Origin of the sequence: Bacillus sp. EKM202B (assembly GCF_011066025.1) — a bacterium.
Classification (GTDB): Bacteria; Bacillota; Bacilli; order Bacillales; family Bacillaceae_G; genus Bacillus_A; species Bacillus_A toyonensis.
In genome coordinates this window covers 1-57,671 of record NZ_JAAMNK010000020.1, presented here as the reverse complement: position 1 = coordinate 57,671, position 57,671 = coordinate 1, and the positions used below count along the sequence as shown (strand labels likewise).

The 57,671-nt window shown below is 34.3% G+C and carries 46 protein-coding genes, 9 tRNA genes and 2 pseudogenes (1 of these 57 running past the window's edge); 8 read left to right on the top strand and 49 right to left on the bottom strand.

Annotation, left to right across the window (positions count from 1 at the left end; genetic code table 11):
• On the top strand, window positions 1–276 hold the 3' portion of the coding sequence (locus tag G9F74_RS21030; RefSeq protein WP_000405887.1) for a GNAT family N-acetyltransferase. The gene continues 231 nt to the left of window position 1, outside the view; 276 of the gene's 507 nt are visible here — the last part of the coding sequence; its start codon lies off the left edge, out of view; its stop codon occupies window positions 274–276.
• A gap of 455 nt (window positions 277–731) precedes the next feature.
• Here the strand turns inward: G9F74_RS21030 and G9F74_RS30170 are convergent, their stop codons facing one another.
• Window positions 732–854 carry a hypothetical protein gene (locus G9F74_RS30170; protein ID WP_001068390.1) on the bottom strand — a complete coding sequence of 41 codons (123 nt, stop codon included), beginning with the start codon at window positions 852–854 and terminating at the stop codon, window positions 732–734.
• Window positions 855–1,183: 329 nt separating this feature from the next.
• Between G9F74_RS30170 and G9F74_RS21025 the strand changes: the two genes are divergently transcribed.
• From G9F74_RS21025 to G9F74_RS21015, 3 genes are all read left to right on the top strand, one after another.
• On the top strand, window positions 1,184–1,855 hold the full coding sequence (locus G9F74_RS21025) for a response regulator transcription factor (RefSeq protein WP_000238941.1): 672 nt from the start codon (window positions 1,184–1,186) through the stop codon (window positions 1,853–1,855).
• A 64-nt stretch (window positions 1,856–1,919) separates the two neighbouring features.
• Window positions 1,920–3,365, top strand: coding sequence for a HAMP domain-containing sensor histidine kinase (locus tag G9F74_RS21020; protein ID WP_000041010.1), 1,446 nt, complete (start codon window positions 1,920–1,922; stop codon window positions 3,363–3,365).
• 293 nt (window positions 3,366–3,658) lie between these two features.
• Window positions 3,659–4,171, top strand: a complete 513-nt coding sequence (locus tag G9F74_RS21015; RefSeq protein WP_000351211.1) for a GNAT family N-acetyltransferase — start codon at window positions 3,659–3,661, stop codon at window positions 4,169–4,171.
• Window positions 4,172–4,205: 34 nt separating this feature from the next.
• Here the strand turns inward: G9F74_RS21015 and pdxR are convergent, their stop codons facing one another.
• On the bottom strand, window positions 4,206–5,606 hold the full coding sequence (gene pdxR / locus G9F74_RS21010) for a MocR-like pyridoxine biosynthesis transcription factor PdxR (protein WP_016107502.1): 1,401 nt from the start codon (window positions 5,604–5,606) through the stop codon (window positions 4,206–4,208).
• A 120-nt stretch (window positions 5,607–5,726) separates the two neighbouring features.
• On the opposite strand from pdxR, the gene G9F74_RS21005 reads away from it, so the two are divergent.
• Both G9F74_RS21005 and G9F74_RS21000 read left to right on the top strand, forming a co-directional pair.
• Complete coding sequence (locus tag G9F74_RS21005) at window positions 5,727–6,653, top strand: DMT family transporter (protein WP_016107501.1); 927 nt, start codon at window positions 5,727–5,729, stop codon at window positions 6,651–6,653.
• Window positions 6,654–6,769: 116 nt separating this feature from the next.
• Window positions 6,770–7,294 (top strand): DUF4871 domain-containing protein, encoded by a 525-nt coding sequence (locus G9F74_RS21000; protein ID WP_097854350.1) that lies wholly within the window; start codon window positions 6,770–6,772, stop codon window positions 7,292–7,294.
• A 141-nt stretch (window positions 7,295–7,435) separates the two neighbouring features.
• On the opposite strand, the gene G9F74_RS20995 is transcribed toward G9F74_RS21000, so the two are convergent.
• From G9F74_RS20995 to G9F74_RS20905, 20 genes and pseudogenes are all read right to left on the bottom strand, one after another.
• Window positions 7,436–8,638 (bottom strand): NAD(P)-dependent malic enzyme, encoded by a 1,203-nt coding sequence (locus G9F74_RS20995; RefSeq protein ID WP_000892431.1) that lies wholly within the window; start codon window positions 8,636–8,638, stop codon window positions 7,436–7,438.
• A 59-nt stretch (window positions 8,639–8,697) separates the two neighbouring features.
• Window positions 8,698–10,044: a 2-hydroxycarboxylate transporter family protein gene (locus G9F74_RS20990; RefSeq protein WP_000512713.1), complete on the bottom strand. Its 1,347-nt coding sequence runs from the start codon at window positions 10,042–10,044 to the stop codon at window positions 8,698–8,700.
• A 122-nt stretch (window positions 10,045–10,166) separates the two neighbouring features.
• Window positions 10,167–10,874: a response regulator gene (locus tag G9F74_RS20985; protein ID WP_016107499.1), complete on the bottom strand. Its 708-nt coding sequence runs from the start codon at window positions 10,872–10,874 to the stop codon at window positions 10,167–10,169.
• On the bottom strand, window positions 10,871–12,475 hold the full coding sequence (locus tag G9F74_RS20980; RefSeq protein ID WP_016107498.1) for a sensor histidine kinase: 1,605 nt from the start codon (window positions 12,473–12,475) through the stop codon (window positions 10,871–10,873). Before G9F74_RS20980 ends, G9F74_RS20985 begins: the two co-directional genes overlap by 4 nt.
• Window positions 12,476–12,553: 78 nt before the next feature.
• On the bottom strand, window positions 12,554–13,372 hold the full coding sequence (locus G9F74_RS30695) for a methyl-accepting chemotaxis protein (protein ID WP_435051734.1): 819 nt from the start codon (window positions 13,370–13,372) through the stop codon (window positions 12,554–12,556).
• 120 nt (window positions 13,373–13,492) lie between these two features.
• A pseudogene (locus G9F74_RS30690) lies at window positions 13,493–14,395 on the bottom strand (HAMP domain-containing protein); the annotation flags it as partial.
• 437 nt (window positions 14,396–14,832) lie between these two features.
• Entirely contained in the window at window positions 14,833–15,579 is a 747-nt protein-coding gene (locus G9F74_RS20970) for a C39 family peptidase (protein WP_000619783.1), read from the bottom strand.
• Between the two features lie 13 nt (window positions 15,580–15,592).
• On the bottom strand, window positions 15,593–16,414 hold the full coding sequence (locus G9F74_RS20965; RefSeq protein ID WP_016107496.1) for a hypothetical protein: 822 nt from the start codon (window positions 16,412–16,414) through the stop codon (window positions 15,593–15,595).
• A 368-nt stretch (window positions 16,415–16,782) separates the two neighbouring features.
• Window positions 16,783–18,018 (bottom strand): sensor histidine kinase, encoded by a 1,236-nt coding sequence (locus G9F74_RS20960; RefSeq protein WP_033668301.1) that lies wholly within the window; start codon window positions 18,016–18,018, stop codon window positions 16,783–16,785.
• Between the two features lie 11 nt (window positions 18,019–18,029).
• Window positions 18,030–18,701, bottom strand: a complete 672-nt coding sequence (locus G9F74_RS20955) for a response regulator transcription factor (RefSeq protein WP_001238627.1) — start codon at window positions 18,699–18,701, stop codon at window positions 18,030–18,032.
• Between the two features lie 212 nt (window positions 18,702–18,913).
• The gene (locus tag G9F74_RS20950) at window positions 18,914–19,618 is read right to left on the bottom strand and encodes a metallophosphoesterase family protein (protein ID WP_001079919.1); all 705 of its coding nucleotides are present in this window, start codon (window positions 19,616–19,618) and stop codon (window positions 18,914–18,916) included.
• 418 nt (window positions 19,619–20,036) lie between these two features.
• On the bottom strand, window positions 20,037–21,413 hold the full coding sequence (locus tag G9F74_RS20945; RefSeq protein WP_016107494.1) for an ABC transporter substrate-binding protein: 1,377 nt from the start codon (window positions 21,411–21,413) through the stop codon (window positions 20,037–20,039).
• Window positions 21,414–21,440: 27 nt separating this feature from the next.
• Window positions 21,441–22,262 carry a carbohydrate ABC transporter permease gene (locus tag G9F74_RS20940; RefSeq protein WP_016107493.1) on the bottom strand — a complete coding sequence of 274 codons (822 nt, stop codon included), beginning with the start codon at window positions 22,260–22,262 and terminating at the stop codon, window positions 21,441–21,443.
• Window positions 22,259–23,191, bottom strand: coding sequence for a carbohydrate ABC transporter permease (locus G9F74_RS20935; protein ID WP_000573572.1), 933 nt, complete (start codon window positions 23,189–23,191; stop codon window positions 22,259–22,261). The genes G9F74_RS20940 and G9F74_RS20935 overlap by 4 nt, the downstream gene beginning before the upstream one ends.
• Window positions 23,191–24,288 carry an ABC transporter ATP-binding protein gene (locus G9F74_RS20930; protein ID WP_016107492.1) on the bottom strand — a complete coding sequence of 366 codons (1,098 nt, stop codon included), beginning with the start codon at window positions 24,286–24,288 and terminating at the stop codon, window positions 23,191–23,193. Before G9F74_RS20930 ends, G9F74_RS20935 begins: the two co-directional genes overlap by 1 nt.
• The gene (locus G9F74_RS20925) at window positions 24,285–24,851 is read right to left on the bottom strand and encodes a glycerol-3-phosphate responsive antiterminator (protein WP_000471996.1); all 567 of its coding nucleotides are present in this window, start codon (window positions 24,849–24,851) and stop codon (window positions 24,285–24,287) included. The genes G9F74_RS20930 and G9F74_RS20925 overlap by 4 nt, the downstream gene beginning before the upstream one ends.
• A 308-nt stretch (window positions 24,852–25,159) precedes the next feature.
• Complete coding sequence (locus tag G9F74_RS20920) at window positions 25,160–25,840, bottom strand: GNAT family protein (RefSeq protein WP_016107491.1); 681 nt, start codon at window positions 25,838–25,840, stop codon at window positions 25,160–25,162.
• Window positions 25,841–26,020: 180 nt separating this feature from the next.
• On the bottom strand, window positions 26,021–26,893 hold the full coding sequence (locus G9F74_RS20915) for an ankyrin repeat domain-containing protein (RefSeq protein ID WP_016107490.1): 873 nt from the start codon (window positions 26,891–26,893) through the stop codon (window positions 26,021–26,023).
• Window positions 26,894–27,333: 440 nt separating this feature from the next.
• Entirely contained in the window at window positions 27,334–27,837 is a 504-nt protein-coding gene (locus G9F74_RS20910; RefSeq protein ID WP_001220934.1) for a nitrous oxide reductase accessory protein NosL, read from the bottom strand.
• Window positions 27,838–27,971: 134 nt separating this feature from the next.
• Window positions 27,972–28,226, bottom strand: coding sequence for a hypothetical protein (locus G9F74_RS20905; RefSeq protein WP_000450026.1), 255 nt, complete (start codon window positions 28,224–28,226; stop codon window positions 27,972–27,974).
• Between the two features lie 255 nt (window positions 28,227–28,481).
• Between G9F74_RS20905 and G9F74_RS20900 the strand changes: the two genes are divergently transcribed.
• The gene (locus G9F74_RS20900) at window positions 28,482–29,786 is read left to right on the top strand and encodes a CitMHS family transporter (protein ID WP_016107489.1); all 1,305 of its coding nucleotides are present in this window, start codon (window positions 28,482–28,484) and stop codon (window positions 29,784–29,786) included.
• A gap of 43 nt (window positions 29,787–29,829) precedes the next feature.
• On the opposite strand, the gene G9F74_RS20895 is transcribed toward G9F74_RS20900, so the two are convergent.
• From G9F74_RS20895 to G9F74_RS20810, 19 genes and pseudogenes are all read right to left on the bottom strand, one after another.
• Window positions 29,830–30,522: a response regulator gene (locus G9F74_RS20895; protein ID WP_000503458.1), complete on the bottom strand. Its 693-nt coding sequence runs from the start codon at window positions 30,520–30,522 to the stop codon at window positions 29,830–29,832.
• Entirely contained in the window at window positions 30,522–32,126 is a 1,605-nt protein-coding gene (locus G9F74_RS20890) for an ATP-binding protein (protein WP_000669467.1), read from the bottom strand. Before G9F74_RS20890 ends, G9F74_RS20895 begins: the two co-directional genes overlap by 1 nt.
• Window positions 32,127–32,286: 160 nt before the next feature.
• A complete protein-coding gene (locus tag G9F74_RS30585) occupies window positions 32,287–33,147 on the bottom strand; it encodes a methyl-accepting chemotaxis protein (RefSeq protein ID WP_370512681.1) in 861 nt (286 codons plus the stop codon).
• Between the two features lie 81 nt (window positions 33,148–33,228).
• Window positions 33,229–34,263: pseudogene (locus tag G9F74_RS30580) on the bottom strand (HAMP domain-containing protein); the annotation flags it as partial.
• A gap of 255 nt (window positions 34,264–34,518) precedes the next feature.
• Window positions 34,519–36,093 (bottom strand): flotillin lipid rafts scaffold protein FloT, encoded by a 1,575-nt coding sequence (locus tag G9F74_RS20880; protein ID WP_000155001.1) that lies wholly within the window; start codon window positions 36,091–36,093, stop codon window positions 34,519–34,521.
• A 12-nt stretch (window positions 36,094–36,105) separates the two neighbouring features.
• Window positions 36,106–36,654 (bottom strand): NfeD family protein, encoded by a 549-nt coding sequence (locus G9F74_RS20875; RefSeq protein WP_016107488.1) that lies wholly within the window; start codon window positions 36,652–36,654, stop codon window positions 36,106–36,108.
• Between the two features lie 246 nt (window positions 36,655–36,900).
• Window positions 36,901–39,798: a collagenase ColA gene (colA, locus tag G9F74_RS20870; protein ID WP_016107487.1), complete on the bottom strand. Its 2,898-nt coding sequence runs from the start codon at window positions 39,796–39,798 to the stop codon at window positions 36,901–36,903.
• Between the two features lie 298 nt (window positions 39,799–40,096).
• On the bottom strand, window positions 40,097–43,066 hold the full coding sequence (locus tag G9F74_RS20865) for a leucine-rich repeat domain-containing protein (protein ID WP_016107486.1): 2,970 nt from the start codon (window positions 43,064–43,066) through the stop codon (window positions 40,097–40,099).
• Window positions 43,067–43,195: 129 nt separating this feature from the next.
• On the bottom strand, window positions 43,196–44,371 hold the full coding sequence (gene yhbH / locus G9F74_RS20860; protein ID WP_001288242.1) for a sporulation protein YhbH: 1,176 nt from the start codon (window positions 44,369–44,371) through the stop codon (window positions 43,196–43,198).
• Window positions 44,372–44,821: 450 nt separating this feature from the next.
• A complete protein-coding gene (locus G9F74_RS20855; RefSeq protein WP_016107485.1) occupies window positions 44,822–46,717 on the bottom strand; it encodes a PrkA family serine protein kinase in 1,896 nt (631 codons plus the stop codon).
• A gap of 395 nt (window positions 46,718–47,112) precedes the next feature.
• Window positions 47,113–49,182, bottom strand: a complete 2,070-nt coding sequence (locus tag G9F74_RS20850) for a sensor domain-containing protein (RefSeq protein ID WP_016107484.1) — start codon at window positions 49,180–49,182, stop codon at window positions 47,113–47,115.
• A gap of 126 nt (window positions 49,183–49,308) precedes the next feature.
• Window positions 49,309–49,797 carry a tRNA (uridine(34)/cytosine(34)/5-carboxymethylaminomethyluridine(34)-2'-O)-methyltransferase TrmL gene (trmL, locus tag G9F74_RS20845; RefSeq protein ID WP_000538149.1) on the bottom strand — a complete coding sequence of 163 codons (489 nt, stop codon included), beginning with the start codon at window positions 49,795–49,797 and terminating at the stop codon, window positions 49,309–49,311.
• A 58-nt stretch (window positions 49,798–49,855) separates the two neighbouring features.
• Complete coding sequence (locus G9F74_RS20840) at window positions 49,856–50,743, bottom strand: amidase domain-containing protein (protein ID WP_000260519.1); 888 nt, start codon at window positions 50,741–50,743, stop codon at window positions 49,856–49,858.
• Window positions 50,744–50,787: 44 nt separating this feature from the next.
• Entirely contained in the window at window positions 50,788–51,930 is a 1,143-nt protein-coding gene (gene queG / locus G9F74_RS20835; RefSeq protein WP_000345228.1) for a tRNA epoxyqueuosine(34) reductase QueG, read from the bottom strand.
• Window positions 51,931–52,130: 200 nt separating this feature from the next.
• Window positions 52,131–52,204: transfer RNA gene (locus tag G9F74_RS20830), tRNA-Gly, on the bottom strand.
• A 115-nt stretch (window positions 52,205–52,319) separates the two neighbouring features.
• On the bottom strand, window positions 52,320–52,970 hold the full coding sequence (locus tag G9F74_RS20825; protein ID WP_000841321.1) for a DsbA family protein: 651 nt from the start codon (window positions 52,968–52,970) through the stop codon (window positions 52,320–52,322).
• 187 nt (window positions 52,971–53,157) lie between these two features.
• Entirely contained in the window at window positions 53,158–53,934 is a 777-nt protein-coding gene (locus tag G9F74_RS20820) for a transglycosylase domain-containing protein (RefSeq protein WP_000664700.1), read from the bottom strand.
• A 440-nt stretch (window positions 53,935–54,374) separates the two neighbouring features.
• Complete coding sequence (locus tag G9F74_RS20815; protein ID WP_016107483.1) at window positions 54,375–54,836, bottom strand: NUDIX hydrolase; 462 nt, start codon at window positions 54,834–54,836, stop codon at window positions 54,375–54,377.
• 144 nt (window positions 54,837–54,980) lie between these two features.
• On the bottom strand, window positions 54,981–55,700 hold the full coding sequence (locus G9F74_RS20810) for a YebC/PmpR family DNA-binding transcriptional regulator (protein WP_000532958.1): 720 nt from the start codon (window positions 55,698–55,700) through the stop codon (window positions 54,981–54,983).
• A gap of 683 nt (window positions 55,701–56,383) precedes the next feature.
• On the opposite strand from G9F74_RS20810, the gene G9F74_RS20805 reads away from it, so the two are divergent.
• Window positions 56,384–56,662 (top strand): DUF3884 family protein, encoded by a 279-nt coding sequence (locus G9F74_RS20805; RefSeq protein WP_098912276.1) that lies wholly within the window; start codon window positions 56,384–56,386, stop codon window positions 56,660–56,662.
• A 176-nt stretch (window positions 56,663–56,838) separates the two neighbouring features.
• On the opposite strand, the gene G9F74_RS20800 is transcribed toward G9F74_RS20805, so the two are convergent.
• From G9F74_RS20800 to G9F74_RS20765, 8 genes are all read right to left on the bottom strand, one after another.
• Window positions 56,839–56,920: transfer RNA gene (locus G9F74_RS20800), tRNA-Leu, on the bottom strand.
• Between the two features lie 10 nt (window positions 56,921–56,930).
• Window positions 56,931–57,001 (bottom strand) — tRNA-Cys (locus G9F74_RS20795).
• Between the two features lie 14 nt (window positions 57,002–57,015).
• Window positions 57,016–57,090, bottom strand: a tRNA-Gly gene (locus G9F74_RS20790).
• Between the two features lie 5 nt (window positions 57,091–57,095).
• Window positions 57,096–57,170 (bottom strand) — tRNA-Gln (locus tag G9F74_RS20785).
• A 63-nt stretch (window positions 57,171–57,233) separates the two neighbouring features.
• Window positions 57,234–57,309, bottom strand: a tRNA-His gene (locus G9F74_RS20780).
• A 19-nt stretch (window positions 57,310–57,328) separates the two neighbouring features.
• Window positions 57,329–57,402: transfer RNA gene (locus G9F74_RS20775), tRNA-Trp, on the bottom strand.
• Between the two features lie 7 nt (window positions 57,403–57,409).
• A tRNA-Tyr gene (locus G9F74_RS20770) sits at window positions 57,410–57,493 on the bottom strand.
• 10 nt (window positions 57,494–57,503) lie between these two features.
• A tRNA-Thr gene (locus G9F74_RS20765) sits at window positions 57,504–57,579 on the bottom strand.
• Between the last annotated feature and the right edge of the window lie 92 nt (window positions 57,580–57,671).

Genomic DNA, 57,671 nt, shown 5'->3' with positions numbered 1-57,671 from the left:
ATTAAACAAGAACATAAAGCAAAAATCGGCTCCGTTTTTGTTTCCCCAAAAGCACGTGGCCTTGGGGCAGGACGAGCTCTAATTAAAGCAATTATTGAAAATGCCGATAAATTACATGTAGAACAACTTATGCTCGATGTTGTAGTTGGTAACGATGCCGCAAAAAAACTATATGAGTCATTAGGTTTCCAAACTTACGGCGTGCAAGAACGTTCATTAAAGCACAACGGTCAATATTGGGACGAAGAACATATGGTTTTATTCTTAAATGATTAATACTTCAATATAAAGTGAAACTTTAATTGGTGGGGGTGTCTATCCCCACTGATTATTAATCCACAAATAGCGGGATAGTTTTCCCAAAGCATCTTCTTATTAAGAAAGATGCTTTTTTCATTACAACAATGTAATCTTCATGTCACCTTTATCGATCGTACCAATCCTTTCCATTCATTATACTAAAAATATAAAATGAACGAACAGCATTCAATTGATATGTAGAGGAGAATGTGACATGAAACAAAAAAAACGAGCTATCTTTTTAATATGTGCTACAGCAATGGTAACTTCTGGATTAGCAATTTTACCTTGGTTTATTATATAAAAATATGCCTCTTGATAAAGTAGAACTTTAATCCAGGAAGTCATTCCCCCACTAGTTATTACTCCACACCAATCGGATAAAATAAAAAAAGCTGATTGCTTGTTAACAAGTAATCAGCTTTTATATATTATAAAATCCCCAAAATTTTATTTACGCAACTTATAATAATAATCATAGATACGGCAACACACATTACAACCGTATTACGATCTTGCTTTTCTTTTTTTGAAATTTCTTCTTTTGGATTCATGTGTATTATCTCCTTTTAAAAAAAGTGTGAGATAGGAAATTTTTCTTATCCGATGCGAGGTGAATACGAAAACCCTCTCTATCTCACATACACAATAGAATGGAATTGTCATTTTATAAATAAAATGACATGACGTTATGTCGCAACATAGGGTATTTGTGTCGCTACGTTTTCTATTATAAATAATAGTTGTGCAAAACTAGTGCATTTTTTATGTCAATTGCCCTGAGCGAAAAAATCAGCCATCCATTCAATCACATAAAAAGAGTTTTTTATTATTTTCATGTAAACTATACAAGTAGAATGAATAGTTTGGGGTGCACAAGATTATGGTAAAAATTTTATTAGTAGACGATGAAGAACGTATGTTACGATTGCTAGATCTTTTCTTAAGCCCTCGCGGCTATTTTTGTATGAAAGCTAAATCTGGCCTTGAAGCGCTGGAATTAATCGAGCAAAAAAAATTCGATATTATTTTATTAGATGTTATGATGCCAAATATGGACGGATGGGATACTTGCTATCAAATCCGTCAAATTTCCAACGTTCCAATCATTATGCTAACAGCTCGTAATCAAAATTACGATATGGTTAAAGGCCTTACTATGGGAGCAGACGACTATATCACAAAACCATTTGATGAGCATGTATTAGTCGCACGAATTGAAGCTATATTACGCCGGACAAAGAAAGATGGCTTTGTTAGCTTCAATGGTATTGAGTGGGATAAAACGAAACATACTGTCACAGTGTATGACGAAAAAATCTCACTAACTCCTATCGAATTTTCATTACTTGGACTGTTTTTACAAAATACAAACCGTGCTTACAGCCGAGATGATTTAATCGAAAAAATTTGGGGCTATGAAACAGACATCGAATATAGAACGATTGATTCGCATATTCGCAATATCCGTGATAAATTACGTAAAAAAGGATTTCCAGTCGAGGATTATTTAGAAACCGTTTATAAAGTCGGATATAAATGGAAAAGTGAATAATTATTTAGGTCAGTGGAAATATCATACCACTGACCCTTTATTATGAATAAGGTATGGTGGGAAAATGAGTAAACTTTCACTTAAAATTGGGACATACTTTTTAATATTAGCTTTATGTATTGAAACAATTGCTTTCGTATCCTTTTACAAAAGTATTTCAAAAATGCGGATTACAGAAGAAACAGGTGCTCTATTAGAAAAAGGCAATCGGTATCGTGACAAAATTGTAAACCGCGCAAAATGGAATGAATATTCTAAACAAAAACCAAACACCGAACGACCTAAACGCCCTTGGTATCAAGAGTTCACTATCGAGCATGCAGCTGAAGAATTAATTGGCTCAGAATTAATTGCTAACACCGATACCACTATCATTATAACTGACAAGAACGGCAAAATTATTTCCACCTCAGAACCCGTAACAAAGGAAATGCAAAAACAACTTATTTGCAAAACGAAAAATATCCCCCAAAACGGGGTGATCGTAGAAAAAAACTGGAAAAAATCGAAATTCATCTCTACAGTAAGCCCACTTGAAATAACTGGATTTCAAGGTAACTTACATATGTTATTAAAGACATCTTTTTTAGAAAATATGTTAATTAAACTCATGGACCAATTTCTTATCATCAGTATTTTAACAATTATTTTAACAACGATTTCTGTTTTTGTTTTTTCTCGAGTTATTACAGAGCCGCTTATAAAAATGAAAAGAGCGACCGAAAAAATTTCAAAATTAAATAAGCCAATTCAATTAGGAATTAAACGAAATGATGAACTTGGAAGTTTAGCAAAAACGATTGAAGATTTATCGAGTGAACTTACGTATATGAAAAAAGAACGAAATGAATTCCTCGCTAGTGTTGCTCACGAATTATTAACTCCATTAACCTATATGAAAGGTTATGCAAAGGTAGCAAAGAGAGACTCTTTAACGAAAGAAGAACGCGAAGAATATTTACAAATCATTGAGGACGAAACGGATAGTGTAACCGATCTCGTACAAGATTTATTTATGCTTGTACAATTAGAACAACACCAATTTGTTATTAAAAAACAAACGATGCTTCTTCAACCATTTTTAGAAAGAATGGTTGAAAAAACAAAAACAACATTAACGAACAAACAAATGCAACTTCATGTATATTGTAAAAACGATTTAGAAGTTTGCATAGACGAAAGACGCATGGAACAAGTTATGTTAAATTTATTGCATAATGCTTATCAGCATTCACCAGAAAACACTACTATAACAATACGTGTACTAACGGAAGCAGATTATTTTACAATCAGTGTACAAGATGAAGGTGAAGGTATTCCAGAAGAAGATATCCCGCATATTTTCGATCGCTTTTACCGTGTTGATAAATCCAGAACGAGGGCTACTGGAGGAAAAGGTATCGGACTGGCTGTTGCAAAGGAAATTGTAGAATTGCATAACGGTTCCATTCTAGTAACAAGCCAATTAGGAGTGGGAACAAACTTTATAATCGAGATTCCTTTTGAATAAGATGCGTGTGAAAACACCAGTAGTAGTAAACACTACTGGTGTTATTTTGTTCATAAAATCTGCCCTTAGAAGCTAAGCTTTTGAAATTATTCTTATTTCAATATAAAATAAAGTGAAACTTTAATCCATGGAAAGGTTCACTCCATGGATTATTAGTTGAACCAATCGGGCATTTACGGGCAGTTACCTCCCACCTAACTTCCGCGCATTCGCCGAATTTTAAAATTGGAGCCTTACTGCCCGCGAATAGCATGGTAAAGGTACATTTGTCAAAGATCTGGAGGGTGATATAATTGGATATCCATGTATTAACAAAAGACGAAGCAGAAATTTACTTAGAACTTCGCGTAGAAGGATTAAAGCAAAACCCTGAAGCTTTCAGCTCTTCTTATGAAGATATTATTAATAAAGAGTGTGCTATTGAATATAAAGCACAAAAACTAGCACAAGACGAAAACTATACACTAGGTGCATTTAAAGACGGAAAATTAATCGGAGTTGCTACACTGGAAACGAAACCATATGTAAAACAAGAACATAAAGCAAAAATTGGTTCCGTATATGTGTCTCCAAAAGCACGCGGACTTGGAGCAGGAAAAGCACTTATTAAAGAATGTCTTGAGCTTGCTAAATCTTTAGACGTAGAACAAGTTATGCTTGATGTTGTTGTCGGAAACGATGGTGCGAAGAAACTTTATGAGTCATTAGGCTTTAAAACGTTTGGTGTACAAGAACGTTCACTGAAATATAACGGACAATATTGGGATGAAGAGCATATGGTCTTATTCCTAGATGAAAATAAATAATAAAAAACATCCTCTCATATATGAGGATGTTTTTTTACTTTTTTATAAACCATGCCTTATTTAATAATTGAATCGCTTTCGCAATTTCTTCTTCTGATAAAATCGCAAATCCAAGTAGTACTATATTTTCAGGTGCAGTACCGTCTTTATAGTACGTAGACACAGGGTATATTTTGATACTATGTTTCGCAGCTTCTTTAATTAATTCTTTTTCCCGCATTCCATTATGCACCTTTAATAAAATGTGCAATCCTGAATCTTCTCCTATCACTTCAACACGATTTGAGAAGTAATTTTCTAGTTCAAAAACAAGTCGATCTCTCTTCTTTCGATAGACGACACGCATTTTATGAATATGTTTTTCCCAATATCCTTCATTTAAAAACCTTCTAATCACTTCTTGGTCCATTCTTGAAACACTTTGTGTATAAAATAAATATTGTTGTTGATACTTTTTAATCAATTTCTTTGGTAACACCATATAGCTCATCCGTAATGATGGCAACAATGCTTTCGATAGCGTCCCCATATAAATAACTTTCCCGTCTGTATCTAACCCTTGCAGTGCCGGTATAGGTTTTCCCGAATAGCGAAATTCACTATCGTAATCATCTTCAATAATATACCTACCTTCTTCTTTCTTCGCCCATTGTAAAAGCTGCATCCTTCTCGTGATAGGCATAATCATTCCGCATGGGAATTGATGGGATGGAGTTACAAATACAATATTTGCATCGCTATTTTCTAAATCTGCCATACAAATTCCGTCCCTGTCTAAAGACAACATTTGAACCTTCTCTTCTCCCTGTTCAAAAACAACCATTTTCCTATGATAACCTGGGTTTTCAACTGCATAATTACTTCCTTTTAATAATTGAAACAGTAATTTCACTAATATTTGTGTTCCCGCTCCTAATACGATTTGACTAGCTGCACAACGCACACCTCTAGATTCATACAAATAGTTCGCAATTTCTTCTCTTAAGCTCCATTCTCCTTGTGGGTGACCAAGAAAGAGCAACTCATTATTATGAGGCTGCCATACGTCATTTATAATTTTTCGATACATATTGAACGGAAAAGCATTTGTATCGACTCCTGTTTGTGTGAAATCAAATTTATAACCCCTCTCCTGAAAGGGTACTTCTTCTATTTTCTCTTCGTTTTCTTCTACATGAACCATTTGCTCAATCTTACATACAAAATAACCTTTTCTCGAAATTGATTCAATATAACCTTCTGCAAGTAATTGCTCGTAAGCTGCCTCTACTGTATTTTTACTTACTTGTAAATGTGTTGCTAACTTTCGCTTAGCTGGTAATTTCGTAAAAGATAGAATTGTTCCATCTTTAATTTCTTTTTTTATATACTCATACAACTGCACATACAATGCCTTCTTACTATTCATATTTAAATTAGGCGTTAATTCTAACATAATATCTGACCCCTTAATAAAACTAAAATCTGATACTTTTTACAGTACCAGATTTTATATATAATTCCTTTTATCATGTCACACATAAAAAATCAAATACTAAAGAGGAGATGCATGATCATGAACAAAAATAGACGTATTGGACTCATTATGATTATTACAGGAGCCACATTATGGGGATTATCTGGACCGATGATTCAATGGCTATTTCAACATACGAACGTATCATCAATTGATTTTTTAACAATTCGCTTGTTGCTTGCAGGAGTATTTATTTTATCTATCTTACTAATAAAGAAACAAAACATATTTCAAATTTGGAAACATCCTAGACATTCTATACAGCTTATTATTTTCTCTATTCTTGGCATGCTCGGCGCGCAATATGCCTTTATCGAAACAGTTCATATTAGTAATGCTGTCACAGCAACACTCTTTCAATTTCTAGGCCCTGTTCTTATTACAATGTATGTTGCATTTCAGCAAAGAAAATTCCCTGCTTCTATGCAACTACTTGCAATTATAACTGCGCTAACAGGAACATACTTTATTATTACAAATGGCTCAATCGAAAATATTGTTTTATCTAAATCAGCCATTATTTTCGGACTATTAACGGCAATTGGATTTGCATTTTATACCCTTCATCCAGCTTCTCTCATTAAAGAATGCGGAACAACTGTAGTAATTGGTTGGGGGATGTTAATCGGAGGAATTGCACTACTTATTTATAATCGTTCATTTGGATGGAATCAATTTTCACAAACTCTTACACTAAAAACTTTTTCTATGCTTATTCTTATCATTATTAGTGGGACCCTTTCTTTCCTTCTTTATATTGGTAGTCTTAAATATTTAGCAGCAACAGAAACAAGTATTTTATCTAGTATTGAACCACTTGTAGCAGCCATCGTTTCAATCACTTGGCTAAATGAATCGTTTGGATCATATCAATTATTAGGCGGCGTATGTATCGTTCTGTCTGTTATTTTTTTGACGATGCCTCAAAAAGAGACCGAGCCAACCTACACAACTGAACAAATATAAAAAAATGTCAAAAGAGGTCGTACAAAACTTACGACCTCTTTTTATACTTTAAAGGAATTGTCCCGCTATCTAGCAAATACAATTACACTAACAATAATAATTAGGAGCGTGGCACCATGAAAAAAATCGGAACTATGCTACTTTTCTCCTTTCTCATCACTGGATGCACACAGGCTCAACCTGATTCAAAAGCACTAAAAAAAGAAGCCATAGTAATATCATCATCTCAGGTTAACGCCCCTTCCTTTTTTCATCTTAGTGTTTTAAAAGATGTAAATTGGGAAGAAGCGCCCTCCTTCGTAGACGGAAAGATACCTTTAAAGGGGATTGAAAGAAGAATTGCAATTGCTGATACACCTATTGTCGCAAATGAACAAAATGAAATTATGTGGTACTTTCTAGACCCTGAAATACCAACTGGAAATTTATCTATTATCGCGCTAAAACAAGGATCTGTAACTCCAACACCAATACTCTATCAACAAGAAACTTCCAAACAAACTTGGACTACTTCAAATACAATCGATTCTACTACAAACGAACTCCCTCTCACTATATCGCTACCTTCATCCGGATTATGGGTATTAAATATATATGCGAATGAAAAATATTATGATCAATTTGTAATCACTGTTGAGTAAGTTGTCAAAACTAATCTACTTCCTTGCATCCACTGAATTTTGGGCGGGATAAATAATGCGGGAGCACGAATAACTCTACACTTCTTCATTATTTTGATTTCTTACCTCAAAAAAGCAGTGCCTTGAAGGCACTGCTTTTTACTATTTATAACTTGGCATTTTCGTAATTTGTGCCACACCTGAATCTATGGCTGCTTTCGCTACTGCTTCTGCAACATTCGGAACAACTCTTTTATCTAATGGATTTGGAATTACATAGTTCGCACTACGCTCTTCGTCCGTAATTATGTTAGCGATCCCATATGCTGCCGCTAATTTCATCTCTTCTGTAATATCAGTCGCGCGTACATCTAAAGCACCACGGAATATACCAGGGAACGCTAATACATTATTTACTTGATTTGAATAATCAGAACGACCAGTTCCAACTACAGCAGCTCCAGCTTCTAATGCATCTTCTGGGAATATTTCTGGAATTGGATTTGCCATTGCAAACACAATCGCTTTCTCATTCATCGTCTTTACAAGTTCTTTCGTTAATACGTTAGGCGCAGATACGCCAATAAAGATATCAGCCTGATGAATCGCTTCTTTTAATGTTCCACGCACATATTCTCGATTTGTCTTCTTTGAAACTTCAATTTGCGCTTCGTTCATCCATGTTTCACCTTCACAAACAATACCTTCTAAGCTAACTAACGTAATGTGTTTTGCACCAGCTTTTAATAATAATTTTCCAATTGCAATTCCTGCCGAACCCGCACCGTTAATAACAATTTTCACATTATCCATTTGTTTACTTACAACTTTTAATGCATTAATAACAGCTGCTAAGACGACAATAGCTGTTCCATGTTGATCATCATGGAATACAGGGATATTCGTTTCTTCTTTTAATCGTTTTTCAATTTCAAAGCAACGTGGTGCTGCAATATCTTCTAAATTAATACCTGCAAATGTAGGTTCTAAATTTTTCACAAGGGTAACGATTTCATCCACATTCGTCGTCCCTAAACATAACGGGAAAGCATCTACATTCGCAAACTTTTTAAATAAAATACTTTTCCCTTCCATAACAGGCATAGCCGCTTTCGGTCCAATATTCCCTAAACCAAGTACTGCTGTTCCATCTGAAACAACTGCAACCATATTCCCTCTTGCTGTATAGTCATACGCTGTTTCTTCATCTGCTGCAATTGCTTTACAAGACTCCGCTACACCTGGTGTATAAGTCAGGCTTAAATCATCCGCTGTATTAACTTCTACCTTACTTGTAATCTCAATTTTCCCTACCAACTCTTTATGCAATAACAATGATCTTTCATTAATTTGATTTTCTAACATACTTATAATCTCCCCTTAATTTGACAAGCTAGCTATATGAATATAGCTAGCTTGTTTGATCATGAAAACATTGTTAATAAGATTGTCGCTGTTACAACCATTGCTGCCCCGCCTAAACGCGTCGAAATTTGTGCGAAAGGCATTAATTCCATACGATTTGAAGCTGATAAAATAGCAACATCTCCAGTTCCGCCTAAACCGCTATGACATCCAGTTACAATTGCTGATTCAACTGGATACATTTTCATCACTTTTCCTATAAGAAAACCTGATGCTACCATTGTAAGAACAACCGATGCACAAACAACAACATATCCCACTGAAAGAACTGCCGCTACGTCTTTTAACGGAATATATAGCAATCCTAATCCGACCATTAACGGCCAAGTTAAATTCTTTGAAATAAATTTATATAAATGGAATGCTCCTTGCTCCATTTTTGCTGGCATTAGTTTAAAGTATTTCACAAGTGCTGCTGAGAAAATCATAATGATTGCCCCAGGAATACCGATGAACTTAGAAGCAAACCCTCCGAAGATAAAGAACGTACATGCAATTAATAAACCTGCTCCCATTAATGAGAAATCAATTGGCTTCTCTGTATTTTGTTCTTTTAATAATTCTGCTTGATTGTCTGTTTTCACTAATACACCATTACCACTAAGCTCAGGTCTCTTCTCGCCTAAACGCTTCATATACCCTGCACTCACGATTGCAAACATATTCCCAATAATAGCTGCCGGAATAAGCTGTGATACGAATGTTGCTGATGATTCGTTTAAAATGTCACTGTATGCTAATGACAATGGTAAAATCCCTTCTCCAATACCACCGCTCACAATTGGTACGATAATAAAGAAGAATGTATGCTTCATTTCAAACCCGAATAGTGAACCGACCAATAATCCTACTGCTACAGAAGCTAACGTTCCTACTACTAAAGGAATAAACATACGAACGAAACCTTGCACTAACACTTTACGATTCATTCCTAAAATACTTCCGACTACTAAACAAGAAATATATAAATATAAAAAGTTCGATTTTTTCATTAACATAGTCGCAGCTTCCATTGAAGCTGGGTTCATCCAGTTAAAAAATACAAGTAATGATGGAATAAATAATGAGAGAATTGCTGGACCACCGATATTTTTTAAAATTGGAATTCTCATCCCAATGTCACCTAAGAAAATACCCATGATCATAATAACTGCAAAACCACCAATCATGTCTGCTGGCAATTTATTATATACAGATGCCCCATAAATAATAGCAGCCAATACTACATATAACGGTAAAGGTATAACACCGATTTTAACGTTCATAATTTTAGAAGCGAAAGATTCATTTTTCAATTCATTTCCTTCAGCAAATGATACCGCTTCCACATTCTTTTGAATTCCCATATGGCACCCCCTTGTTTTCTTAATAACAATATTAAAACGCTTTCAATAGTAAAAATAGTTTTTGTAAGTTTTGTAATTGGTTTTGTAATTAAAAAAAGTATAAGCGACTTATAATAAGTCGCTTATACGTAAAAACCTATTTTATTTTGATCAACACATCTTAATTTACTTACAGGTCTTCCCACATGCTGATACACCATTTCGTTTTCTAACACTCCAATTTCAGTCAAAAACATTACATACTTTCGAATAGAAACTCTTGAAATTCCTACTAATTGTGCCATTTCATCTGTTGTAAACGCTCGTCCATTCAGCGACTCGATCTTCTGCCAAATTAATTGCAACGTTTGCTTCGTTAATCCTTTCGGGAGCTCTTTAGTGACAGTAGGCTCTCTTTTTTCTTTTTGTAAAATTAACGAATCTAATTCCGATTGACTAATTTTTTGTTGTTCTTTCATGAAAGTAAGTTTTTCTCGATATATAGTTAATGCATCTTTAAATCGTTCAAATGTAAATGGTTTAATTAAATAATCTACTACGCCATATTGTAATGCTTTTTTAATACTCCCCATATCATGTACAGCTGAAATCATCATAATATCGATTTCTTTTTCTTGATTCCGAATATACATTAAAAGCTCAAACCCAGTCTCTTCAGGCATAAAAATATCAAGTAAGACTAAATCTATTCGTGATTTCTCTAATACTTCTACCGCCGATTTTACTGAGTTAACTGCTTGAACAAGTTCGAATCCTCCTACTTGCTCTAAATAATGTGTATTTAACATTGCTACCATCGGGTCATCTTCTACAATTAAAACTTTAATCATATTTGCTTCTCATCCCTACCTTTAGGTATTTCAATTGTTATCGTTGTTCCCTCTCCTAATAAGGAGGAAATGTGAATCTCCCCATTTATTCGCTGTATACTTTCTTTTACAAGATACAAACCATAACCGCGATTATCCCCTTTTGTGGAATAACCTTTTGTAAATAATGCATCCACTTCGTCTTCTTCTATACCTTTCCCCGTATCTTGCACTGTAATAGTTAATGTATTCTGATATTGTACCCCAATTTCAACTTGTTTCTTTTTGCAATGTATCACTGCCTCTAATGCATTATCTATTAAGTTCCCTACAATCGTAATAAGTTCATGAGTAATACTTTCATCATATATTTCCGGCAAGTAAGAATCTTCACTTATAATTAACTTAATATTTTTCTCCCTAGCATAGCTAAGTTTACCTAGTAAAAAACCAGCAAATACTGGACTTTTTATTCTTTTCATAACTCCACCAATTTCATATTGATGCTCTGATACCATGCCACTTATATACTTTTGTAATTCTTCATATTGTTTCATATGTGTAAGCCCTAATACGACATGCATTTTATTCATAAACTCATGAGATTGTGCCCGTAATGCTTCCGCATATAGTCTAATACCAGTTAGTTCCTCTGCTAGTTTTCTAATCTCTGTTTTATCACGAAATGTTGCAATCGCGCCAACTATTTCTCCTTTTACATATAAAGGAACACGATTCGTCACAATCGTAATTCCGTAAATATTTTGTTCTTCGTTTAATTGTACCTCTCCCGTTTGCAATACTTCTTTTATACGCGAATTCGGCATATATAGCTCAACGTCTTTACCTATAAAATCTTCTTCAAGTCCACTTTTTTTAAATAGACGTTTCGCTTCATTATTAATTAACGTTACTCTCGCCTCTTTATCTACAGCAATAATGCCTTCCTTTACAGATTGTAACATCGTATTTCTTTCTTCAAGAATTTTCGCTATCCTGTGCGGCTCAAGACCGAATAAACTTTTCTTTATATGTCTAGCTAGCAATATTGCTCCTATAATTCCGACTAGTACTCCAACTCCGACACCGATATAAATAATATGTCTACTTTCCTTAACTCTCTCTTTTACATTATCTGCCGAGATACCAACGGCTACCGCTCCAAGTTGTTCACCTGTTTCAGAAAATATAGGCACAAACACTCGCATTGAAATACCTAACGTTCCTTCTGCTAGCGATACATGTTCCTTTCCTTTCAATGCAGGCCCTTCATCTCCTCCAATAAAATGATGACCTATTTTTTGAGGGTTTGGATGTGATTTTCTTATTCCATTCATGTCCATAACTACAATAAATTGAACGCCTGTGTTTTTTAATATTCTATTTGTATACGTTTGAATTGCAGAAGTATCTGCTTTTCCAATCAAACCATCGATTACAATCGAATCATTCGCCACAATATGGGCAATCGTTTTTGCTTTCTCTGCCTGGCTATCCTCCGTTGTCCACTCTACATTATGACTAATTAATATATCTGTAACAAGTAAAGAAAAAATTACAACTGTACAAACTAGCAATGTAATCGTTTTCCATAAATTCCATAGTTTTTTTCTTTTTTTCATCCCACTAATGACTCCCCTAATTGCTGAATAGAAAAATAAGTAAGGTGATATTATTTTCACCTTACTTATTTGCTGTTATTATACTTTAAATTTACTAGTCATTGCTTGTAGTTCTTCGGCCATCTCAGCTAAGTTTTGCGAAGCCGAACTAATTTCTTCCATCGAATTTACTTGTTCTTCTGTTGAAGCTGCAACACTTTGCATACTAGCTGTATTTTCTTCTGCAGCCGCTGCAATTTCATCAATAGCATTTGTCACTTCATTTGCATCTCCAGCGATTCTCCTCGTTGTTTCTACCATTTGATTAACTTGAGAAACAATATGAGTAGTAGAACTTAAAATTTCTGTAAAACTTACTTTCGTTTTTGTTACAACATCTAAGCCTTGTTGAACTTCCCCACTCACATTATCCATTGCCTTAACAGTATGTTCAATATCAGCCTTAATTTCTGCAATTAAATTTGCAATCTCTCCAGATGATTCTCCTGATTGCTCTGCTAATTTTCTAACTTCATCGGCTACAATAGCAAATCCTCGTCCCTGTTCACCTGCTCTTGCTGCTTCAATAGCCGCATTTAAAGCTAATAAGTTTGTTTGAGTTGCAATGTTTTGAATTGCTTCAGAAATAGCTCCTACTTGCTTTGACTTCTCATCAAGAAGTTTAATAATAGCATCTGACTCGGATACCGATCTAGAAATAGACTGCATTTGTTTTGCGGTTTGTTCAACTAAATCTTCTCCCTCTTCAGCTCTTTCTCGCGCATGTAATGAGGAAATAGAAATTGACTCTGCGCTTCCAGTTACATCTTGAATTGCTGTATTTACTTGTTGTAATGTAGCCGCGCCTTCTTCAACACCTTGGCTTTGTGATTCAGCCCCACCTGATACTTGTTCCATTGCAATTGTAATTTGATCTGTCGCATCATTCGCTTGCTGTACGCTCGCTGTTAACTCTTCTGCCGATGCTGCAACATGCTCTGCTGAAAAGCTAATTTGGGTAATCACATCTTGTAAAGACGTAGACATTTCATTAAATGAATTCCCTAGTTTCCCTATATCATCCTTGGAGTGGATTGTAATTTTCTCGGTTAAATCTCCCTTACTAATTTTATGTGCCGATTCAGCTATTTTTCGTAATGGCCTTGTAATAGAATTTGTAATGAAATAAATTAATACACTACCAAATGCAATAGCGATAGCTATGACAATCAAAGTCTTATAAAACACTGGACTGGCAGCTTGCATAATTTCTTCGTCAAACATAACTCCAACTATTTTCCATCCTGTTTTCTCATTTGTTGCAAAGATTAAATTCTTTTTATCATCTTGTTCTGTATAAGATACATTTCCTTGTTTATCTTCATAAATTGGTTTAATCCAAGGATCAGTAACCTTTGAACCAGGCTTTCTAGACGGATGACTAACAATTTGCTTATTTTGATCTAAAATAACTGCATAGCCTTTTTCACCAATATTAATCATTTTTGAAACCTTTAGGATGTTATTCAAATTCAAGTTAATACCTATAACACCTTTACCATCTTTTACTTCTTTAGCAACTGTCACTACCATATTTTTTGTAGATGCTGATTGATACGGTGCAGTAACAATTACCTTTCCTTTATTTTCATGCGCTTCTTTATACCATGATCTATCTGTTGGATTATAGCCATCAGACATTTGAATAAATGGTTCTCTTATAAACTTCCCCGTCTGCGCTCCAATATAAATACCTTCTACTTCTGGATGAAGCTTTATATATTGTGCTAACTTCGTTCTTACTATTTCTTCTTGTCCATTTAGATATGTATCCTCTGTTAAGATGTCTGCAAAGTACATCGCATCAACAAATTTCTCTTCTATATTTTGAGAAATAACAGTATTTAAAACTGAAATATTCTCCTTTGCTTTATCTGTCATTTGATGTTCAAAATTTGTTTGGGCAGTTTGATATGAAACACCACCGATAATAAGTCCTGGTATAGTTAAAATAATAAAAAATGAAATGATTAATTTTTTCTTGATACTCATACATTTAACCCAGTTAAATATATTTTGCATAATAAGCCTCCTTTATGTAATGTGAATACTTGTGTAATTTTATACAATTAACATATATAAAACAATATATAATGATAACATGTAATTTTTTCGTCAATTATGCATTTTTACATATTCACTACTTCTAAGCATTTTAATCATAAAAATAAGAGAACTTTAGCATTATATATGCTAAAGTTCTCTTATTTCTTAACAGCTTCTATTCCAAACAAAACACCCTACAAAACTTTTCTTATAATTCCTTAAATCTCTATCCTTCACCTTATAGCTATATTGTTAAAACTCTCCGTCCTAATTTATTTAGAGCTCTTTACATAACTAATTGCCTGACTCCCCATTTGCACCCATGCCTGTTCAAAGTTTTCTCTTGGTACTTTCACATCTAAGCTATCATCAAGCGGGTCTCGAATATATACAGATTCCTTATCGTACCCAATAAGTACAACACAATGTTCATTATATGTAATAGAAACATCCCCACTATTTGTTTTCCATGTAGTAAATTCATCTTCATCTAAAGGGGCATATGTTGCATTTGTAATCATGACTACCGGTTGCCCTGCTTTTACACTCTTATACATTTCCTCTATACTCTTTCCTGTTAAATCCACAGCTTTATTAGATAAATATTTTTTCGCTAACTGAAAAAGTGGCCCATGATATACACCATAACCGGATTCAGAAAAGGTATAAATATTTCCTACAAACCCTTCATTCGGATTTCCGCGTACACCATCAACCATAAAATCAACTTTTTTTATTTCATTTGCTAATTTCATCTTATCTACTGAAACGCCTGCGTATTGTAACATCATTGCTAAACTTGTCACTTCACACCCTCTATCCAGCTCTGGTAACTGCTGAATTAAAGGCACATTTGATAAGAGGATCTTTTCATCATTATTACTAAACTCCGTTCTTTTTCCGCTTTGTATGAAGGATGTTAATTTCTCCATATACTTTGTGATTCCATTTGTATATACACTCCATACTGCTACGCCAAGTAAAGCTATGCATATATACCACTTCAATTTTCGTATCACTCTCACGCCCTTTTTAATTCGTTAAATAAGAATAAAACGCGTCAGCATCCGTTCGAACCATCGGTACAAAATTTAGTTCTTTTCCTTTTTCAGGCTGATCTCTTTTTATTTTTTCTGCTAATTCTTGAATGTTCATATTCATTTTGTCCATATTAAGCTCATCTGCCATTTGTAGCACTTTTTGCTCATTAATTTCTCTTAATACTTGATATATATCTTTACCATACAAATCAATATGATATTTTTTTGCTTCTGCCTGTACTTTTTGTTCGTACACTTCTTGCGCTAACTCTTCTATCTCTTTTCCTTTTTGAGAAATATCTAACTTTCCTGCTTCTTCTCTTACTTTTGTTCCATAAATCTCTTCCGCAACCTCTTCTATTTCTTTTCCTTCAGTCGAAACGCCTAATTTCTCTGCTTCGTTATTAATTTTGATTGCATTGATTTGGCTTATTAAATCCACAATCGATTTGTTCTCTACAGATATCCCTAAGTTTAACGCTTCTTGCTTCACTTTTGTTTCATAGATTTCTTCTGAAAGAATTCCAACATCTTTTCCTTCAATCGAAATCCCTAACTGTTCTGCTTCTCTGCCTACTTCTGTTTCATGAATTTCTTTTTCTAGCGTAATTTGTTCTTTTCCTTCCGTTTCAATACCTAATTTCTCTGCTTTTTCTTCTGTATTTATTGCATGTATCTTTCCGTTGTTTAATTGCTCTTTACTGCGCTGCGCATAGTCTGTCTTTCCTTTCGATGTTTCAGAAGGAGAGGCACCGCCTAATATACTTAAACTCATTACTCCAATAGTGAATACCGTCATCATTTTCTTCTTCAAAACTAATTCCTCCCTCTTATACTTTCTTTCCCATCATTCCCATAAAGTGAAACTATACTCAGTGGGAAGCTTCATCTTCCACTGAATATTAGCCTTCACCAATCGGGCATTTACGAACAACCCGACTCCAGCCGAGGTTTAAGGTGGGAGTTTTACCGCCCGGAAAATAGCGGGATCATTTTTTTAATACTATACATACATCTCATCACTGCCTGAGATAACATTATGATCTAAAAAATTTACTCACATACACCTCTCTAATCTCTTCTTCATGTAACGATCTTTCTTTATGCAATACATAATATAAATAGTTTCTTAACTTTCCCTTAAAAAAAGACGAACTTGTAAAAACAAGATCGTCTTCTTACTTATATTTTTTGATTTTTAGGGAGCACTACTTCAAAACAAGTACCCTCTCCCCATTTGCTCTCTACTAATATTTTTCCGTAATGCTTTTCTACAATCCACTTGGCGATTGAAAGACCTAATCCAGCTCCCTCTGATGTACTCCTTGCTTTATCCCCTTGATAAAAACGATCAAATAATTTTGGGATATCCTCTACTTTCACGCCTATCCCATCATCTTTCACCTGTATACAAATCGAGCTGCTCGTTTGCATGCAATCAATTCGAATATGACCGCCTTCATTCGTATATTTCATCGCATTATCTAACAATATGACCATCATTTGATGAATCCGTTCCCTATCACCCATAAAAGACATGTTACGTTCTACTTTTAATATCATCTCTTTTTCTTGATAAGAAGCAATTTCTTTATATGGATCTACTATTTCTTCTAACAATTTACCCATTTCAAATATTTTTTTATCCATCTCAATTTGATTAGAATCCGAACGTGCTAACAACAATAAGTTGCTAACTAGTTTCGATAACCGCCTGCATTCCTTAGATATTGTAGAAATGTCCATCGCTTTTTCTTCTATCGTAGCGGATGGTGACTGAAATAACACATCCGTTTTTGATTGAATAACTGCAAGTGGCGTTCTTAATTCATGCGATGCATCGGAAACGAACTGCTGCTGCTTCTCCCATGAATTTTGAATCGGTATGAGTGCTCTGCCAGCTAAGAAAAAGCCGATACCTATTGCACAGAGACTTCCTATACCACAACCTATAACGAGAATTAAAAATAAAGTATTTAACATTCCTTCTTCCGCTGTTATATCTCGCACGATTTGAACTATTTCTCCATCTTTTTGAAGCGCAAATGCTCTAAAATATCGTCCTTGCACTTCAATATCTTGCAAATCCTCTAACTTTTTTGGAGAAAACTTTTCCAAATTCTCTTCAAAAATAGAACGAAATTTACGATTATCGCCCTCTATTTTCACTATTTTCCCATTCCAAGTTATTCTAGTTACCCGCGGATCTCCAATTTGGATATTCTCCATGCGTTTTCTTGGTGGTATTTTAACATCTAGTTTTTCTCCATACTGAGCCATCATTTTTATAGATTGATCCACTTCATTATAAATACGCTTATATGTGTACGAATAAACAATACTACCTAATACTCCTATTAATAGGATGAATACTAATGAGTTCACTATAGTCAGACGAATGCGTGTTTTTTGAAACATACTTCCTTTTTTCATTTCTCTTTTAATATATATCCAATACCACGAACAGTTTGAATATCTTTCTGATAACCGAATGGCTCTAATTTTTTACGTAAATGATGCACATACACTTCTACAATTGCTACTGTCGTATCTGAATCAAATCCCCAAACACGATCGAAAATTTGTTCACGCATTAAAATCTTTCCGCTATTTTGAATGAGATACTCTAAAAGCTCATATTGTTTTAATGTCAGCTTAATATCTTGTCCCTCTACTTGAACATCTTTATCTTTTCCAAACAATTCAATTCCTTTATATCGAATTGTCTGCTTTGTTGTTAAACTACCACTTCTGCGTAATAAAGCACGAATTCTCGCCTTTAGTTCTGGTGCTTGAAACGGCTTTACGATATAGTCGTCTCCGCCAAAATCCAATCCTTTCACTCGATCTTCTAAAGAATCTCTCGCTGTTAAAAACAGGACTGGCGTTTCAATTCTTTCATCACGTATTTTTTGAATTACTTCAAACCCGTCCATTCCTGGCATCATCACATCAAGTAAAATTGCATCATAAATGTTTTGCATTGCCAAAAACAATCCATCTTCTCCATTTAACGCTGTATCTACTTCAAATTCATCACGCAAAATTTGTACGATAGACTCTAATAACGAAGCATTATCTTCTACTACAAGTAAGCGCATATTCTCACCTTCCATACTATAGTTCAATTCTATTTATTATTACATTTCTGCTCTTCATAACGAAAGAATGTAATCCTATTATGTAATTTCATTTTCAACTATTTCCTTCTAAGTTTTTGCTAGATATAAAATTTTGAGCCTTTATTATAAAAACTCTTTCTTAAATTTTGCTTAATAAAAAATTGAAAGAAATAAGATTCCCCTTATCTCTTTCAATTTTTTACTACGTACACCTTTTTACTCGGCAACTCCAAACAATTTAATTGACCGCCATACACAGCCCCGCCATCAATTCCAATAATACGATTACTACCAAAATATACTCCGCAATTCTCACTACCATGAAGCGTTTTTGTTTCCGTATGGCCAAATACAACAACCTTTTCGCCACTATATCCACTATGAAATTCATTACGGATCCACATTAACGTATATGGTTCAGATTCAGAAACTCGTTTCATTGGCTCAACACCAGCATGTACAAATATATACTCTTCTGTTTCAATGTAATGATCTAATTCTTGAATAAATTTTACATGTTCCTCTAATACGTGAGATTGTAAAATTGGCTTTTGGAAGTCCCCTTCATTAACTGCAATATCTTCTTCTACAAATCCATAGCTATATAACGTTTTATCTCCACCATTTCTTTTTACCCAATGGTTCCATGAGCGTTCCTCATCTGTCGTTAGCGCTTTAATCATCATATCTTCATGATTTCCCTTTAAAACGAATGCTCCTTCTTCTTTTAGCTCTTTCACCTTTTCAAGTACAGCACGTGCATTCGGACCACGATCCACATAATCCCCTAATAGAATTAATTGATCTTGTTTTGCGTTGTATTGTATTTCCTCAAGTAACTTTTTAAATTTATCAATCTCTCCATGAATATCACTAATGACAAGTATCCTATTCATTTTTCTCCTTCTTTCTAAATAAAGTTATTTCTAATTATAACTTTATTTAAAGGAATTTTCTGAACTCAACTACTAGAAAGTATTATTATTACAAATGCAGCTAATTTCCTTACAACACTGTAAGTCTCTTGTCATTCAATTCGATAGTTGTAATTACTATATTTCCTTATACTAAAAGTAAGAAATGAAACAAAAAACAAGGAGAGATGAGATATGAAAAAAGTGATGGAAGTTGTAGTAGCGGTGGTAGAGGTTTTCGTAAATGGTAAGCAAGTTGCAATGGAGTTAAATAAATAATGAAAAGGACAATATTCATTCTAGACCCTTTACTCATATAAAAGAGATAAGAGTTCATCATTTCTTTGATCCCTTATCTCCCTATAAAGAAAGCCGTATCCCTTTAGGATACGGCTTTCTTTTATTTTTGGCTCGTACGAGCTGAAATGCTAATCGCTCTATCTGTTGCTTTTGCAGCTTCATCCAACGCTTCTTTACTATTCTTTCCGTCATACATTGCTTCTAATGCTTTTACAACTGCATCTCGTGATTCTGGGAATACACTAATTAATGCACCTTGAGTTGCTGGAGATTGCTTCGTCGCTTGTAATTGTTCTACTGTTACTTTTAACTGTGGATATTTTTCATATTGCTCTTTTACTAACGATTCATTATATGCATCTGGATTAATTGAGAAATATCCTGTTGCAGTATGCCATTTTGCTTGTACGTCTGGCTTCGTTAAATATTTCATAAAGTCCCATGCACCTTGCTGCGTTTCTTCTGAAACCATATTCGTCATCCATAATGATGCACCGCCAATAACAACACCATTTCGCTTTGAATCTTCTGGATACGGAATATACGAAACACCTACATTAAACTTAGATGCATCAATTAAATCACGAACACCTGCTGAAGAATCTAAATACATAGCAACTTGTCCAGATTGGAACGCGGCACGAATATCATCCCAACTTGCTCCATACTTTCCTAGTGCACCAGCTTTATTCAATTCATTTAACATTCCAAATACTTTCTGTCCTTCTTTACCGTTAAATACCGCTTTCTTTGCAGCATCTTTACGGCCATTTTCATTATCTACATATAAAGCCCCTTGTGTCGCTAACAATTCTTCAAAGAACCAACCATAATTGAGCATAGAAAATCCATATTGTTTTACATTTCCGCCTTCTTTAAACGTTAACTTTTTCGCGGCTTCTTTTAATTCAGCATATGTTTGTGGAGCTTTCTCTGGATCTAACCCAGCCTTTGCAAAAGCATCTTTATTATAAATTAATACTGGCGTAGATGAATTAAATGGCATAGAATACATTTTTCCATCAACTGAATAATAATTTGTAATTGCTTTTTCTAATTTTGATGTATCGTACTTATCTTTTTTAATCCAACTATCGATAGGCGTAATCTTTTTGCTATCAATCATATATTTCGTTGTAATTTCACTCGATTGAACAAGAGCTGGAGCTTCTTTCGTAGCAGACATCGTTTTAAACTTCGTTAAAGACTCTTCGTATGTTCCTTGAAACTCTGCCTTTATCTCGTACTTATTCTGCGATTTATTATAGTCTGCAACAAGCCCATCTAGTACACCTTGTGTTTTTCCACCCATCGCATGCCAAAAACGAATTACAGTTTTATCACCATTTTTTTCAACTGGTGCTACTTTTGCCTGCGCTTCAGGTTTCCCCTCTGTTTTACTATTTGAACAAGCAGCCCCAGTTAATGCCATTGTGGCTGCCATTAAAAGAGCAGCACTTTTTTTCAATAAACTCATCTCAATCCCACCTTTTCCTATGTATGCTTATTTAATTGCACCTTTTGTTAATCCTTGTTGTAATTGCTTTTGCACTAAAAATAGTAAAATCAACGTTGGAATGACGATAACCGTAACACCGGCCATTACGCTTCCCCAATCAGTTGCAACTTCTTGAGATTGAAGTTGCTTCACACCAATTTGAACTGTTCTGACTTTTTCATCAGTGGTCACTAAGAGCGGCCACAAGTACATATTCCATGTTGTTAAAAAGCTATATACTCCAAGCGTAATAAAACTCGTTTTACAATACGGAATTACAACGCTGAATAAAAACCTTACATTTCCAATCCCTTCAATAAAAGCAGCTTCTTTCAATTCATTCGGAAGCGTCATAAAATGTTGGCGTAATAAGAAAATACCGAAAGCTGTTGCAAAAAATGGCACTGTCATCCCAGCAAAGCTATTGATCCAACCAAAGTTTTGAATCGTTAAAAAGTTCGGTACCATCGTTGCTTCCCACGGAATAAGCATCGTTGAAATAAACAAGAAGAAAATTACGTTTCTCCCTTTAAACTGAAGAAAAACAAAAGCATAAGCTGCTAAACTGGATACGATAAGTTGTCCAATCATAACAATCGTCGATACAATTAAACTGTTGTACAAGTATGTAAAAAGCGGTACTTTTCGAAAGATATTCATAAAATTATCGAAAGTAAATTGGGTCGGAAATAACCTTCTCATTTGAATATCATCTGGTGTCATAAAGCTTATTAAAAACGCATAGAGTACAGGAAAAAACACCATTACTGCACTAATAATGAGCAGCATGTATAATAGGAAATTTTGTTTCCACTGTTTAACGATCATTTATAATGCACCTTTCTCTCAGCAAACTTAAATTGAAGTAATGTAGCAATAAAAATGAAAACAAATAATACCATCGCTTGTGCACTTGCTGTTCCAAATTGATGATTCACAAATGCCTCTTTATAAATCGAATACACAATTAAATTCGTTGCATCATTCGGTCCACCGTGCGTTAAAATATCAATTTGTCCAAAACTTTGGAATGCACTAATTAACGTTACTGTCACGATAAAGAATAAAGTTGGTGATAGCATCGGTAATGTAACGCGGCGAAGCTTATATAAATAACTAGCACCATCTATAGATGCACTCTCATATAAAGACGTATCAATATTTTGCAAACCACCTAATATAACTAAAAATGCAAATCCTGTATTCACCCAAACCGTTGTAACCGATACAGAAAACAGTGCCCAGTCCGGACTCGTTAACCATGCGATTGCCGGAAGATTCATAGCGGCTAATATATTATTAAATAACCCTACACTTGGATGAAATAAAAATAGCCAAATCACTGCGCTAGCAGCTACTGATATTCCCATCGTTGAAGAAAAGAGAACACGGAACAATCCAATACCTCTTACTTTTTCATTTGCAATTAATGCAAGAAATAAGGCGAATACAATACTAGTAGGCACTGTATATAAAACAAATAATAAAGTTGACTTTATACTTTTGTAGAAAGCAGGATCAGAAAATAAATATTGATAATTTTCTAAGCCAACGAAAAGATTGGCTTCTCCGTGTATATCTGTTAAATAAAAGCTATAGTAAATCGTCCTAAACAATGGATAGAAAAGAAAAATTGAAAATAACAAAATAGATGGAGCCAAAAACAATAATCCTATTCTTAAATCTTTCGTTCTGCCCCATAAACTCTTCTTTTTTGACACTGCTGTTTGAACTGGTAACTTCCCTACTTCAATCATTATTTCGCCACCACTTTCAACTCTTCTTCAGCCACCACTTTTAATCGTTCATTCTTATTTTGGTGAAAGAAACATAGTTTTTCTTGCGAGAATAATAATTTTACTTTGTCACCTTTGTTCAGGATTAACTGTCCGATGACTTTCGCACTCCAAGTTGTTCCATTTACCGCAAAGTTTAATATAGACTCATTCCCTAATACTTCTACAGATTGCAGCGTAACTTCTTGTCCTGCCTCAGACAATGCAATATGCTCAGGACGCATACCTATTCGAATTGTCCCTGCTGGTAATTGCTTTAACTGTCCAATAGATAATGGAATTTGCAATTGCCCTATATGTAATACGCCTTTTTCTTTATCCACTTCTCCATCATTTATATTCATAGAAGGAGAACCTATAAAACTTGCAACAAATTCGTTTGCTGGTTCGTTGTATATATCAAGAGGTATTCCAACTTGTTGTATACTTCCTTTATTCAAGACCATGATACGATCTCCCATAGTCATCGCTTCTATTTGATCGTGAGTAACGTAAATCATCGTAATTCCGAGTCGTTGCTGAATTTCTCTAATTTCAATCCTCATTTGCGCACGTAATTTCGCATCTAAATTCGAAAGTGGTTCATCCATTAAACAAATCGGTGCTTGACTCACGATCGCCCTGGCAAGCGCAACACGCTGTCTTTGTCCGCCTGATAATTGGCCCGGTTTCATTTTCACATACTCTTTCAGCCCTACCATTTCAATAGCTTCTATTAATCGCTTTTGTCGCTCTTCTTTTTGTACCTTCCTTACCTTAAGTCCAAATAAAATATTTTCTTCTACAGTTAGGTGTGGATATAATGCATAATTTTGAAATACCATTGATAAATTACGGTCTTTCGGCTCTAAATTATTTGCAACACGTTCATTAATCATTAAATCTCCCGAAGAGATTTCTTCTAAGCCAGCGATCATTCGTAGTAATGTACTTTTTCCACATCCCGAAGGTCCAACTAAAACGAAAAATTCTCCCTTCTTAATATGAACCGATACATCTTTAACCGCTGTCTCTTCCGCATTTATATATATCTTTGAAACATCTTTCAATTCGATCACAAGGTTGCACTCCTTTTTTCTTCTTGTATCCATACTTCATAATGACTCGTTGAAATCGCACTTGCTCCCGCACGAATGGCAATTTCCGCATCTTCCCGCGTTTGAATCAATCCACCTGCAATAATAGGAAACTCTATTTTCTCTGCTAGCTGTTTTATAATAGAAGGCATAATTCCAGGCATAATCTCTACCGCATTTGGTTTAGTCGTTTTACAATTTTCAATTGATTTTGTAAGAGATAAAGTATCGACAATAAAAATTCGTTGAATCGTTTTTAATCCAATTTTATTGGCATTTCGAATTGTCGAACCTTTTGTTGAAATAATACCTTGTGCTCCGATAACATCTTGAATATACAAAAGGGCTTCCTCTGTGTTCGTATTTAAGCCTTGTATAAAATCACAATGAAGAAATACATCATGTCCATGTTTCTGTAATTCGTATACACGCTCTGGTAACTCCAGCATTGAACCAGTCATAAGAAAAACTGTTTTCGGTAATTTTTTGTATGCTTTATACCCTTTCCAATCCTTTATCATCGCGATATGAGGTTCTTTAAACATTTATTCCACCTAGCTTTTCTATTTTTATCCAAACTAAAAACACCTACTTACATAGAACACCCTTCTCCTTATTTGAACTCTAGGGAATAGAGCACACCTAAGAAAGTGGCACGTTATATGTAAGCGGGTGTTCTCAAATGTTCTCTACCCTAGTTATTTTGTTACCTTTACTATATTACGCATTTATTAAGTCAGTTTTGATAAATTGTTAATTAGGTGTTAATCGAATGTTAATATTCACCATATTGTTTTTTACAATAATCCAGATATACGAATAAACTCTAACAGAACACAACAATATTTACATTTCAATCAATATGTAAATTCATTCCATAGTTAATAAGTTTTAGTTTTCTCGCCACTGCTTGTGAAGCACAATTATCCCAAGAGGTACTATAAAGCGGAATACGTTTTTCTTCTTTTATTGACATTTCCCAAGCTTTAACGACATCAGCACCATATCCCTTTCCCTGGAAGCCCTCTACAGTTTCCACACTTGCCTCAGTAGCTATAGGCGTACTTCTTGCACTGCAGCATATAGAAACGACTTGTTCATTTTCAACAATTGCAAAATAAGGTTGCCTCCATTCCATCTGTTCTATTAGATTAGGAAAATTTTCTCGCATGAGCTCTTTATTCTTCTCTGTTATTTGTATCACCCTAGTCGGCTCATTTGAATTATTTGGAAACATGTAAGCAGGACCCATCCAAATATTCTCTACCGTTCTCTCTTCATTTAATACTTTCATGATCTTTGCTATCTCTATGTGATTTGAACGTTCTCGAATTAATTTCTCAATCTTACTTATTATTTCACCATCCAGACTACAATGATATCTCGTTATATTCCCTTCAAGAGTTTTGCTAAGAAAAAAACGTGGTGCTTTCGGATTTCCCTGTTCATTTACACTCTTTATTCTTCCCACTTGATTATGAACAAATAAAACCTCTGCCTGAATTACTATTAACTCAAGTTCTGAAAATCGCATTTATGCCCTCCTTCATTACCCTGTGTAGCCTCCATATACCATCCATTCATACTCTATTTTCTGATGTTCAAAACAAAAATCCCATTTAAATACACATTACTGAATCAATCATACTAAAATGACTTCTTCATTCTGTCTATCTAAATGGGATTATTTCGTACTCTTTATGTCTTTTTCTTATTATTCCACCGATTGTGGTTGCGGCTGCACTACTTCATTCGCACCAGCTATTCTCAACACATTCGCAATATCTTTAAAACCTCTTTTTTCAGCATATTGCAGCGGCGTAATATTTTCCTTATTGGCCATATTTACATCTGCCCCGTGGTCAATAAGCATTTGAATTACTTTCTTATGGCTTTCACTACCATTTCCCAATACAATTGCTTCTATTAAAGCTGTACCACCACGTTCATTTTTATAATTCACATCAATATCTGTATGCTCTAATAATTCTTTAACAACCTCTACATGACCACGCTCAGATGCAGAAATGAGTGCTGTGCCACCTGACTTAGTCGTTTCTTTCGTATTAACTCCTGCATTAATTAATACTTTTACAATATCCGTATACCCTTCTCTACTTGCATAAAGGAATGGATTGCTTTGTTTCTCATCTTTGACTTCAATATTTGCACCTGCACCAATTAATGCTTTAACTGTCTCTACATGATTTTGGTACGTTGCTGCAAGGATAGGGGTTTCTCGGTTGTCACCTTCTACGTTTATATTCGCTCCATCCTGAATCAACTTCATAGCTGTCTCTGTGTCTCCAAGAGTCGCTGAAAGTAACAACTGTTTGTCCAGTAAATTTATACTTTTTTCTTCTTTAACTTCTTCTTGTTCTTTATGCTTTTCTTTTTTCTTTTCGTTTTTCACATGAACCGGTTTCGATTCTGGTTCCTCTTGCTTATCGCAAGCCACTACCGTCATTAAAAGTCCTAATAACATACATAATAAAATTTTTTGTTTTCTCACAACTACAGCTCCTATGAAAGATAATGTTTTCTTAACCATTCCTCCATCACATACAATAACTCTTCTTGAGTACATTTATCCATAAGCCCTTTATATTCCTTCTTTAATCGGATTATCTTAAGCTTATCCTATGTTTCTCAACCTATTGGAATGATACGCCTGATGGCCTCATCATTAACATTATGAAGCAATTAGTTTAGCACGTTTTAACCGCATTTGTATACATTTCTAAAAAGTACATAAAGTGAAACTTTAATTAGTGGGGGTTTTGTTCATCTACCACTAATTATTAGTTGAACCAATCGGGCTTTTACGGGCAGTTGATCTCCACCTAACTTCTTTGCTTTCACTAAATTTTGAGGTGGGGATCTTACTGCCCGTTAATGCGGGATAAATGATTGCTTTAGGTCACTATACTTCATTGTAACCGTTCTTCTAAAAATTTTACACCTTTTCTATATTTGCACCTGAGTAATGCTAGAAAAAGACAACTATATAGTTGTCTTTTTCTAGTATTAATGATGCCCACCGTGATTCCCTGTTTTCGGTTTCCCCATCATTTCTTTATTCATTTCCCATTTATGCTCTGCTAGCTCTTTATACGAAAGAACCTTACCCTTATAGTTAGATACAAAGCTCTCTGCATCTTTTTTATTTTTAAATGAAATGACATTATAAGCCATTGGTGTCGTTATTGTTTTATCATATACGTAAGTAGCGTCTTCTAACGAAACCCAATCTTTCGAATCATAATCTCGAACAAATTTTTCTTTCGTCTTTTCGCCTGGATTAATCTCCATCCATTTATACATACAACCAATATCATCAAACTTTAACGCTTTTCCATTTTCTAAAATGATTTCTGTTGCAAATTGATTATCCGTTACCCCAATTTGGCAAATATCACACTTATCATGTTTCTCATCAATTGCCACAGCTGTTGTTCCCTTTTTCCCACACCCCACTATCGTAAATAAGAAACATAAACATATAGCAAGCACAACATACTTTATTCTCATCACTATTCCTCCCTAAAAACCGTATACTCCACAAGGAGAATATCAAAAACTTGTGTGGGATTTGTGAAAAAACAATGTGCTTTTTGTAATATAGAAAACAAAAAAGATGTGTAGCTATTTCTACACATCTTTCATCATTCACAGCCTGTAATTAATAAATCATCTTCTAACTTAACTAATAATGTATCTGTATTAATTTTCTGCCCAACTTCTACATTTACTAATCTTATATTTCCACTGATACCGACCGCGACTTTTTCAAGCTCACCATTATTTTTTCGGACCATCATTAATTTTTCCCACTCATATACATAAGAAGATTCATTAACAAAAATCTCTTCTATCTTCCCCTCATAAGAACTATAAACTTCTTCTATTCTCGTTTCCATTCAAAATCTACTCCCTACTTCGCACTTCACTATTTTCACCTTATTCTATCACTCTTGTTAGAAGTAAATTATATTTTTAAAAATTCAAAATTACCTTCGTGAACAATATGACCAAAATAAAAATTATGCTTCTAATGGTGTTATTTTTCAAATTATTTACCATTTGGATAGATGCTTTTATGATAAACAAAAAACATTGTTCTGAATTTTTACTTTGTTTTGAAAGCGCAATCATTTTTTTAAGGGGGAGATCGGATGTTAGCTCTACTTGGATTTGCAATGGTATTTGTCTTTATGTTTTTAATCATGACGAAACGTATGTCAGCATTAGTAGCATTAATATTAATTCCAATTACTTTCGCATTAATTGGCGGATTTTATGCAGACATGGGTCCTATGATGTTAGAGGGCATTCAAAAATTAGCACCTACCGGTATTATGCTTATGTTTGCCATTTTATATTTTGGAATTATGATCGATAGCGGTTTATTCGATCCTGTCATTAGTAAAATATTAAAATTTGTAAAAGGAGATCCTTTAAAAATTGTTGTTGGTACAGCCATTCTTACTATTATTGTTTCATTAGATGGGGATGGAACAACAACGTATATGATTACTGTTTCCGCAATGTACCCATTATATAAACGTCTCGGAATGAATCCACTTATATTAGCTGGGGTTGTTATGTTAGGGGCAGGTGTGACAAATCTTACACCTTGGGGTGGACCAACTGCTCGAGTTATGAGTGCACTTGGACTAGATGCATCAGAGCTCTTTACACCACTTATACCAGGAATGATCGCTGGTGCAATTTGGGTAGTTTTCGTTGCCTACTATCTTGGAAAAAAAGAAAGAAAACGTTTAGGCATTATGGATGTGCAATATTTAAAACAAATGCAAACAATGGATGAGCAAGCTGCCACAGTAGAAGCTGCCGTGCATAAACGCCCTAAACTTCTATGGATTAACTTTTTATTGACCGCTACATTACTTGTCTGTCTCATACTAGAAGTTATGCCGTTACCTGTTCTCTTTACAGTTGCTTTCGCTATTGCTGTTATGATTAACTATCCAAACTTAGAACAACAAAAAGAACGTATTGCCTCTCATGCAGGAAACGTATTAGCTGTTGTTTCACTCGTATTTGCTGCTGGAATTTTCACTGGTATTTTATCTGGAACAAAAATGGTAGATACAATGGCTCAAAGTGTAGTAACTCTTATACCAGATGCACTTGGACCACAGTTGCCAATTATTACAGCTCTTCTTAGTATGCCGTTCACATTTTTCATGTCCAATGATGCATTTTACTTCGGGGTATTACCTATTTTAACGAAGGCTGCTGCTACTTATGGAATTAGTGCAGCTGAAATGGGACGCGCTTCCTTACTCGGTCAACCCGTTCACTTATTAAGTCCTCTTGTCGCTTCCACTTATTTATTGGTCGGAATGGCTAAAGTTGATTTTGGTGAACATCAACGCTTCACTTTATTGTGGGCCGTTGGAACGACAATGGTGATGTTGATTACTGGAATTGTAATTGGGATTATTCCAATATAAGACGCAAAAAACAGTAGAAGAAATAAATCCTCTACTGTTTTTGTTATGAAGAAACGAGAAAATACCTTCTCTCTGGTCTCCCTACACTTCCATATATAAGCTCTGCATGTACTTTCTTCCCAGATATTAAATACTCTAAATAGCGTCTCGCTGTTGATCGACTTACTCCAACCATCGAGCTTAACACTTCTGCGGTAATTCCTTCTTCATTAACTGTTAACATATGCTTTTTTATTTTCGCTAAAGTTAAAGGATCTATTCCTTTTGGAGCATATTCAACTGTATTTCCCTTCACACCTCTTTGAGACCATAAGTGTTCAATTTGTTCTGTAGATAATTGATTGCTTTTCTTTAACTGCCTAATCTTTTTTTGATAACTTTCTAAACTCGCTTTAAAACGGTCAAACATAAGTGGTTTTACGATATAATCAGTTACTCCACCACGTAAAGCATGCCTTACTACATCTGTTTCCGATGCAGCTGTAATCATAATAATATCTGTATCATGCAAATTATGCCTAATATATGTGACAAGTTCTGTTCCTTGTATATCAGGTAAGTACACGTCTAATAAAACGAGTTGTGGCTTCACAAGCTCTAGCCATTCCTTCGCTTGTTCCCCAGTCGTTGCTGTTCCAATTACTTTAAATCCTTCAATTTTTTCAGTAAAACGCCGATGAATGTCCGCAATCCGAATATCATCTTCTACAATTAATACTTCAATCTCCTCACCCATTACAACTCGCCTCTCTCTTTCGGTAATGCAATAATGAACAACGCACCACCTAAATCCCCTTTTTCAATTGCAATGCTTCCATTTAAATCTTCTACTAACTCTTTCACTTTTGCTAATCCATATCCTCGCTTCTCTCCTTCTTTCGTTGAAAAGCCTTTATAAAATATGCTAGTAATTATTTCATCATGAATCCCTTGCCCCGAATCTTCCACTTCAATTAATATTTCTTCTCCGATATCTGTTACAAACATTCTAACTTTCTTATCATGCTCTTGATTTTTTTCAATTGCTTCAAATGCATTCGTAATTAAATTCCCTAAAATCGAAACGACATAATTACTCTCAATATGCGGACTTAATGTTTCTAAACTACTTTCTCGATCTAGTACAAAATCAATCTTCAACTCTCTTGCCCTATTATAAAATCCAATTAAAATTCCACCTAGCCATGGATTTTGAATTCGCTTCATAATAAATTGAACAAAATCTTGATATACCGCCGTCTCCTTATGAATGAGCTCTAGAGCATCTTCATATGACTCTAATTGGATAAGACCTGAAAGCGTATACAATAAATTGTTGTATTCATGGGTTTGTGCTCGTAACGCCTCTGTATATTGCTTCGTCTGAGATAATTCTGCTGTTAACTGGTCCATTTCAGATTTCAAACGTAAGCTCGATACGACGCCGGTTACTTTATTATTTACTTTAATAGGTAGACGATTAGCAATAACAGCCTGCCCTTTTATATTTAATTGACGATCAAACTGTTCTTCACCAGTTTGAAGTACATCTAGTATGGATGAATTAGGAATTATATTTAAAATAAATGATCCAATGATATTTTTTCGGTTGTCTAGTGAAAGAATATCGTAGGCTGCTTGATTGACTAAACTAATCATGCCCTTTTTATCAATTACGATAATCCCTTCTCGTACAGATTGAATCACTGTACTATGCTCTTCATATAAAGATGAAATTTCTTCTGGTTCCATCCCAAACATCATTCTTTTTATACTTGCAGCTAAATATATGGAACCGATTATTCCCATTAACAAACCGATTATTGTAATCCAAAATACACGCTTTCCATACACTTCTACCGCTCCATGAATATCATCCATTGAAAATCCAACAGATACTACACCAATAATTTTATTATCCTGATTACGGATTGGAACTTTTCCGCGTAAGGAAGGTCCTAATGATCCCGTTGCTTTCGAAACGTAAGATTTCCCTTCTAATAGCACTCCTTTATTATCTCCACCAACCATTACTTCTCCTATTTTGTCTTTCTTGGGGTGTGCATAACGAATCCCTTCTTTATTTCCAACCACAATAAAATCAGCATCTGTATCAATTCGAATTTTTTCTGCAATCGGTTGAATAATAGAAGCTGGATTTTCTTTTTGAAAAGCTTCCGCGATTTCCGGTATAGCTGCAACTGTTTTCGCAACATGCAAAGCTCTTTTACCAATTTGCTCTTCTACTGTTTCAGATAATATGTAGTAAAACAAATAACTTGTTAACAAAAGCACAACAAGAATAAGTGTACTAATAGTTAATGTAATTCTCGGTTGTAGTTTTAATTTTTTAAATTTCAAAACCATTCCCCTAACATGGATAAAGATAGAATTTAAAGAAAATACAGTTTTTTAAATTGTTAAACTTAATCATAACACGGTTACTACACATTTCTTTATTTTTATCTCCATAAAAAAAGAAACGAAGTAAAATTACTACCTCGTTTCTTAATATTTTTTATTACACTTTAAACTTGCCAATCATCTCTTGCAATTCTTCTGCCATTTGTGATAAGTGAACTGCTGCTCCATTAATTTCATCTACTGAAGCTAATTGCTCTTCAGAAGAGCCAGCAATATTTTGAACACTTGCTGCATTTTCTTCAATCGTAGCTGCAATTTCATTAATAGATGCACTTACTTGTTTGGCATCTACCGTCATTTGTTTCGCTACTTCTACCATACTATCAATTTGCACAACTGTATCATTTGTAGATTTCAATATTTCAGCAAAGCTTTGCTTCGTTTCATTTGCAACTACAAGACCTGATTGTACTTCTGTTCCAACTTGATTCATAGAGCTTACCGTTTCTTTTATATCAAATTGAATCTCTTTCACTAGTTTTCCAATTTCCGTAGAAGACTGTCCTGATTGTTCAGCTAATTTTCGCACTTCATCCGCTACAATTGCAAATCCTCTTCCTTGCTCCCCAGCTCTTGCAGCCTCAATTGCAGCATTTAATGCTAATAAATTTGTCTGCTCTGCAATATGTTGAATCACTTCCAGAATTGCTCCGATTTGTTTCGACTTATCATCTAATAAAGCAATGACTTTATCTGAATTTGAAACTGACTCATGAATTAATTGCATTTGATTCACAGTTTGCTCAACTAACTTCCCACCATCTTCAGCTTTTTTCTTCGTATACATAGAAGCTGTTGATACTAATGAAGAACTATCAGCAACACGCTGAACTCCTTCTGTAACTTCTTCTAATAACGTCGCTCCTTCTTCAACTTCTCTCGTTTGTATTTCAGCCCCACTCGACACTTGCTCTATAGCTTGTGTAATTTGTTCTGTCGCTTCACTTGTCTGCTTCATGCTAGCTGTTAATTCTTCTGAAGATGCTGCTACATGACTTGCTGAAATATTTATATTGGAAATGACATTATGTAATGATGATGCCATCTCATTAAAACTTTCTCCTAACTGCCCGATTTCATCTTTAGAATGAACTGTAATAGATTCTGTTAAATCACCTTCACTAATTTTCCTAGATGATAGAACAAGTTGTTTTAACGGTTTAATAATAGAAGCAATTATGAAGTAAATTAAAACCCCACCAATCATTAATGAAATCCCAATAACAGTTATCGTTTTATAGAAAATAGGTTCAGCCGCTTGAATAATTTCTTTTGAAGGCATTATCCCCGCTATTTTCCATCCAGTTTTCTTATTCGTTTTAAAAGTAATGTTACGATCTTCACCATCTAATGAATAATGAAAATCACCAGCTTCCTGTTTATAAAATTCCTTACTAAGTTTCTCTTCTAACTTCTCACCCGGCTTCAGTGTCGGGTGTGCGACTACATTTTTATCTTGATCAAATATCGCTACATAACCTTCCTTACCGATATTAACCATCTTGGAAGTAGTTACAATATTATTGATAATTAAGTCAATCCCAAGAACGCCACTTTTATCCTCATTTTGTTTTGCCAATGTGATAACCGTATTCCCTGTCGTTTTTGACTTATATGGAGCAGTTACAATCACTTCTCCGCTTTTTTCCACTGCCTCTTTATACCAATCTCTTTCTGTAGGATTATATCCTTCCGGCATTTGAATTGCCGGTGATTGAATAAATTGTCCATTGCTAGACCCAGTATAGATAGCTTCCATTTCCGGATGTAACTTATTATATTCTTCTAGTTTATTTTGGATATTTTGTATTTGATCCGCTTGGTAACTTGATTGTGTAAATAATTTCGTAAAATAAGTTGCATCTACTTTTTTACTATCCAATTCCTTATTAATTACATTATCCAAAATTTTTATATTATCTTTCGCCGAGTTTAAAATCGTTTCATTAAAATTTGTTTTCGCCTGCTGATAAGACGTCCAACCAATTACAATACTTGGAAGAATTAAAATGATAATAAATGACACAAGTAACTTTGTTTTTAAACTACTACTCCTTAACTTCCTTTGAAACATATTTCTACCCCTCCATACCGTTTTACATGCAATAAATTACAATTAATCCGTTTATAAAAATTTTAAGATATAAATAAATTGACGAGACTCTCTATTTCTCTTCTACCCATCTTTCTAAATTTAAAGGATTATTGCATACTTACTTCATTCTATAAAAATTAAATAATTAAAACAATGTATAAAAATGTATATTATTCGAAATATTATGATTCACAGAAGAACCTCTAGCACATGCTAGAGGCCCTGCCTACCTTACTATTCTTTATCTTTTTCTACTTCTTTTTTCTTATCTTCTACTACAGATACAACAGGTTTATCACTTGATAATTGTTGTACCGCTCCTTTTCCTGCAAATCCTTCTAATAGCTCTTTTAAGTCAATTCCAGAAGAAGCTTTTAACGTTTCTTGCATCGTTGCCATTAAATCAGTCGCATAGCCCGCAACTTTTCCGGCCCCGCTATTTTTACCACCGCCGCCTGTATCGACAACTGTGATTTTATCAATGTTACTAAGCGGACTTGCAAGTTCCTTCGCATAACTTGGAAGCATTTTAAGAACCATATCCATAATTGCCGCTTGACCATATAATTCAAATGCTTCTGCAATTTTTTGTTTTGCTTCTGCTTCTGCTAAACCTTTTAACCTAATAACATCTGCCTCTGCTGTACCTTGCGCTTTTTGTACTTCCGCTTTCGCTTGACCTTGTGCTTTTTCAATCTCCGCCTTCGCTAAACCTTCTACACGTACTTCTTCTGCACGTGCTCTCGCTTCTGCTTCAATCTTATATTGATCTGCATCTGCCTTTTTAATTTGTTTTACTTTTTCTGCTTCTGCTGATTGCTCAACAGCATAGCGATCTGCATCGGCTTTTTTCTTAACTTCTGCATCATATTGCTTTTCACGACGTGCAATCTCTTTTTCTTCTAACTCAATTTGCTTTTCACGCTCAATGATTTTAACGCGCATTTGCTCTTCTGTAACACCTTGTTGCGCTTTCGCCTGTTGTAATTCGTAAGAAAGATCCGCATCTGCACGAGCCTGCTCTTGTTCCCTCTTATAGGACTGTACTTTTAATTCTTTATGTTTTTCAGCTTCAGCGATTTGTGCATCACGTTGATATTCTGCTTCTTTTGCCTCTTTTTCAGCACGTGCTTTTTCAATACGTGCTTCTTTTTCACGCTCTGCGTTCGCAATTGTTGCATCACGCTTAACTGTCGCAATTTGCGGCTGACCAAGCGCATCTAAGTATCCATTTTTATCCATTATTTCTTTAATTGTGAAAGAAACAATGCGAAGTCCCATCTTCTTTAAATCTGTAGAAGCTACTTCATGCACCTTTTGAGCAAATTGCTCTCTATTACTATACGCATCTTCTACTGTCATAGAAGATAAGATAGCACGGAGATGCCCTTCTAAAACTTCTTTTGCTTCTATTTTTAACTCTTCCGTTTCTTTTCCTAAATATTGTTCAGCTGCTGTAGAAACTTCTTCAATTGTGGATCCTACTTTAATAATAGAAACACCATTTACTGTAATTGGTACACCTTGTTTTGTATACGTATCACGTGTACCAACTTCTAATTTGTAGTTTAATAGGCTTAAAGGCTCTGCTCTTTGCATAATTGGAACTACAAAAGTACCGCCACCGCGAATAATCTTAATCTTCTTTCCATCATCAGTGGTAACAACATTTTTCCCACCACCAAGCCAGTTCCCTGTAACAATTAACGCTTCATCTGGACCAACTGTTCGATACTTCGTAATGAATACTAAAATGAGTAGAATTAAAATTGCGAGTAAAACTCCACCGATAATTAATGGAATCGTCATGTAAATTCCCCCTTATAATTTTGGTTTCTTTAAAGAATAAGCGATGTTCTGTACAAGCAAAACACCATCTTGAACTCCCTCGATAATAACTTCAGTTCCTTGTGAAATATCTTTCTTTCCAATTGTTTTAGCTGGGATTGCATTACTTCCAAATTGGGAGGAGATTAATACTTCACCAAATCCTTCTGTAGGAATTGTCGTAATGACTTCTCCCTTGCAACCAATGAATTCATCCATACGTTGCACCGTATTTTGCTCTGCCTCTGCAATCGGTTTTAAAATTAATATTTTCATTATGAAAACACCGATAAAAGATATAGCAAATGAACCAGCGAAAATAATAGTACTATTAAAGGAAAATAAATATTCTCCTATATAACTAATTCCACATAACATAGCGAAGAAACTAAGTAGTAAGGTAACAACGGATACAGATCCGCCCCCAAAACTAAATATTGATTCAAATATATCTCCAAAGAAAATATAAATAACAGTGAGTATAGTAGCAATAATAAATCCATATAAATAAATTGTTTCAAGTGGATAACCAAACAAGAACATTTCTTATCCCCCTTTCTTAAACAATCTCTTTTTTGTTATGTGTATGCCTCACCTCTTTCAAAGATTATTAATCTCAATTTTCAGTTATTTACCCTTTAAAGAAAAACCTGTAAGACAGGTCTCTAAAAAAGAACAGGAGAAACCTATTGTGACAGGCTCCTCCTAGAAAATAACCGATATATTATATATCTATATAATATATTATTTTCCACAAAAAGTAAAGTTAAACATACATTGGAAAAGCACTTATTTTAGTGATAATGAGTACGTTCCATCGCCATTATCATATTTATATACATACAAGTAATACTTACCTGGTTTTGCATTTAATTTTGCTTCTATATGATTTCCATTAGCTTGACCGTAAGCAGCATAATTTTGCATATCTGATTCATGGTGAAGTACCCACGTCATCCCAATTCCATACTCATTTAAAACAGAAATATCGAGATCTTTCGCTGCTGCTACATTAAATGTATAAACATCGGTGTGATCCCCGCCGATAAGGCTACCTTTTATAGTAGTGTTTAGTCCGATACGATTTGCTTCCTCTTTACGATTATTTGGTTCAGATTCTGTTAAACTTCCATCTTTAATCGTAACAGTTGTTTCACTTCTACTCTCTTTTCCTTTATCATCTTTTACTCTTAACACTACTTTAAAAGTTCCTTCTTTTTCATATGCATGTACTGGATTAACTTCTGTACTTGTTCTTCCGTCTCCAAACTCCCATGAATAAGAAACGATTTTTCCATCTTCGTCGTTTGATCCATCACTTTTGAATTGAATTCCTTCTTTTACAAGCCCATTATAAGGACCGTTTATATGAACTGTCGGAGCTTTATTTTCTCCGTCATCTTTTGCGATACCATGGAAGACTACATCATATTCAAATTCATTGGAACTATTCACACGATAATTGACGAAATATGCTGTAACCGTTTTGTAGCCGCTCCATTCTTTTTGCGCCAATTGTTCTAAAGCTTCATTTACTCTTTTACCCATTGCATTCCAGTCTTCTGATTCGCCTTTTGTTACACTACCTGTAAACGTACCTTCTAATGTAAATGTATTAAAGAATTGAGACTCGTGTTTTGTCATTTTTGCATCTTTCATAGACAACATCTCACTAATTTCTTTCTTCACTTCTGTTAACGACTTTGGTGCATGTTCAGCTAAATAATCATCTGCTACTTCCGGTACAGTGTACTTATCTTGATTATTAATTAACTGCTGCATATACTCTTGATACTCTTTATTTAGCTTAGAATCTTTACTTAGGTTTTCACGATATGCATCATAATTTTTCACGTCATTCGCACGAATTAAATCTTGAATTTTATCAAATGTTTCAAACTGATGCGTATATAAGTAAGACTGCAATGCGAACGAGTAGTTATAGAAATCCCAAGAACCATATTTAGCAAATAGTGTGCGCTCTGCTGTATAACGGCTTGCAGGATCAGATGATAATCCGCTAATGATGCTCTTTCTCGGTACTACATTATTTGTACGAGTAGATCCTGCGAAAAATTCTGCATTCCCTTCTTGGAACCAAGTTAATCTTTCATTTTGATACATATCTCCTCTTCCAAATAAACCGGGAACTTCATATCTCCCTTGAAGATAGTGAGTAAACTCATGACGGAATAACTCTTCTAAACTATAAATACTTTGCTCTGGTGTACGCTCATATGTAAAGAATGTACCTGTCTCTTCAATATAAATTCCACCATTGTTTGTTTCATATCCATACAATTGTCTATTTAACTGATATTCATCTGGACTATTATAAATTACAATCGTTAATACATCATCCGCATTTCCTGGCTCTAACGCTTTGTCATTTCCAATTACACGATGATACTGTGCCTTTACTTCCTTCGCAGCCCAATATAGTCTCTTAATTTTTTCTTCTGATACTTTATCTCCTGTTTTGAACACAATTGATCCATCGTCGAATGTATACGTTTTTGGTAAGTATTGCTCTTTTCCTTCTTTACGTATTTTCTCTAAATCTACCGTATTCCCGCTATAATCTTTCCCATTATAATTTGTTGTAATTTGTTCTACCGCAACAAAATACGGTTCACTTAAACGCGGATACATATGCATCGCTTGTGTAACAACCTCTAGTCCTTTATTTGGATTGCTATGAAACTTCCCTAAACGGCTAGCAAAATAAATTCCATTATTAACGAGCCATTTATTTTCTGACGTTACTTCATTTAGAAGAGCAATACGATTTATTTCATTAATAAACCCATCTACTTTTCCATACCACATCGTTTCATTCGCTTCTTTACGGGCCTCATTTAAGTAAGACTGTATATCATAATCAATGCCTTGCATCATATCGTATACAGCTTGTCCTTTCATACGATCGTCTACATATGCATTAAAATTATCATTATATTGTTTTAAAATATTCGATGCGTATTGCACTGTTTCAACATCACTTGATGCATTACTAATTAATTTACCGTATGCAGATACTACTGTATCTTGCTCATTTGTTCCAAGCTTAAAGTTTGGATTTTTTGCGATTGCTTTTAAAGCCGGTAAGCATTTGTCCTGGAAGCTTCTTTCATTTAAAGCGCTTAATTCATTATTATAAAATGCAAGATAAAAAGCTGAACGTAACACTTCAGTAAACGTTTGAATTCCTTTTGAATCATCTTTCGTAAATGTACTACCTCTATGAGCTAATTCATCTATAATGACTTGCATTTTTCCGTTATCTTTATAAAAGGCTTTTGCATCTTCATTAAACTGGAATAAGTCTGTAATTTGATGCCACTTAATACTGCCTAACGTTTCAACTAACTCTTGATCATTCATTTTGTTTAAATCAGCCATTGAATAGCTGTCTTTAGCTTGCTTTACTGCCAAGTTCCTCGTAATAGATGCTGGTCGCTGTGAAAAATCTCCTACTTTTAAACGTTCTTGAAATGATAATGTTTCTTCGGCTTTAGAAACGTGTCCGATCTCATCTACTGGTTTTTCAATTCCAACTGGTTTCGAATGCAATACATTATATGGCACCTTTTCTTCTGCTGATACATTCGTTTGAATTGCTCCTAACGATAGCGCCATTGTACTAATACTAAGCATCATTTTATTAATCTTTGATTTCTTGTTCATATCATTGCCCCCTATTTATATATTCCATTCACGAAATTAACATATTATCCGGATGAAAAGATATAAAATGCAATATTTCATATTATTTCTTCATACAATTTGAACGTATCTTGAACGAAAAGTACTTACAATTCCCGCTACAGTTTCTCCATTATTTTAGTGATTAAAACATCCTCGTATCCATATCCTTCCCCTATTCAAAAAGACCTTATCATAAGCGTATTTCAACATGAAATTGCTATGATAAGGTCTTCTCAAATGTTTATGTATTTTTTGTAATAATAAGATAAAACGTTATTTATTTCTTAAATACTCTCTTTCTAAATACAAACATACTTAATGCTGAAAGAACAAATGCTAATCCCGAAAGTAAACTCGATGTGTTAGCTTGACTACCAGTTGCTGCTAAAGACTTCTGATTTTCCTCTTGCTTATTAGCTTGTTGCTTATTTGAAACTTTTTCTTGCGTACTCTCTTGTCCTACCACCTTCACCGGCCCAACTTGATTATCCCCTTTTGGCTCTTGATTCAATCCAGTTGTTGATTCTTTTACCTCTTCTTTTGTACCTTCAACTTCTTTTACTGGTTCTTTCACTTCTTCTTTTGTACCTTCAACTTCTTTTACTGGCTCTTTTACTTCTTCTTTTGTACCTTCAACTTCTTTTACCGGTTCTTTTACTTCTTCTTTCGTTTCTTCAACTTCTTTTACCGGCTCTTTTACTTCTTCTTTCGTTTCTTCAACTTCTTTTACCGGTTCTTTTACTTCTTCTTTTATCTCTTCAACTTCTTTTGCTGGCTCTTTTACTTCTTCTTTCGTTTCTTCAACTTCTTTTGCTGGCTCTTTTACTTCTTCTTTCGTTTCTTCAACTTCTTTTACTGGCTCTTTTACTTCTTCTTTCGTTTCTTCAACTTCTTTTACCGGTTCTTTTACTTCTTCTTTCGTTTCTTCAACTTCTTTTACCGGTTCTGTCACTTCTTCTTTTTCAACTATATTTTGGATTACCGTTCCGTTAAAACTTATACTAATTTCATCAGAATCTAAATCAAATTTATATACCTTTTCACCTGGGGTACTCCATTTTATTACTCCGTTATTAAGCGTTCCGCCCTCACCTGTCATTTTGATATTGTCAATAGCTTCTCCTTCTAAGTCATATACAGGGACTTGAATTTCTTCATTTACTTTTGCTTCATCTAAAATGATTGTTTGTCTCCCGACATCAATTGAAAACCACTGCCCTAATTGTATTAGCGGTCTTACATCACAAATCTCATTCCCTGCTAAATTCAAGCTAAGTAAGTCCAGCATTGAACCAATAACCGTTACATCTTTAATATGATTGTCTGCAAGATTTAACCACTGTAAGTTTTTTAATGAAGATAACGGTGTTATATCTTCAATTTGATTATGAGATACATTCACAATATTTAATTGTTTCAAATTTGAGATGAACTCAATATTTTTCAAGCCTACTCCTTCTAAAGTGAGGTTTTCTAAGTTCGTCATGTACTCTAAACCTGTTACATCTTTTATCTCTTTTCCTTTTTCTTTAAGTATCTCTAATGTTTTAATCTGTAATAAATCTTCTTTTGTTATAGGAGCGTTTAAATTCTCTCTACCTAAATTCTCTTTATTAATATGTTGTTGTAAATGTTTATCCAGGATTACATTTTGACTTTCTTTTTGTTTTTCAACTATTTTCTGGACAACCATCCCATTAAATCTTATTTTACTTTCACCAGAGCTTGTATCTAATCTAAATTCATATGTTTTTTCTCCAGGACTATTCCATTTTATAAATCCATTATTCAGAATGGCCCCCTCACTTTTTAAATTGATATTTTGAAGTGACTCCCCTTTAAGATTGTATATTGGAATTTGTATTTCTTCATCTACGCTTGCTTCATCTAAAAAGATTTTTTGTCGTTGAATATCAATTGAAATTCGCTTACCCAATTCCTCAACAGGCCTTACGTCAGCAATTTCATTCGCTCCTAGGTTCATCTCATGTAAATCTGTTAAATTACTCAGCGGTGATATATCAGAGATATAATTCTCTTCTAAATTCAGTACTTGTAATTTTCCTAATTTAGATAATGGTGATATATCTTTTATTTCACTATCAGCAATTTCTAGTTCAATAAGATTACTCATTTTACTAATAGATTCAACATTACTAATTTTATTGTTCCCTATCCATAATAGTTCCACATTACTTAATTGGTTAATTCCAGTAAGATCACTGATTTGATTATTGGCTAAGTATAACTGTTTCATAGTTGATAATGTAAATAATGGCTGGATGTCTTCAATGTTATTACCAACTAAATCTAATGTTTTAATTTTTTTCATTTTACTTAATGGTGTAAGATCAGAAATTTTATTATCTCTTAAAAAAAGCATATTAATATTCTCTAACTGCTCAATTGGATGAATATTTTTAATTGGATTAGAAGTTAAATCTACGTACTTCAAATCTCTCAGTTTCGAGATGGCTGATATATCTGTTACATTAGATTCTCTTAACGTCAACTTCTCTAAATTTGTCATATGTTCTAAACCAGCTATTTCATTTATTCCTTCACCTGAATAAATGGATAATGTTTTAATCTTTAATAAATCTTCCTTAGTTATTGGATCATTTATATTTTCTCTATTTAAATTATGTTTATTAATATGCCTTTGTAATTGCTTATCTAATATTACATTTCCGCTTTCATCTTGTTGTTCCACTTTATCCTCTTTATTTTCCTTTTCTGGAACATTGTTTTCTAAATTTAAAGCATTTACTTCAAACTGCACTTGATATTTATTATCATAGGCCATCGTTGGAATATAAATATGCATTTGCATATTATATCTTTTTCCCAATTCCCCAACTTCAAATTGAATAACCTTCGTTCCATTTTTCTTTTTGTCTTCTGATATAACCTTTACATCATGAAACACACCAGGAGTATGAATATCCTCTGTTTTCAAGTATTGGAAGAAATCGCTATCACTTAACGTTGCTGTTACAATTTTCTTTCCATTCTCAATTGTTAATTTCGGATCCTTTATATAAACAGCTGCCATAGACTCTTCATTCGTTTTATCTTTATATGCTTTAATAACAGCGTCATATGTACCATCTTCTAAACCTTGTCCCGTTTTATTCGCCTCAATTGCTACCGCCGCTAAAGCAGGTGTCGAATACACAGCAAATGGAAGTGATAACGCCGCCGCTATAATCATTGCATTTATATGTTTTTTTTTATTTTTTTTCAACTTTACATCTCCTCCAATATATATAATTCAAAATGTAATCATTTCTCGAATAAATGATAATGATTTTCATTATCATTGTCAACTAAAAAAATAAAAAGTTTACAAAAAAATAATCCCTTTTAAAAGGGATTATGCCATTTTCTCTCCTGATTCTTCTTTAAAAAAGCTCTTCATCGCATGGAATACGTCTGCTTTTTGCTTTAAAATATAATATCTAAAGTTCTCATCTTTAATATTTTTATAGGCTGACATAAGCGTACTATGGCGGTTGTACTGATTCACTTCCCCATACCCAAACATATTACATTTCTTCATCAGCTCCTCAACAAGCTTTACACATCTCGCATTATCTGATGTTAAATTATCACCGTCTGAAAAATGGAATGGATAAATATTATAGCGGTCTGGTGAATATTTATTATCGATAAGCTCTAATGCCTTTTTATACACGGAAGAACATATCGTTCCGCCACTTTCTCCTTTTGAGAAAAATTCTTCTTCTGTAACAACTTTCGCTTCTGTATGATGAGCAATAAATTCAATATCAACTGTTTCATACTTTGTACGTAAAAATCTTGTCATCCAGAAAAAGAAGCTACGTGCCATATACTTCTCCCATATTCCCATCGATCCACTCGTATCCATCATCGCTAATACAACAGCTTTTGAATCTGGCTTTAACACTTCATTCCAAGTACGGAACTTTAAATCCTCTTGGTGAATTGGATGGAAAGACGCTTTACCACGCATTGCATTTCGTTTATATGCAGATATCATCGTTCGTTTCTTATCAATATTTCCCCATAGTCCTGTTTTTCTAATGTCATTAAATTCAATATGTTCAATCCGGTTTTCATCCATTTCTTTTCTCTTTAAATTAGGAAGCTCTAGCTCTTTGAAAAACGCTTGCTCTAATTCTAAAATAGAAACTTCAGCTTCATAATAATCTTCTCCAGCTGCATCTCCTGCACCTTGACCTTTTCCTGGGCCTTTTTGCTTTTGACCACCTGATCCATCTCTCGCAACGACATCACCAACTTTGCTATCACCAGTTCCTTGCCCAACGTGTTTGTTTTTATCATAATTGTACCGAATCTTATATTCATCTAAAGAACGAATTGGTATTTTTACAACATCCTTGCCATTAGACATAACAATGCTTTCTTCTGTTACAAGATCGGGTAAATTATTCTTAATTGCCTCTTGTACTTTTTCTTGATGGCGCTGTTGGTCGTCATATCCTTTGCGATGGAGGGACCAGTTTTCCTGTGAAATCGTATAATTTGGTTGATTTTCTTCGCTCATTCCTTTCCCTCCTTACTGTAATTGTCTTTCTCTATGAACAGCAATCTATAAATTTTGTTCTATAATGTTCAAGCTAAAATATTTGAAAGGTAACTGCCCATCGAAAATCACCCCATAAACATATATAACGTTTTACATACAATACTCCGAGCATCCTAAACAAAATTTTGCCACTCACATAATAGAAAGAAATATTCAGCCTCTGATAAGAAAGAAACACAATGCATTGTTGCACACATTTTCACTTTGCAACATATTGTATTGTGTTGGCTTTTTTCGTATGAATGGTTGGTTACTCTATCATATGCATATTGTAAAAATAATTGACAATAAATTCATGAAATTGCATCTTAATTTATTATATTTGGACAAGGTATGACACTTTACACATATGAATGGATAATAAAACGCTGTCCCGCAAAAAACAAGAGACAGCGTTTTGTTATCAAACTATCGATTTAGCAAGCTACCTACATAGCGTAATAATTCATTTGCCGAAGAAGAATTATAGCCATGCTCATCAATTAAACGTGCAACAACATCGTTGATTTTCTTAAGCTGATTTTCATCTGGTGTTTTCGTTGATGTTGTGATTTTCACGACATCTTTTAAATCAGCAAATAGCTTCTTCTGAATCGCTTCGCGAAGACGTTCATGCGAGTTATAATCGAAACGTTTTCCTTTACGCGCATAAGCAGAGATGCGAATTAAAATTTCTTCACGGAATGCTTTCTTCGCGTTTTCTGAAATTCCAATTTGTTCCTCAATTGAGCGCATTAGTTTTTCATCTGGGCTCATTTCTTCACCTGTTAATGGATCACGTAATTTCGATTTATTGCAATATGCTTCAACGTTATCTAAGTAATTATCCATAAGTGTCTTAGCCGATTCTTCGTATGAATATACGAATGCTTTTTGTACTTCTTTCTTAGCAATTTCATCATATTCTTTTCTTGCTAATGAAATGAAGTTCATATAGCGCTCACGATCTTCATTACTAATGGATGGATGCTGATCTAATCCATCTTTTAAAGAACGAAGTACGTCTAGTGCATTAATAGATGGTACTTCTTTTCTAATAATTGTAGAAGAAATTCGGTTAATAACATAACGTGGGTCAATACCGCTCATACCTTCATCTTGGTATTCCCGTTGCAATTCTTCTACATCAATCGCATTATAACCCTCTACCATTTCACCGTCATATAAACGCATCTTTTTGTTTAAATCAATATCTGGACGCTTCGGATCTTTTAAGCGAGTTAAAATTGTAAACATCGCTGCAACACGAAGTGTGTGTGGTGCAATATGCACATTCGATACATCACTTTCATGAATCATCTTCTCATAAATATGTTCCTCTTCACTCACTCGTAAATTGTATGGAACTGGCATTACAATAATTCTTGAATGCAATGCTTCATTTTTCTTATTTGCTATAAATGAGCGATACTCTGTTTCGTTCGTATGCGCTACAATTAATTCATCTGCTGAAATAAGCGCAAACCTTCCCGCTTTGAAATTACCTTCTTGCGTAAGCGATAATAAATGCCATAAAAACTTCTCATCGCATTTTAACATCTCTTGGAATTCCATCATCCCTCGGTTCGCCTTATTTAATTCTCCATCAAATCGATACGCACGAGGATCTGATTCTGAACCATATTCTGCAATTGTTGAAAAGTCTAGACTACCTGTTAAATCGGCAATATCTTGTGATTTTGGATCAGACGGGCTAAATGTACCAATCCCTGTACGACGATCTTCCGAGAAGAAAATACGCTCTACAACTACATCCTCAATTCTTGACCCATATTCTTGCTCTAGACGCATTACATTTAATGGTGATAAATTCCCTTCAATTCTCACTCCATACTCATCAAAGAAATCATCCCGTAAATAATGTGGAATTAAATGCAGTGGATCTTCGTGCATCGGGCAGCCTTTAATTGCAAAAATCGCTCCACGATCTGTACGTGAGTATGTTTCTAATCCTCGTTTCAACATCGTAACTAATGTTGATTTCCCTCCACTAACAGGACCCATTAATAATAAAATACGTTTTCTAACATCTAATCTTTTTGCAGACGGATGAAAATATTCTTCAACAAGACGCTCTAGTGCATCCTCTAGTCCAAACAGCTGATTACTAAAGAAATTATATTTTCTTCTACCATCAACTTCTTCGATTCCGGCATCTTTTATCATATTGTAAATGCGAGAGTGTGCTGTTTGAGCCACCCATGGTCTTTCTTTCACAAGCTCCAAATACTCCGCAAACGTACCTTCCCATTGTAAACGTTCTTCTGCTGCTCGATGCTGTTCAATCTTTTTTAGAATATCCATTATAGCTCCTCCCCCATCTCCTTGTTCAATCGGATTATTATAAAAGGTATGCTAGGATGTCCTTAAACATTCTTTAAATCAAAACGAAATATATAGTAGTGCTATAAAATTCTCTCCAAAATTCAAAGAAAATTCTGTATAATATAGGTATTAAAGTTTTCACACTGCTATTCATTATAAATAAATTCTTTTCTTCTAAGAACCTTACATACATTTCAATTCATAAATAGAATTCGTAAATCGAAAAAGTAGGGGGAGTATTAATATGAAATTATTATTAATTTTAGGTGTATCACTCACATTTCTTACAGCTATTTTCACATCTGGTTACAACGATAAACCAGGTACACATAAAAAGTGATGTGCTTTTAGCACATCACTTTTTTCTTTATACATCATGTATAATACATATTTTCCACATCATATTTTGATAAAGGGCGACTATAATAATAACCTTGTACAATTTCTACATTTTTTTCCTTCAAAAACTGTATTTGTTCTGCTTTTTCTACTCCTTCTGCAATTACATTCAATTCTAATGTATGAGCTAAATGAATAATTGCAGCCGTAATATTCGTATCACGTTCATCTACATGTATACCTTCCATAAAAGAGCGATCAATTTTCAAAGTATCAATTGGATATGTTTTCAAATAACTTAAAGACGAATACCCTGTTCCAAAATCATCTAAATGAATCTTTAAATTTTGTTCTTTTAATTGTAGCAACACTCTCTTTGATATGTCTTTATGTATAAGGGCTCCTTCTGTCACCTCTATCGCTAATAGATGAGCTGGTACATTGTACTTATTTAAAGCACGTGTAATCATCTCTATTAATGTAATAGATCGAAAATGTCTAGCTGAAATATTAACTGCAATCGGAACCACTTCATACCCTTTATTTAACCATTCACGTATTTGCTGACACACTTGATCTACTACCCACTCATCAAGCTTAATAATAAAACCTGTTCTTTCTGCCAGTGGAATAAATTGATTGGGAGGGACAAATCCTAATTCTTTATTCTCCCATCTTATTAAAGCTTCCATACTAGCTATTTTTTTCGTTTCAATATTAACCTGCGGCTGGTAATATAAGAAAAATTCATTTTTCTCTATAGCACGATGTAACTGATTTTCCATTACAAACCTTTTCTCACGTTCACAATCTAATCCTTTACAATAAAAATGATAATGCCCTTTTCCTTTTTCCTTTGCTTTTTCCAAAGCAGCATCAACTCTTTGAAAAAGTATTTTTTCATCGGCTCCATCTGTTGGTGCCATTACAATTCCAATTGATGCACTTAAATACACGTCCTCTTCTTCAATTACAAAATGTTCACTAATCTTTTCTAATATGTTTTTTGCAACTTCCTCTACATATTCTTTCGTTATATTTTCTATTAACATAACAAATTGGTCATCATGTTCTCTAAATAAATGCATACCTTCTATTTCTAGATTGCTTAAACATTCTGTAACTTTTTGTAATACTTTATCTCCTTCTTTATGACCAAATGTATCATTAATAAGATGAAATTCATCCAAATCCATGAAAACTAGTGCAAGCTCTTTATTTTCATTTAAAAACTCATTTAGCTTGTTTGTGCATGAAATTCTATTCATTAAACCTGTTAATTGGTCATAATAAGCTAAGTATTCCGTCTTCATCTCATTTAATACTTGCCTTGTAACATCCCTCGTAACAATATACACCCCAACAATTTCACCGTTCACAATAATCGGGATTGTTCTCAAAGAAATATATAATTCATATCCTTCTTTATGAACATATTTCTTTGAAACAATTTGTTTTGCTCTCCCCTGTAAAGCTTCCTTAAATATAATTTGAAAGTCTTTTTCATATTCTTTAATAATAAAGTTAAAAATAAAGTTATTATTTAACTCTTCATATCGGTATCCAAATATTTCATACGTTGCCGGATTAGCATATGTAATTCTACCTATAGAATCTATAGATATAATGGAGTCATTATTATATTCTAGTAATGACTTAAATAACATTTGTTTTTCCTCTATCTCTGCTTTCTCCTCAATCTGAGCTGTAATATCCCTTGTAATACAAATAATAAATTGACATACCCCTTCTTCGTCGTATACAGGATTAACTGAAGACTCATAATGTAAATTACCAGTTGGGAAACTGATTACATCACAAAATGTGTGTGCTCTCGCCTCTCTCACCACTTTTGTATATTGCTCTTGTAATATTTTCACCTTTTCTCCTGATAACACTTCTGCAAATGTTTTTCCGTAACATTCTTCACTTAATCCAGCATAATCCATCCCTATTTTATTTATATAAATATATTTAAAGATCTCATCATCAATAACTTTCACAATAAATACTAAATCTTGAATAGCATGTAATAGTCCTTGTCTTATTAAATCCATATCTATCATGCTTAAAAAGGTATTTTGATTGTTATATTGTTCCTTCATATTTATCTCAACCCGTCTTATCTATTTTTAATCATATATCCCATTCTATATGAATATGTACCTTTTTTAAAATGTATGACTACATATTATTTTTATTTATAAAAAAAAGCCGCCTAATGGCGACTTTTAATAAACGATTTCTAAATCTAATCCTGGATAATTTTGTTGACGAAACGCTTCATAAATTAAAATTGCTGCTGTATTAGATAAATTTAATGAACGTACTTTATCCGTCATTGGAATACGTAAGCAATGATCGAAGTTTTCTTCGATTACATTAGCTGGTAAGCCATTTGTTTCTCTTCCAAACACGAAATAATAATCCTTCTCACGTTTGCTATAATCAAATGCTGTATGAGCTTTCTCACCATACTTTGTTAAATAGAAGAATTCACCATCTTTATTTTTCTCATAAAACTCTTCAATTGAATCGTAATACGTAACTTTTACGTGCTGCCAATAATCTAATCCTGCACGCTTTAACATTTTGTCATCCGTTGAAAACCCAAGCGGTCTAATCAAATGTAATTCTGTTCCAGTTGCTGCACAAGTACGTGCAATATTTCCTGTATTTGCTGGAATTTCTGGTTGATATAAAACAACATGTACGCCCACGCGATATTCACCTCTGTTTTTTGTCTACTACGTATTATACCACTTGAACGAAAAATCTCTACCCATTAATAATATGAAAGAATTTATATTTCATTTGTGGTGTGTATTTACTAGAGTCCTCATAACTCCAATAACGCCGCCGGCTATTTGCTGAATGTGCATTTACAAGTGGCATACCATCTGCGTCTTTTGCTACTACAATCGTCGTATGATTCCACCTACCGTCATCTTCGAAATCGTAAGCAATGACATCACCAAGAATAAGGTCTTCCGGCTTTTCTACAGTTTCTCCTCGCAGGCCAACTGTAGAACCTGACAAGTACCAGTAAAAAGAGTGTGCGACAGCCCAGCTCCAACTCCACTGGTTCTCCCTTTGCCACCAACCTTTACGAATATTAGGATATCCGTTCATTGGTACTTCTCCAGTATGAAGACATTGAGAAATAAAATTTGTACAATTATCAGGAAAATTGCGATACACTGGGTTTCGATCATCCCACCAACGCTCTGCATATTTTACTGCCTCTAAACGATTATACTGATAAGAACCGTATTTCTCTTTCGTAACTTCTCTTTCTAATGTCTCACCTATTCCAATCTCTTCTGGCACTTCAATAGCATAATCACCTATTATCCGGCTATTATTTAAACAAACTCTTCGTTTTAATTGTTCCTCTTCGATATAAAATAATTCTTTATGCTTAATTAAATATTTAAAATGTACTTGATAATCAATTTCTTGATAATCACTACTATTTAGCTGTCTAATGAAAGAAACATCTGCTGTTGCTTTCACTATATCTGCACTACGTTTTTGAAACAATTGTTTCTTTCTTTGTGCTAGTTGTAATAAATCTTTAGCAATACCATCCACATTTGTTCGTTTCTCTGTTACATATGCTAAAAACTGTTGTACTTGTGTTTCAATATTTTCTTTTACAACCATTTCTTCTCCCTCCCATATTACAATATGAAAAAGGGAGATATTATCTACTCTTTTTTCTGCGCTAACAATGCAAGCCCACGATTCATTTCATGAAGAACTTCTTCATCCTTTTCACGTTCCATCGCTTTCTCAATAGCTTCGCCTACTCCATCTCCACCAATTTTCCCAAGTGCCCACGCTGCTGTTCCGCGTAGTACTGGTCTTGGATCATCTTTCATAACACCGATTAAATCAGGAATTGCTGATGCTTCTTTAAAATGCGCCAATGCTAAAATCGCATTTCGTTGCAATGGCTTTTTACCTCTCCATGACCCTGACATAATCCCATATTTCTCTTTAAAATCACGATTACTAATTGTTAAAAGTGGTGTTAAGAGCGGTTTAACTAATTCAGGATCTGGCTCCATCTCAGGATGATTATGAAAATCCATTCCTTTATTTTTTGGACAAACAGTCTGACACGTATCACATCCATATATACGATTTCCTATTTTATCGCGATATTCTTCAGGTAGGAACCCTTTCGTCTGTGTTAAAAAAGCAATACATTTCTTCGAATCTAACTGTCCACCCTGTATTAAAGCACCTGTAGGACAAACATCAATACATTTTGTACAGCTTCCACATTGATCTTCTATCGGCTGATCTGGTGGAAATGGAACGTTTGTAATCATTTCTCCCAAGTATACATACGAACCAAATTCAGGTGTAATAATAGCGCAGTTCTTACCACTCCATCCGATACCTGCACGTTCTGATACAGCACGATCGCTTAACTCACCTGTATCAACCATTGACTTCACTTCTATATCTGGAAGCTTTTCAATTAAATATGCCTCTAACTTTTGCAAACGATCTCGTAAAACAAGATGATAATCTTGTCCCCAAGAGGCACGACAAAAAATCCCACGGCGTTCTCCACGTTTACTTAATGGTGCGTTTTTTAATTTTGAAGGATACGCTAAAGCAATCGCAATAATTGATTTTGCACCTGGTAATAAAAGCTGTGGATTCGTTCTTTTTTCTATATCAGACTCTTCAAATCCAGATTGATAATTTAATTGTTGCTGCTGGATTAACCGCTGCTTTAGCTCCTCAAATGGAGAAGCACTCGCAAAGCCTATTTTATCTATACCAATTGTTTTACTATATGCAATTACATCTTGCTTTAATTGTTCAAAATCCATTCTTAATCGCCTCCTCAGATGAACCCATCCCTTATGTAACGACTATATTGGTTAGCAATTCACTTTTGGAATACTATTCTTTACTTCTATTTTCGCATACTATTACGCTTTTCAAACATTAAAAAACGCAATGCCTCGTTTATCTCAGAAACGAAACACTGCGTTGATCACAATTTATTAGAAAAACATTAAATAAAATTTGGAGCGGGTGAAGAGAATCGAACTCTCGACCAGAGCTTGGAAGGCTCTTGTTTTACCACTAAACTACACCCGCAAATATGAAATACATATAAGATATTAGAATAACTTATGTAAAGTAGTATAGCATGTAAAAAAAACGGAAGCAAGAATTTTATCGAAAAAAGTCGAAAAAGTGATGAGAGACCTCATCACTTTTTCAATTCTTTATCAATCGCCTTCTTCATACTATCGAAATCAGGGTTTGCAAGATTTCCGTTTATATATACTGAAGGAGCACCTTGAACTTTTAATTTTTGAGCACGATCTGAATCTTTACGTACTTTTTCTTTTATTTCTTTACTGTGTAAATCTTTTTTAAACTGTTCTACATCAACTTTTGGAAGTTTCTCTTTCACAATGCTAAGAAGTAATTCTTCTGTAATCCATTCTTCCGTATCTTTCTTTTGACTTTGATAAATCTCATCATAGAAAGTCCAGAATGAATCTTTATCTTGTTTATAAATTGCTTCACCAGCTGCTGCGCCTAAATCAGAATCTTTTCCAATAAATGGGAAGTTAATAAAATATAACTGCACTTTACCTTTATCAATATATTCTTCTTTTAATCGTGGTAATACCGTTACATCCCAAGTACGACATGCTGGGCATTTGAAATCTCCAAATTCAACTACTTTAACCGGAGCATCATCTTTACCTAAAGATTGTTGCGTAGAATAAGCAAACATCTCATTCCCTTTATCTTTTTTGTCATTTATGATGCTATACGCAATTGTTCCGATTACAATCAATACTGCGATAGAAAAAACTACACCAAGAGCCATGAGTTTATTTGATTTCATATACATTCCTCTTTAAATTCATATTCTGTATACAGCATTGTACACAATACACATAATATCAACACTTATATACGTCACGCAATGAACACGCTCACATAAATTACAAAAACACAATAATTGTGACGATATTGTGTCACAATTTGTCACAATTTATTCAAAAAAAGAAGCTCCTATGCAAGAGCTTCTCTTAACTTACTGCTTTTTCACGCGCATTATTTAACATCGACTGCTCTGTTTTTATATCATGGCGAATTACTAATTTCTCACTAACTGCTTGCACATACTCATCATGATTGATATATCCTTCTTTTTCCATTAATCTCAAAACTACATTTCGTCTCTCGACCGCTTTATCATAATTTTGCGCAGGTGAGTAATAAGCAGGTGCTTTCACTACAGCAGCCATCATCGCACTTTCAGCCAACGTTAATTGGTTCACCGTTTTACCGAAGTAAAGGTTGGCTGCTTTTTCAATTCCCCATGCTCCTTCTCCGTAATAAATATTACTTACATACAATTTTAAAATTTCATCCTTCGTAAATGTACGTTCAATTTTTTTTGTATAAAAAATCTCTTTCCACTTACGAGAAAATGTACGTTCATTCGTTAAAAAAGCATTTTTCGATAATTGCTGTGTAATTGTGCTTCCTCCTTGCACAACACCACCAGCTTTTATATTCTCAACAGACGCCCTAATAATTGCTATATAATCTAAACCATTATGATGATAAAACCTTTTATCTTCTGTCGCGATAAATGCATGTGTTAATGATTCTGGCACCTCTAACTTAGGCGGTACATGTAATTTACTAATATCACTTTTCTCGATCATTATATTTCCAACGAATAATAACGTACAACTTAACAATAATAATAAAATAATGGCTTTATAAAAGAATTTAGTCATTGGATTTAATGCAACTTTTTGATGATAGTTCACTCTAGATAATACTCGTTCTTTCATCTTGAACACCTCTTTTCCACACAGCATATATATCTCTTAACTTAAGAATACCTTGTTGTAAAAAAATATCCCATCGATTTCTCTTACACCTACCTTACATCATTGTAAGGTATAAAAATGTATTGTATCACAGTCTTTTTTTATCTACTATTCATCTGAAATATTGAATATACATTATTTTAAAACATTCATAACAAACAGCAGCGTAGAAATTAAGAGCGTTATACTTCCTTGATTCCACTTTATTCTTTTATTATATCATCTATAAATTTCTATTTTTAAACATCTAGTAATCTAATTATATATGATATATCATAATTATACAGAACTAATGTTCTCGAAATCAATACTAGCTTTATTATCATTTTGACCTTTTTCTGAAGTAATATACATAAGAAAAGGGTAGCTATTTGAGATACACTCAAATAGCTACCCTTTTCTTACAACCTGCCTATAAGGTTATATGGCTGTACTTCCCACGTTTCGTATGGGATGAAATGCGTTGCTCTCATCGCATCAACTGTTCTTGATTTCATATGAGGACGCGTTATATACTCATCGATGTTCTCTTCATTTAAAGCAATAAATTTAGCCTCTTGTATTTCTTCAGGTTGAATTTTTATATCACCACTCACATATGCCACTTTAAACACAACAGCTAAAATATGCATAAAAGCATTATAATAGACCCCTGTAATTCCGATAGGCTTCACCGATAATCCTGTTTCCTCTTTTATTTCCCTACAAACAGCTTGATCGAGTGCTTCTCCTTCTTCTACCTGTCCCCCAGGCATTTCCCACGTATCCGCTCGCCAATGTACTTTTGTTAAAAGCACCTCATTCTTTTCATTTGTTAAATAGCCTGCTACAGCAACGATATGCTTTGGTGTTTTATGCTCCATAGAAATACCTCCTAGAAATACAATCATTTAAAATACTATCTATAATCCTATTCCATAACTACAACAAAACACCTTTAAAACCTTATCATCTTAATTATTTCAATAAAAAAGACCCAGTTCGTTAAACGAAAGGGTCCTTTTTTATTATTCGCCTAAGTCTACGTTATGGTAAACTTGTTGTACATCTTCTAAATCTTCTAATGCATCAACCATTTTTTCAAATTGTACTTGAGCATCTTCAGGAAGTTCTACATCATTTTGTGCAAGCATTGTTAATTCTGCAACTGTAAATTCTTCAATACCAGCATCTTTAAGTGCAGATTGTACTGAGTGGAATTGATCAGGTTCAGCATAAACGATAACAGAATCTTCTTCTTCTAGAATGTCACGTGCATCTACATCTGCTTCCATTAAAATTTCAAGAACTTCATCTGATGTTTTACCTTCAAGACCGATAACAGCTGTCGCATCGAACATGTAAGCTACAGAACCATTTACGCCCATGTTACCACTGTTTTTGCTAAATGCAGCTCGTACATCTGCTGCAGTACGGTTTACGTTATTTGTAAGTGTATCTACAATTACCATAGATCCATTTGGTCCAAATCCTTCGTAACGAAGCTCATCATAGTTTTCTTCTGAACCGCCTTTTGCTTTTTCAATTGCACGATCAATAATTGTTCTTGGTACATTGTATGTTTTCGCACGCTCTAATACAACTCTTAACGTTTGGTTTGATTCAGGATCTGGCTCGCCTTGTTTTGCTGCCACATAAATTTCACGTCCAAATTTCGCGTATATACGGCTTGTATTTGCATCTTTTGATGCTTTTTTGTCTTTAATGTTGTTCCATTTACGGCCCATACTTTCCACTCTCTTTCTCGTTTTAAATCTACATAAAAATATTAATATGAAATATAATGTGTATTCAACACATTTTTAAAAGAAATATAAAAAGTTCACTTTTGATTCATATTACAGACATAATATAAATCATTATCATTTTGTTCTTTCGACAAGTTATATTATACATGAATTTTTACGTTTATTACGAATTTTAGCATCACATAATATAATTTAACAAAAAAGACTCTAACATTTCTGTTAGAGTCTTTTTACATCGTCGATACCGATTGTCCGGGCCGCACCGACACTCCCGAAGGAACACGATTTTGAGTCTTTCTAGGTGACATTTATATAGTTATATAGAGTGTTCCCCCTAAAATCCTTTATTTTAAAGTATTTTAAAAATTTTGAGCTTCTTTAAACATGATGAATTAAAATGAAACGAAGCCAAAATGGAATCACAATAAATAACTGATACTTTTTACTTTCATTTCTCTCTTGATTAAAATTATCATATTTCATTTATTACTTTATTTCCCGCTAAACAATAAAGAAAAGGGAAAAATTACCACAACCTCCCCCTAATTACTTTTTATTGCTGTATAATTAAAACAGGAAAATAATTTTGGAATTCAAAGATTTGAAGGATGGGAGAGAATTATGACACATTTAAATGAAAAAAAGCACATGGTCTTAAAGGGATAGGAGAAAAGCTAAACCCAACTATCTATCAAGTGAGATTCATGAAATTAGATGAACCAATTCAATTTGAGTCATTCCCTAAATTAAAGGAATTAGGGGAATGGTTGAGTACTTCAACGCAAATGTGGTCGTGCCACTCAACTATGTACAAGTACAACAGAGAAGAGTTTGAAAAGAAGTTTTTAGAAATTACAAAGTTAACAGTTGATAATGTGCTAATATCTACTGGTGGTGTCGGATTTAACTTCATGTCACCAGGGTGGAGAGATTCTCTATAAAATGAAACACTAAAGGGATAAAAATGAATGTTCATTTTTATCCCTTTAGTGTTTCACAGTTTGCTTTAACTGTATAGCATGAGCTTTGATAGTATTAGTCCTTATTTTGTAGTGCGATGAAAACACAAAAAAACTCTATACAATTAGTATAGAGCCTGATGTTACGCCGTTCTTGATACCGATGGTCGGGGTCGAACCGACACTCCCGAAGGAACACGATTTTGAGTCGTGCGCGTCTGCCAATTCCGCCACATCGGCACAATAATAAAGGCGGCAACCGGATTTGAACCGGTGATAAAGGTTTTGCAGACCTCTGCCTTACCACTTGGCTATGCCGCCATATTTAATTTAATTGGAGCGGAAGACGGGATTCGAACCCGCGACCCCAACCTTGGCAAGGTTGTATTCTACCACTGAACTACTTCCGCAAAAATGGCTGGGCTAGCTGGATTCGAACCAGCGCATGACGGAGTCAAAGTCCGTTGCCTTACCGCTTGGCTATAGCCCATCGAATTCTTACTTAATTATATGTAAGTATCAATTAGATTATTTGTAATTTTAAAAATAAAAATGGGGCGACTGATGGGAATCGAACCCACGAATGCCGGAGCCACAATCCGGTGCGTTAACCACTTCGCCACAACCGCCATGTTGTGTAAATGTATTTGGCAGGGGCAGTAGGAATCGAACCCACACTGGAGGTTTTGGAGACCTCAGTTCTACCTTTAAACTATGCCCCTATGTAAATGGTGGAGGGGGGCAGATTCGAACTGCCGAACCCGAAGGAGCGGATTTACAGTCCGCCGCGTTTAGCCACTTCGCTACCCCTCCGAAACTTACATGGTGCCGGCTAGAGGACTTGAACCCCCAACCTACTGATTACAAGTCAGTTGCTCTACCAATTGAGCTAAGCCGGCGTATTGTATTAAGATAAATGGTGGCTCGGGACGGAATCGAACCGCCGACACGAGGATTTTCAGTCCTCTGCTCTACCGACTGAGCTACCGAG

Excerpts from the sequence above, each read along its gene's own strand:
- G9F74_RS30170 (WP_001068390.1), bottom strand. The coding sequence starts at position 854 with ATGAATCCAAAAGAAGAAATTTCAAAAAAAGAAAAGCAAGATCGTAAT.
- G9F74_RS21025 (WP_000238941.1), top strand. The coding sequence starts at position 1,184 with ATGGTAAAAATTTTATTAGTAGACGATGAAGAACGTATGTTACGATTG.
- G9F74_RS21020 (WP_000041010.1), top strand. The coding sequence starts at position 1,920 with ATGAGTAAACTTTCACTTAAAATTGGGACATACTTTTTAATATTAGCT.
- pdxR (WP_016107502.1), bottom strand. The coding sequence starts at position 5,606 with ATGTTAGAATTAACGCCTAATTTAAATATGAATAGTAAGAAGGCATTG.
- G9F74_RS21005 (WP_016107501.1), top strand. The coding sequence starts at position 5,727 with ATGAACAAAAATAGACGTATTGGACTCATTATGATTATTACAGGAGCC.
- G9F74_RS21000 (WP_097854350.1), top strand. The coding sequence starts at position 6,770 with ATGAAAAAAATCGGAACTATGCTACTTTTCTCCTTTCTCATCACTGGA.
- G9F74_RS20995 (WP_000892431.1), bottom strand. The coding sequence starts at position 8,638 with ATGTTAGAAAATCAAATTAATGAAAGATCATTGTTATTGCATAAAGAG.
- G9F74_RS20990 (WP_000512713.1), bottom strand. The coding sequence starts at position 10,044 with ATGGGAATTCAAAAGAATGTGGAAGCGGTATCATTTGCTGAAGGAAAT.
- G9F74_RS20985 (WP_016107499.1), bottom strand. The coding sequence starts at position 10,874 with ATGATTAAAGTTTTAATTGTAGAAGATGACCCGATGGTAGCAATGTTA.
- G9F74_RS20980 (WP_016107498.1), bottom strand. The coding sequence starts at position 12,475 with ATGAAAAAAAGAAAAAAACTATGGAATTTATGGAAAACGATTACATTG.
- G9F74_RS30695 (WP_435051734.1), bottom strand. The coding sequence starts at position 13,372 with ATGGAACAAGTATCAGGTGGGGCTGAATCACAAAGCCAAGGTGTTGAA.
- G9F74_RS20960 (WP_033668301.1), bottom strand. The coding sequence starts at position 18,018 with ATGTTTCAAAAAACACGCATTCGTCTGACTATAGTGAACTCATTAGTA.
- G9F74_RS20955 (WP_001238627.1), bottom strand. The coding sequence starts at position 18,701 with ATGCGCTTACTTGTAGTAGAAGATAATGCTTCGTTATTAGAGTCTATC.
- G9F74_RS20950 (WP_001079919.1), bottom strand. The coding sequence starts at position 19,618 with ATGAATAGGATACTTGTCATTAGTGATATTCATGGAGAGATTGATAAA.
- G9F74_RS20945 (WP_016107494.1), bottom strand. The coding sequence starts at position 21,413 with ATGAGTTTATTGAAAAAAAGTGCTGCTCTTTTAATGGCAGCCACAATG.
- G9F74_RS20940 (WP_016107493.1), bottom strand. The coding sequence starts at position 22,262 with ATGATCGTTAAACAGTGGAAACAAAATTTCCTATTATACATGCTGCTC.
- G9F74_RS20935 (WP_000573572.1), bottom strand. The coding sequence starts at position 23,191 with ATGATTGAAGTAGGGAAGTTACCAGTTCAAACAGCAGTGTCAAAAAAG.
- G9F74_RS20925 (WP_000471996.1), bottom strand. The coding sequence starts at position 24,851 with ATGTTTAAAGAACCTCATATCGCGATGATAAAGGATTGGAAAGGGTAT.
- G9F74_RS20920 (WP_016107491.1), bottom strand. The coding sequence starts at position 25,840 with ATGCGATTTTCAGAACTTGAGTTAATAGTAATTCAGGCAGAGGTTTTA.
- G9F74_RS20915 (WP_016107490.1), bottom strand. The coding sequence starts at position 26,893 with ATGTACTCAAGAAGAGTTATTGTATGTGATGGAGGAATGGTTAAGAAA.
- G9F74_RS20910 (WP_001220934.1), bottom strand. The coding sequence starts at position 27,837 with ATGAGAATAAAGTATGTTGTGCTTGCTATATGTTTATGTTTCTTATTT.
- G9F74_RS20905 (WP_000450026.1), bottom strand. The coding sequence starts at position 28,226 with ATGGAAACGAGAATAGAAGAAGTTTATAGTTCTTATGAGGGGAAGATA.
- G9F74_RS20900 (WP_016107489.1), top strand. The coding sequence starts at position 28,482 with ATGTTAGCTCTACTTGGATTTGCAATGGTATTTGTCTTTATGTTTTTA.
- G9F74_RS20895 (WP_000503458.1), bottom strand. The coding sequence starts at position 30,522 with ATGGGTGAGGAGATTGAAGTATTAATTGTAGAAGATGATATTCGGATT.
- G9F74_RS30585 (WP_370512681.1), bottom strand. The coding sequence starts at position 33,147 with ATGAAGCAGACAAGTGAAGCGACAGAACAAATTACACAAGCTATAGAG.
- G9F74_RS20880 (WP_000155001.1), bottom strand. The coding sequence starts at position 36,093 with ATGACGATTCCATTAATTATCGGTGGAGTTTTACTCGCAATTTTAATT.
- G9F74_RS20875 (WP_016107488.1), bottom strand. The coding sequence starts at position 36,654 with ATGTTCTTGTTTGGTTATCCACTTGAAACAATTTATTTATATGGATTT.
- colA (WP_016107487.1), bottom strand. The coding sequence starts at position 39,798 with ATGAACAAGAAATCAAAGATTAATAAAATGATGCTTAGTATTAGTACA.
- yhbH (WP_001288242.1), bottom strand. The coding sequence starts at position 44,371 with ATGAGCGAAGAAAATCAACCAAATTATACGATTTCACAGGAAAACTGG.
- G9F74_RS20855 (WP_016107485.1), bottom strand. The coding sequence starts at position 46,717 with ATGGATATTCTAAAAAAGATTGAACAGCATCGAGCAGCAGAAGAACGT.
- G9F74_RS20850 (WP_016107484.1), bottom strand. The coding sequence starts at position 49,182 with ATGAAGGAACAATATAACAATCAAAATACCTTTTTAAGCATGATAGAT.
- G9F74_RS20840 (WP_000260519.1), bottom strand. The coding sequence starts at position 50,743 with ATGGTTGTAAAAGAAAATATTGAAACACAAGTACAACAGTTTTTAGCA.
- queG (WP_000345228.1), bottom strand. The coding sequence starts at position 51,930 with ATGGATTTTGAACAATTAAAGCAAGATGTAATTGCATATAGTAAAACA.
- G9F74_RS20825 (WP_000841321.1), bottom strand. The coding sequence starts at position 52,970 with ATGAAATCAAATAAACTCATGGCTCTTGGTGTAGTTTTTTCTATCGCA.
- G9F74_RS20820 (WP_000664700.1), bottom strand. The coding sequence starts at position 53,934 with ATGAAAGAACGAGTATTATCTAGAGTGAACTATCATCAAAAAGTTGCA.
- G9F74_RS20815 (WP_016107483.1), bottom strand. The coding sequence starts at position 54,836 with ATGGAGCATAAAACACCAAAGCATATCGTTGCTGTAGCAGGCTATTTA.
- G9F74_RS20810 (WP_000532958.1), bottom strand. The coding sequence starts at position 55,700 with ATGGGCCGTAAATGGAACAACATTAAAGACAAAAAAGCATCAAAAGAT.